The sequence below is a fragment of the Cellulomonas pakistanensis genome (genome assembly GCF_016862755.1).
Classification (GTDB): Bacteria; Actinomycetota; Actinomycetes; order Actinomycetales; family Cellulomonadaceae; genus Cellulomonas; species Cellulomonas pakistanensis.
This window is the reverse complement of record NZ_BONO01000030.1, coordinates 1-51,915: the sequence shown is the minus strand read 5'-3', so window position 1 is coordinate 51,915 and position 51,915 is coordinate 1. Positions and strand designations below refer to the sequence as shown.

45 protein-coding genes are annotated in these 51,915 nt (G+C 75.6%); 11 read left to right on the top strand and 34 right to left on the bottom strand.

The window, feature by feature from the left end:
- Positions 1–62 precede the first annotated feature (62 nt).
- From Cpa01nite_RS16535 to Cpa01nite_RS16510, 6 genes are all read right to left on the bottom strand, one after another.
- Complete coding sequence (locus Cpa01nite_RS16535; RefSeq protein ID WP_203669959.1) at positions 63–1,748, bottom strand: ribonuclease J; 1,686 nt, start codon at positions 1,746–1,748, stop codon at positions 63–65.
- 12 nt (positions 1,749–1,760) lie between these two features.
- Positions 1,761–2,675 carry a 4-hydroxy-tetrahydrodipicolinate synthase gene (gene dapA / locus Cpa01nite_RS16530; RefSeq protein ID WP_203669958.1) on the bottom strand — a complete coding sequence of 305 codons (915 nt, stop codon included), beginning with the start codon at positions 2,673–2,675 and terminating at the stop codon, positions 1,761–1,763.
- A 129-nt stretch (positions 2,676–2,804) separates the two neighbouring features.
- The gene (locus tag Cpa01nite_RS16525) at positions 2,805–3,623 is read right to left on the bottom strand and encodes a glycerophosphodiester phosphodiesterase (RefSeq protein WP_203669957.1); all 819 of its coding nucleotides are present in this window, start codon (positions 3,621–3,623) and stop codon (positions 2,805–2,807) included.
- Entirely contained in the window at positions 3,620–4,981 is a 1,362-nt protein-coding gene (locus tag Cpa01nite_RS16520) for an ABC transporter substrate-binding protein (protein ID WP_203669956.1), read from the bottom strand. Before Cpa01nite_RS16520 ends, Cpa01nite_RS16525 begins: the two co-directional genes overlap by 4 nt.
- A 112-nt stretch (positions 4,982–5,093) precedes the next feature.
- Positions 5,094–6,026 (bottom strand): carbohydrate ABC transporter permease, encoded by a 933-nt coding sequence (locus tag Cpa01nite_RS16515; protein WP_203669955.1) that lies wholly within the window; start codon positions 6,024–6,026, stop codon positions 5,094–5,096.
- On the bottom strand, positions 6,023–6,979 hold the full coding sequence (locus Cpa01nite_RS16510; RefSeq protein ID WP_203669954.1) for a carbohydrate ABC transporter permease: 957 nt from the start codon (positions 6,977–6,979) through the stop codon (positions 6,023–6,025). The genes Cpa01nite_RS16515 and Cpa01nite_RS16510 overlap by 4 nt, the downstream gene beginning before the upstream one ends.
- Positions 6,980–7,194: 215 nt before the next feature.
- Here Cpa01nite_RS16510 and Cpa01nite_RS16505 point away from each other — a divergent pair, with 215 nt between their 5' ends.
- Both Cpa01nite_RS16505 and Cpa01nite_RS16500 read left to right on the top strand, forming a co-directional pair.
- The gene (locus Cpa01nite_RS16505) at positions 7,195–7,962 is read left to right on the top strand and encodes an AzlC family ABC transporter permease (RefSeq protein ID WP_203669953.1); all 768 of its coding nucleotides are present in this window, start codon (positions 7,195–7,197) and stop codon (positions 7,960–7,962) included.
- On the top strand, positions 7,959–8,279 hold the full coding sequence (locus Cpa01nite_RS16500) for an AzlD domain-containing protein (protein WP_203669952.1): 321 nt from the start codon (positions 7,959–7,961) through the stop codon (positions 8,277–8,279). Before Cpa01nite_RS16505 ends, Cpa01nite_RS16500 begins: the two co-directional genes overlap by 4 nt.
- A 13-nt stretch (positions 8,280–8,292) precedes the next feature.
- On the opposite strand, the gene Cpa01nite_RS16495 is transcribed toward Cpa01nite_RS16500, so the two are convergent.
- Complete coding sequence (locus tag Cpa01nite_RS16495; RefSeq protein WP_203669951.1) at positions 8,293–9,108, bottom strand: thymidylate synthase; 816 nt, start codon at positions 9,106–9,108, stop codon at positions 8,293–8,295.
- A gap of 72 nt (positions 9,109–9,180) precedes the next feature.
- On the opposite strand from Cpa01nite_RS16495, the gene Cpa01nite_RS16490 reads away from it, so the two are divergent.
- From Cpa01nite_RS16490 to Cpa01nite_RS16480, 3 genes are all read left to right on the top strand, one after another.
- Positions 9,181–10,650, top strand: coding sequence for an NAD-dependent succinate-semialdehyde dehydrogenase (locus Cpa01nite_RS16490; RefSeq protein WP_203669950.1), 1,470 nt, complete (start codon positions 9,181–9,183; stop codon positions 10,648–10,650).
- A gap of 5 nt (positions 10,651–10,655) precedes the next feature.
- Positions 10,656–11,216: a GNAT family N-acetyltransferase gene (locus Cpa01nite_RS16485; RefSeq protein WP_203669949.1), complete on the top strand. Its 561-nt coding sequence runs from the start codon at positions 10,656–10,658 to the stop codon at positions 11,214–11,216.
- Between the two features lie 136 nt (positions 11,217–11,352).
- Positions 11,353–13,131 (top strand): EAL domain-containing protein, encoded by a 1,779-nt coding sequence (locus Cpa01nite_RS16480; RefSeq protein WP_203669946.1) that lies wholly within the window; start codon positions 11,353–11,355, stop codon positions 13,129–13,131.
- A 96-nt stretch (positions 13,132–13,227) separates the two neighbouring features.
- On the opposite strand, the gene Cpa01nite_RS16475 is transcribed toward Cpa01nite_RS16480, so the two are convergent.
- From Cpa01nite_RS16475 to Cpa01nite_RS16435, 9 genes are all read right to left on the bottom strand, one after another.
- Complete coding sequence (locus Cpa01nite_RS16475; RefSeq protein WP_203669944.1) at positions 13,228–13,737, bottom strand: hypothetical protein; 510 nt, start codon at positions 13,735–13,737, stop codon at positions 13,228–13,230.
- 5 nt (positions 13,738–13,742) lie between these two features.
- Positions 13,743–14,498 (bottom strand): 4-hydroxy-tetrahydrodipicolinate reductase, encoded by a 756-nt coding sequence (gene dapB, locus Cpa01nite_RS16470; protein ID WP_203669942.1) that lies wholly within the window; start codon positions 14,496–14,498, stop codon positions 13,743–13,745.
- Between the two features lie 11 nt (positions 14,499–14,509).
- Positions 14,510–15,370, bottom strand: coding sequence for a hypothetical protein (locus Cpa01nite_RS16465; protein WP_203669940.1), 861 nt, complete (start codon positions 15,368–15,370; stop codon positions 14,510–14,512).
- A gap of 122 nt (positions 15,371–15,492) precedes the next feature.
- Positions 15,493–16,821 carry a M16 family metallopeptidase gene (locus Cpa01nite_RS16460; protein ID WP_203669938.1) on the bottom strand — a complete coding sequence of 443 codons (1,329 nt, stop codon included), beginning with the start codon at positions 16,819–16,821 and terminating at the stop codon, positions 15,493–15,495.
- A gap of 1 nt (position 16,822) precedes the next feature.
- Positions 16,823–19,051: a polyribonucleotide nucleotidyltransferase gene (locus Cpa01nite_RS16455; RefSeq protein ID WP_203669936.1), complete on the bottom strand. Its 2,229-nt coding sequence runs from the start codon at positions 19,049–19,051 to the stop codon at positions 16,823–16,825.
- 206 nt (positions 19,052–19,257) lie between these two features.
- Positions 19,258–19,527, bottom strand: a complete 270-nt coding sequence (gene rpsO, locus Cpa01nite_RS16450) for a 30S ribosomal protein S15 (protein ID WP_166939714.1) — start codon at positions 19,525–19,527, stop codon at positions 19,258–19,260.
- A 107-nt stretch (positions 19,528–19,634) separates the two neighbouring features.
- On the bottom strand, positions 19,635–20,660 hold the full coding sequence (locus tag Cpa01nite_RS16445) for a bifunctional riboflavin kinase/FAD synthetase (protein ID WP_203669934.1): 1,026 nt from the start codon (positions 20,658–20,660) through the stop codon (positions 19,635–19,637).
- Between the two features lie 116 nt (positions 20,661–20,776).
- On the bottom strand, positions 20,777–21,736 hold the full coding sequence (gene truB / locus Cpa01nite_RS16440; protein WP_203669932.1) for a tRNA pseudouridine(55) synthase TruB: 960 nt from the start codon (positions 21,734–21,736) through the stop codon (positions 20,777–20,779).
- Positions 21,733–22,395: a TetR/AcrR family transcriptional regulator gene (locus Cpa01nite_RS16435; protein WP_239068861.1), complete on the bottom strand. Its 663-nt coding sequence runs from the start codon at positions 22,393–22,395 to the stop codon at positions 21,733–21,735. Before Cpa01nite_RS16435 ends, truB begins: the two co-directional genes overlap by 4 nt.
- Before the next feature lie 73 nt (positions 22,396–22,468).
- On the opposite strand from Cpa01nite_RS16435, the gene Cpa01nite_RS16430 reads away from it, so the two are divergent.
- Entirely contained in the window at positions 22,469–23,938 is a 1,470-nt protein-coding gene (locus Cpa01nite_RS16430; RefSeq protein ID WP_203669929.1) for a DHA2 family efflux MFS transporter permease subunit, read from the top strand.
- A 170-nt stretch (positions 23,939–24,108) separates the two neighbouring features.
- Here the strand turns inward: Cpa01nite_RS16430 and rbfA are convergent, their stop codons facing one another.
- The 5 genes from rbfA to rimP all read right to left on the bottom strand — a co-directional run bounded on the left by rbfA (position 24,109) and on the right by rimP (position 29,800).
- Entirely contained in the window at positions 24,109–24,564 is a 456-nt protein-coding gene (gene rbfA, locus Cpa01nite_RS16425; protein ID WP_203669926.1) for a 30S ribosome-binding factor RbfA, read from the bottom strand.
- A gap of 98 nt (positions 24,565–24,662) precedes the next feature.
- Positions 24,663–27,566, bottom strand: coding sequence for a translation initiation factor IF-2 (gene infB / locus Cpa01nite_RS16420; protein WP_203669925.1), 2,904 nt, complete (start codon positions 27,564–27,566; stop codon positions 24,663–24,665).
- Between the two features lie 169 nt (positions 27,567–27,735).
- Complete coding sequence (locus Cpa01nite_RS16415) at positions 27,736–27,984, bottom strand: YlxR family protein (RefSeq protein WP_308439395.1); 249 nt, start codon at positions 27,982–27,984, stop codon at positions 27,736–27,738.
- Positions 27,985–28,109: 125 nt separating this feature from the next.
- On the bottom strand, positions 28,110–29,219 hold the full coding sequence (gene nusA / locus Cpa01nite_RS16410; RefSeq protein ID WP_203669921.1) for a transcription termination factor NusA: 1,110 nt from the start codon (positions 29,217–29,219) through the stop codon (positions 28,110–28,112).
- Between the two features lie 2 nt (positions 29,220–29,221).
- The gene (gene rimP, locus Cpa01nite_RS16405; RefSeq protein WP_203669918.1) at positions 29,222–29,800 is read right to left on the bottom strand and encodes a ribosome maturation factor RimP; all 579 of its coding nucleotides are present in this window, start codon (positions 29,798–29,800) and stop codon (positions 29,222–29,224) included.
- Positions 29,801–30,190: 390 nt separating this feature from the next.
- Between rimP and Cpa01nite_RS16400 the strand changes: the two genes are divergently transcribed.
- Positions 30,191–31,348, top strand: a complete 1,158-nt coding sequence (locus Cpa01nite_RS16400) for a DUF4439 domain-containing protein (RefSeq protein WP_203669916.1) — start codon at positions 30,191–30,193, stop codon at positions 31,346–31,348.
- 358 nt (positions 31,349–31,706) lie between these two features.
- On the opposite strand, the gene Cpa01nite_RS16395 is transcribed toward Cpa01nite_RS16400, so the two are convergent.
- Positions 31,707–33,518 carry a proline--tRNA ligase gene (locus Cpa01nite_RS16395; protein WP_203669914.1) on the bottom strand — a complete coding sequence of 604 codons (1,812 nt, stop codon included), beginning with the start codon at positions 33,516–33,518 and terminating at the stop codon, positions 31,707–31,709.
- Between the two features lie 55 nt (positions 33,519–33,573).
- On the opposite strand from Cpa01nite_RS16395, the gene Cpa01nite_RS16390 reads away from it, so the two are divergent.
- The 3 genes from Cpa01nite_RS16390 to Cpa01nite_RS16380 all read left to right on the top strand — a co-directional run bounded on the left by Cpa01nite_RS16390 (position 33,574) and on the right by Cpa01nite_RS16380 (position 37,692).
- Positions 33,574–34,479 carry an Fpg/Nei family DNA glycosylase gene (locus Cpa01nite_RS16390; protein WP_203669912.1) on the top strand — a complete coding sequence of 302 codons (906 nt, stop codon included), beginning with the start codon at positions 33,574–33,576 and terminating at the stop codon, positions 34,477–34,479.
- 110 nt (positions 34,480–34,589) lie between these two features.
- A complete protein-coding gene (locus Cpa01nite_RS16385; RefSeq protein WP_203669910.1) occupies positions 34,590–35,774 on the top strand; it encodes an LCP family protein in 1,185 nt (394 codons plus the stop codon).
- 217 nt (positions 35,775–35,991) lie between these two features.
- A complete protein-coding gene (locus tag Cpa01nite_RS16380) occupies positions 35,992–37,692 on the top strand; it encodes an HNH endonuclease signature motif containing protein (RefSeq protein ID WP_203669908.1) in 1,701 nt (566 codons plus the stop codon).
- Between the two features lie 154 nt (positions 37,693–37,846).
- On the opposite strand, the gene Cpa01nite_RS16375 is transcribed toward Cpa01nite_RS16380, so the two are convergent.
- Genes Cpa01nite_RS16375 through Cpa01nite_RS16360 form a run of 4 tightly spaced genes read right to left on the bottom strand, consistent with a single transcriptional unit; the run spans position 37,847 to position 42,590 of the window.
- On the bottom strand, positions 37,847–38,755 hold the full coding sequence (locus Cpa01nite_RS16375; RefSeq protein ID WP_239068859.1) for a GNAT family N-acetyltransferase: 909 nt from the start codon (positions 38,753–38,755) through the stop codon (positions 37,847–37,849).
- A 5-nt stretch (positions 38,756–38,760) separates the two neighbouring features.
- Entirely contained in the window at positions 38,761–39,918 is a 1,158-nt protein-coding gene (gene ispG / locus Cpa01nite_RS16370) for a flavodoxin-dependent (E)-4-hydroxy-3-methylbut-2-enyl-diphosphate synthase (protein WP_239068858.1), read from the bottom strand.
- Between the two features lie 54 nt (positions 39,919–39,972).
- Positions 39,973–41,289 carry a M50 family metallopeptidase gene (locus Cpa01nite_RS16365; protein ID WP_203669905.1) on the bottom strand — a complete coding sequence of 439 codons (1,317 nt, stop codon included), beginning with the start codon at positions 41,287–41,289 and terminating at the stop codon, positions 39,973–39,975.
- Positions 41,290–41,303: 14 nt separating this feature from the next.
- Positions 41,304–42,590, bottom strand: coding sequence for a GGDEF domain-containing protein (locus Cpa01nite_RS16360; protein ID WP_203669903.1), 1,287 nt, complete (start codon positions 42,588–42,590; stop codon positions 41,304–41,306).
- A gap of 176 nt (positions 42,591–42,766) precedes the next feature.
- Between Cpa01nite_RS16360 and Cpa01nite_RS16355 the strand changes: the two genes are divergently transcribed.
- Entirely contained in the window at positions 42,767–44,197 is a 1,431-nt protein-coding gene (locus Cpa01nite_RS16355) for an NAD(P)/FAD-dependent oxidoreductase (protein ID WP_239068857.1), read from the top strand.
- A gap of 123 nt (positions 44,198–44,320) precedes the next feature.
- On the opposite strand, the gene dxr is transcribed toward Cpa01nite_RS16355, so the two are convergent.
- From dxr to rpsB, 8 genes are all read right to left on the bottom strand, one after another.
- Positions 44,321–45,505, bottom strand: a complete 1,185-nt coding sequence (dxr, locus tag Cpa01nite_RS16350) for a 1-deoxy-D-xylulose-5-phosphate reductoisomerase (protein WP_203669900.1) — start codon at positions 45,503–45,505, stop codon at positions 44,321–44,323.
- A 25-nt stretch (positions 45,506–45,530) separates the two neighbouring features.
- On the bottom strand, positions 45,531–46,088 hold the full coding sequence (locus Cpa01nite_RS16345) for a DivIVA domain-containing protein (RefSeq protein ID WP_203669898.1): 558 nt from the start codon (positions 46,086–46,088) through the stop codon (positions 45,531–45,533).
- The gene (rlmN, locus tag Cpa01nite_RS16340; RefSeq protein ID WP_203669896.1) at positions 46,088–47,212 is read right to left on the bottom strand and encodes a dual-specificity RNA methyltransferase RlmN; all 1,125 of its coding nucleotides are present in this window, start codon (positions 47,210–47,212) and stop codon (positions 46,088–46,090) included. Before rlmN ends, Cpa01nite_RS16345 begins: the two co-directional genes overlap by 1 nt.
- 101 nt (positions 47,213–47,313) lie before the next feature.
- Positions 47,314–48,168, bottom strand: a complete 855-nt coding sequence (locus tag Cpa01nite_RS16335) for a phosphatidate cytidylyltransferase (RefSeq protein WP_203669895.1) — start codon at positions 48,166–48,168, stop codon at positions 47,314–47,316.
- Positions 48,168–48,725, bottom strand: a complete 558-nt coding sequence (gene frr / locus Cpa01nite_RS16330) for a ribosome recycling factor (protein WP_166939678.1) — start codon at positions 48,723–48,725, stop codon at positions 48,168–48,170. Before frr ends, Cpa01nite_RS16335 begins: the two co-directional genes overlap by 1 nt.
- Before the next feature lie 63 nt (positions 48,726–48,788).
- Entirely contained in the window at positions 48,789–49,508 is a 720-nt protein-coding gene (pyrH, locus tag Cpa01nite_RS16325) for a UMP kinase (RefSeq protein WP_203669893.1), read from the bottom strand.
- Positions 49,509–49,599: 91 nt separating this feature from the next.
- Positions 49,600–50,445, bottom strand: coding sequence for a translation elongation factor Ts (tsf, locus tag Cpa01nite_RS16320; protein WP_203669891.1), 846 nt, complete (start codon positions 50,443–50,445; stop codon positions 49,600–49,602).
- A gap of 44 nt (positions 50,446–50,489) precedes the next feature.
- A complete protein-coding gene (gene rpsB, locus Cpa01nite_RS16315; protein ID WP_203669889.1) occupies positions 50,490–51,473 on the bottom strand; it encodes a 30S ribosomal protein S2 in 984 nt (327 codons plus the stop codon).
- Positions 51,474–51,915: the final 442 nt, after the last annotated feature.

Here is a 51,915-nt window from a genome sequence, read left to right as displayed (position 1 = left end):
CCGGGCGCGCGCACCCCGCGAGGTGCGCGCGCCCGGGCCGTCCGCAGCCGGGGCCGGGGCGGTCAGGCCTCGACGACCACCGGGATGATCATCGGCCGACGGCGCAGGCGGTTGGACGCCCAGCGCCCGACCACGCGCCGCACGACCTGCTGCAGCTGCTGGGTGTCGACGGCGCCGCCGCGCGCCGCGTCCTCGAGGGCCGCGGTGACGTCCGGCAGGATCGCGTCGAACACCGCGTCGTCCTCGGCCACGCCGCGGGCGAGGATCTGCGGCTTGCCGAGCACCTTGCCGTCCGTCGAGCTGATGACCGCGAAGATCGAGATGAACCCCTCGTCGCCGAGGATCCGGCGGTCCTTGAGGTCGGCCTCGGTGATGCCGCCGACGCTGGAGCCGTCGACGAACACGTACCCGCAGGGCACCGCGCCGACGACGGAGGCCCGCCCGTCGACCAGGTCCACGACCACGCCGTCCTCGGCGAGCACGACGCGGTCGGCCGGGACGCCGGACTTCACCGCGAGCGCGCCGTTCGCCACGAGGTGCCGGACCTCGCCGTGCACCGGCATGACGTTGCGCGGCTTGAGGATGTTGTAGCAGTACAGGAGCTCGCCGGCGCTGGCGTGGCCGGAGACGTGCACCTTGGCGTTGCCGCCGTGCACGACGCGCGCGCCGAGCCGGGTCAGGCCGTTGATGACGCGGTACACCGCGTTCTCGTTCCCGGGGATCAGCGACGACGCGAGGATGACGGTGTCGCCGGGGCCGACCGAGATCTTGTGGTCGTTGTTGGCGATCCGGGACAGCGCGGCCATGGGCTCGCCCTGGGAGCCGGTGCACATGAGCACGAGCTCGTCGTCCCGCACGTCGTCCAGGCGCTTGGCGTCGACCAGCACGCCGTCCGGCACCTTGAGGTACCCGAGCTCGGCGGCGATCGTCATGTTGCGCACCATCGACCGGCCGACCAGGGCGACCTTGCGCTCGTGCGCGGCGGCGGCGTCCAGCACCTGCTGCACGCGGTGCACGTGCGAGGAGAACGACGCGACGACGATCTTGCGCGCGGAGGTGGCGAACACGTTGTCGAGCACGGGGCCGATCTCGCGCTCCGGCGTGACGAAGCCGGGGACCTCGGCGTTGGTGGAGTCGACCATGAACAGGTCGACGCCCTTCTCCCCCAGCCGCGCGAACGCGCGCAGGTCGGTGATCCGGCCGTCCAGCGGGAGCTGGTCCATCTTGAAGTCGCCGGTGTGCAGCACGGTGCCGGCGGGCGTGGTGACCGCGACGGCCAGCGCGTCCGGGATCGAGTGGTTGACCGCGACGAACTCGCAGGAGAACGCGCCGATCTGCTCGGTCTGACCCTCCTTGACCGCGTGGGTCGTCGGGGTGATCCGGTGCTCCTTGAGCTTGGCCTCGACGAACGCGAGGGTCAGCTGCGAGCCGATCAGCGGGATGTCCTTGCGGAGCCGCAGCAGGTACGGCACGGCGCCGATGTGGTCCTCGTGCCCGTGGGTCAGCACGATGCCGTCGACGTCGTCCATGCGGTCGGCGATGTACCCGAAGTCCGGGAGGATCAGGTCGACGCCGGGCTGGTGGTCCTCGGGGAACAGGACGCCGCAGTCGATGATGAGCAGGCGGCCGCCGTACTCGAGGACGGCCATGTTGCGACCGACCTCGCCGAGGCCGCCGAGGGCGACGATGCGCAGGCCGCCCTCGGGCAGTGCGGGCGGCAGGGCGAGGTCGGGGTGCGGGTGGGACATGCTTCTCCTGTACTAGGCGGACAGGGCGTCGAGCAGGCCCGCGGCAGCCAGGCCCGCGCGCACCGCCTCGACGTCCTCGTCCGACGCGGCGACGTTGGGCAGCCGCATGTGTCGGGTCGGGATCAGACCGAGGGACCAGACGGCGGCCTTGGCCGCGACCGCCTGGAACCCCTGGCCGTTGAGCGCGTCGACCGCCGGTGCGATCGACAGGAAGATCTCGAGGGCGCGGGCGTGGTCGCCCGCGTCGTGCGCCGCGGTGAGCGCGGCGAGCTGCGGGCCGGCGACGTGGCCGACGACGCTGACGATGCCGGCGGCGCCGTGCGCCAGGAACGGCAGGTAGAGCGAGTCGTCGCCGCTGTACCAGGCGAGCCCGGTGGCGGACGCGGCCTTGGCGGCGGCGTACAGGTCGCCGGTGGCGTCCTTCATCGCGACGACGCGGTCGTGCTGCGCGAGCTCGACCAGCGTCGCGTGCGCGAACCGCACGCCCGCCCGGCCGGGCACGTCGTAGAGCATCACCGGCAGCGGCGTCGCGTCGGCGACCGCGGTCACGTGCGCGACCAGGCCGGGCTGCGACGGGCGCGAGTAGTAGGGCGCGACGACCAGCAGGCCGTCGGCGCCGGCCTCGGCGGCCTGCTCGGCCATCCGGACGGCGTGCAGCGTGTCGTTCGACCCGGCACCGGCGACGACGGTCGCGCGGTCCCCCACGGCGTCGACGACGGCCCGGACCAGCTCCGCCTTCTCGGGCGCGTGCGTGGCGGGCGACTCCCCGGTGGTGCCGTTGAGCACGAGGCCGTCGTGCCCGTGGTCCACGAGGTGCGCGGCGAGGGCGACGGCGGCGTCGAGGTCGACCGAGCCGTCCTCCCGCATCGGCGTCACCATGGCGGTGAGCACCGCGCCGAAGGGACGCGACGGGGTGGCGGGAAGCATGGCCTCAACGGTACCGCCCCGCGCCGCGCCGGACGCACGCCGAGGTCGGCACCCCCGGTCCGAGGTCGGCACCCGGAGGTGCCGAGCTCGAGCGCGGGGTGCCGACCTCGGCGCGAGCGCGCGCCGCGCTCAGGAGGCGCGGGCCGCGAGCCAGCCGGCGAGGCGGTCGGGGCGGTCGGTGATGACCGCGTCGACGCCGAGGGCCGCCGCGGCGGCCCAGTGCTCGGGCTCGTTGAGCGTCCAGACCTGCACCTGCAGGCCGGCGGCGTGCAGCCGCGCGACCAGGTCGGGGTGCTCGACCAGGAGCGGGACGTACGGGTTGACGGTCATGACGCCGAGCTCGCCCGCGACGCGGACCACCTCGTCGACCCCGCCGTCCTCGGGCACCTGGAAGATGAGCAGGCCCCGGCGCAGGTCGGGGTCCGCCGACGCGAGCGCCCGCACGGACTCCGGCCAGAACGACTGCCCGATGACCCGGTCGGCCAGGCCGGCCGCGCGGATGGCGTCCGTGACCGGGCGCACCTGCTCGACCGTGAAGGCGCCCTTGAGCTCGAGCAGCAGGTCGATCCCCGGGCGCCGGACCATGAGCTCCAGCACCTCGGCGAACGTCGGCACCCGCTGCCCCGCGTAGGCGGACGCGAACCACGAGCCCGCGTCCAGCGCGCGCAGCGCGTCCAGCGTCATCTCGGCGACGACGCCCTGCCCGTCCGTGGTGGCGTCGACGGTGTCGTCGTGGATCACCACGACCTCGCCGTCGGCGGTCGGCTGGATGTCGATCTCGATGCTGTGCGCGCCCGCCCGCCACGCCGCCTCGAAGGCCGCGAGCGTGTTCTGCGGGGCGACCGCCGAGTTGCCGCGGTGCGCGACGACCAGGGGCCGGGACGCCCCGGCGCCGGGGCCGCCCTGCTGGGCGGCCCCGGCGACCGGACCGGTGACGGTTCCGGTCACAGGTACGGCTCGACGTTCTCGGTGTACGCCGTCTCGATCTGCGGCGTGACCGACTCGAACGCCTCGGCCGGGTCGGTGCCCTCGAGGACGATCTGCTCGATCGCGTCGGTCAGCAGCGCGTCGGCGCCCGGGACGAACACGCGGATGTAGTCCTGCGCGCGCGCCTTGTCGGCGAGCTGGTCGACCGCGGTGCGGAACTGCGGGGCCTGCTCGTAGACGGCCTTCATGGTGTCGGACTCGACGGCCGAGGTGCGGACCGGCATGTAGCCCGTCGCCTGCGAGAAGGTCGCGGTGTTCTCGGTGCTGGTGATGAACTCCAGGAACATCGCCGCCGCGAGCTGCTCCTCCGGGGTGCTGGAGGACGAGATCGCCAGGCCGGTTCCGCCGGTCGGCGTGCCGCCGCCCTGCGGGCCGTCGGGCAGGTACGCCGTGCCGACCTCGAACGAGGCCGCGTCCAGCGCGCCCTTCAGCGAGCCGGTCGAGCCGATCGTCGAGGCGATCAGGCCGGAGGCGAAGTCCGCCATCGAGTCGTCCGCCGAGACGGTCGCGATCGCGTCGTCGCCGTGGAACAGGCCGCGCAGGAACTCGCCGCCGGCGAGCGCCTCGTCGGAGTCGAGCGTGACGTCGAACTCGTCGGAGTACTGGCCGCCCTGGCCCCAGATCATGTTCTCGAACCACCAGGCGGACCAGGACGTGCCGAGCGAGAGGCCGAACGGCGAGCCCTCGGCGGGCACCTGCGCCTCGAGCGCGGTGCTCCACTCCTGCAGCTGCTCCCAGGACTCCGGACCCTCGTCGGGCAGGCCCGCGGCCGCCCACATGTCCTTGTTGTAGTAGAACAGCGGCGTCGAGCGCGCGTACGGCGCGGCCCAGTGCTGGCCGTCGTACTCGTAGTCGCCGTAGAGGCCGGGCTGGAAGTCGTCCGCGTCGGCGTCGATCGCCTCGAAGACGTCGTCCAGCGGCATGATCTGGTCGTTCAGGTGGTAGCGGAACCACCACACGTCGGACGCGATGACGAGGTCCGGCTTCTCCTCGGTCTGCGACGCCGCCTGGAACCGCTGGGCGACCTCGTCGTAGTTCGCGCCGGCCGTGACCAGGTTGACCGTGATGTCGGGGTTCTCGGCCTCGAAGTCGGCGATGAGCTGCTCCTCCACGGCCTGGGACTGGCCGGGGTGGTTGCTCCACCAGGTGATCTCGGACGCGGGCTCGACCTGCGACCAGTCGGTCGCCTCGGCGGCCTCGGTCTCGTCGGACGACGCGGCCGTGGACGGGCCGCCGCACGCGGTGAGCGCGAGCGTCGTGCCGGCGACGGCAGCGGCGATGGCCAGGGTGCTGCGGCGACGCCTGCGGAGGTGGGACACGGTGGTGCTCCTTCGGGGTTCGCGCGCCGCGTCGCGGCGCTCGGGGGGTGACGGGCGCGCGGGGGCGCGACCGTCTCAGGCGGCCGGCGGACCGGCCACGTCGGGGGGCGGGTCAGCCGGTGACGGCGCCCGCGGTGAGGCCGGCGACGAGCCGGCGCTGCAGGACCAGGAAGACGACGAGGATCGGCAGGGTCACGACGACCGTGGCGGCCAGCAGCACGCCCCAGTTGGTCAGGCCGTCGATGTTCTGCAGCAGGGTCAGGCCGATCGGCAGCGTCATCTTGTCGGCGCGGTCGATGACCAGGAACGGCCAGAGGTAGTCGTTCCACTCGGTGACGACGGACACGAGGGTGACCGCCGCGATGGTCGGCGTGCTCATCGGGACCACGAACCGCCACAGCTTGCGCCAGTGGCCGGCCCCGTCCAGCTCCGCGGCCTCGAGGATCGAGCCCGGCAGCGTCAGGAAGTGCTGGCGGAACAGGAAGGTGCCGAACGCGCTGGCCAGGCCGGGCACGAGGATGCCCTGGTAGGTGTTCAGCCAGCCGAGGTCGGCGACCAGGGTGTAGTTCGGGATGATCGTGACCTGCGGCGGGATCATCAGCGTCGCGATGACCAGGCCGAACACGATCTTCTTGAACGGGAACTCGAGGAACACGAGCGCGTAGGCGCAGGTGAGGCCGAGGACCACCTTGAGGCCGGCGCCGACCACGGTCAGGCCGACGCTGTTGAGCAGCAGGCGGCCGAGCGGGACCGTGTCGGCGGCCTGGGCGTAGTTGTCCAGGCTCGGCGACCCCGGCAGCCACTGCACCGGGAACTGGTACAGCTCCTGCGACGTCTTGAGGCTGGCCAGCACCATCCAGATCAGCGGCGCGCCGAGCACGATCGTCGCCAGGACCATCGTGAGGTAGCTGCCGACGTGCGGGCGCTGCTTGCGGCCGGGCCGCGAGGAGGCGTCCGTGGGGCGGACGGGCGTCGTCGGCCCCGCGGGCGAGGCGGGCGAGGCGGGCGTGGCGGCGGCCGGCCGCTTCGGGGTCAGGACGCTCATGCGTAGTGGACCTTCCGCTGGACGAACCGCATCTGCACCGCGGTGACCGCCAGCAGCACGAGGAACAGGACGGTGGCGACGGCGGAGGCGTACCCCGCGCGGCCGTTGACGAAGCTCTCCTGGTACACGGAGTACATGAGCGTCGTGGTCGACCCGAGCGGGCCGCCCTGGGTCATCGCCTTGATGATGTCGAAGGACTGCAGCGAGGCCAGCATCATCGTGACCAGCAGGAAGAACGACGTCGGGGTGAGCAGCGGCATGATGATCGACCGCAGCGTCCGGAAGGACGACGCCCCGTCGAGGGCCGCCGCGTCCTTGAGGTCCTGCGGGACCGACTGCAGGCCGGCCAGGTAGATCAGCGCGACGTACCCGAGGTTCTTCCACAGGTAGACGACGATCACCATGACCAGCGGCCAGGGGCGCTCGGTGTACCACTGGGGCGACGACGCGCCGACCCAGCTCAGCACCTCGCGCACGAGGCCGTACCGCGGGTCGAAGATGAACAACCAGAGGATGCCGACCGCGAAGCCGGACAGCACGTACGGCGCGAACGCGACCGTGCGGGCGAACCCGCGGCCGCGGAGCTTCTGGTTGAGCAGCACCGCGAGGCCGAGGCCCAGCAGCATCGCGCCGCCGACCGTCGCGACCGTGAACACCACCGTGGTGGTGACGACCTGCGTGAAGTTCCGCGAGGTGAACAGCTCGACGTAGTTGCCCAGGCCGATCTGGCGGGCGACGGGCGAGCCGAGGTTCCACTGCAGCGTGGACAGGTAGAACGACTGGATCAGCGGCCGGTACACGAACACCAGCAGCAGGGCGAGGTTGGGCCCGGCGAGCAGGAGGAACCAGATCAGCGCCGACCGGCGTCGGCGCGACTGGAGGGCGCCTCGGCGCCGGGGCGCACCCGCAGGGGCGGCCGCCGGCGGCGGGGCGAGGACTTCGGCTGTGGTCACGGGGAGGGGTCCGCTTCGATCAAGGGGCAGGTGCACGGACCGCTCCGTCGCGGCCCTGGACACCCTGCCCCCGTCCCGCCACCGGGAACGAGCGTTCTGCGGGGTCGTTCCGCAAGCCTTCCCGGGTCGTTCACCTGGGGTTCCGCGGCGTCACCGCGCGGTCAGCGGCCGGACAGCCTCCCGACCGCGCGGCCGGCACGTCCTACCCTCGTGGCGTGCCGCCCCGCTCCCTCGCGCAGGACCCGGACCCCGCCGTGCGGTCGGCCGTCCGCACCTCCGTGTCCGTGTCCGTGGCCACCGGCCTGTACGGCGTCTCGTTCGGGGCCCTGTCGGTGGCCGCCGGCCTCGACGTCCCGCAGACGATGGCCCTGAGCCTGCTCATGTTCAGCGGCGGCTCGCAGTTCGCGGCCGTGGGCGTGGTCGGCGCCGGCGGCGCGGTCGGGGCGGTCGTGGCGACCGCCGGGCTGCTCGGGGCGCGCAACGGGCTGTACGGGGTGCAGGTCGCGCCCCTGCTCGGCGCGTCCGGCTGGCGGCGGCTGCTCGCCGCGCACCTGACGATCGACGAGTCGACGGCCGTGGCCACCGCGCAACCGACGCCCGCGGCGACCCGCGCGGGGTTCTGGTGGACCGGCGCGGGCGTGTTCGTGCTGTGGAACGCGTTCTCGCTGCTGGGCGCTCTGCTCGGCGACGCGCTGGGCGACCCGCGCCGGTACGGGCTGGACGCCGCCGCGGGCGCCGCGTTCCTCGCGCTGCTGTGGCCGCGGCTGTCGGGCGACGACCGGCGGGTGACGCGCACGGTGCGGGTCGTGGCGGTCGCGGCCGCCGTGCTGGCGCTCGCGCTGACGCCCGTCGCGCCGGCGGGCGTCCCGGTGCTGGCGGCCGCGGCGCTCGCCGTGGTGGTGGGGTCGCTCGACGGCGGCGAGGGCGGCGGCGCGCCCGGGCGGCGGGCGGGCGCCGGGCCGGCCCCGGTGGTGACCCCGTGAGCCGGGTCGCCGTGTGGTGGGCCGTGCTGGCGGCGTCCGCGGTCGTGCTCGCGACCAAGGTCGCCGGGCACCTGGTCCCCCGCACGCTGCTGCAGCGGCCGCGGGTCGTGCGGACCGCCGCCCTGGTCACCGCCGCGCTGCTCGCGGCGCTCGTGGCCGTGCAGACGGCGACGACCGACGGGGCGCTGGTGCTGGACGCGCGGGTGGCGGCGCTGGTGGTCGCCGCGGTGGCGCTCCTGCTCCGTGCGCCGTTCGTGCTGGTGGTGCTCCTCGCCGCGGCGACGGCGGCCCTGCTCCGCTGGCTCGGCGTTCCCTAGTCCCCCGCGGGGGTCAGACCGCGACGGGCGCCTTGATCGCCGGGTGGTGCTGGTAGCCCTCGATCGCCACGTCCTCGTACGTGTACTCGAACAGGCTCGGCGCCTTGCGCAGCACGAGCTGCGGCGCCGGGAACGCGTCGCGGGTCAGCTGCTCGCGCACCTGCTCGACGTGGTTGTCGTAGATGTGGCAGTCGCCGCCGGTCCACACGAAGTCGCCGACCTCGAGGTCCACCTGCTGCGCGACCATGTGCGTGAGCAGCGCGTACGACGCGATGTTGAACGGCACGCCGAGGAACAGGTCCGCCGACCGCTGGTAGAGCTGGCAGGACAGTTTCCCGTCCGCCACGTAGAACTGGAAGAACGCGTGGCACGGCGCCAGCGCCATCGACGGGATGTCGGCGACGTTCCACGCCGAGACGATGTGCCGGCGCGAGTCGGGGTCGCGCCGCAGCCCGTCGAGCACCTGCGCCAGCTGGTCGATCGTGCCGCCGTCGGGCGTCGGCCAGGACCGCCATTGGACGCCGTACACCGGGCCGAGGTCGCCGTCCTCGGCGGCCCACTCGTCCCAGATGTGCACGCCCTTCTCCTGCAGCGTGCGGGCGTTGCGCTCGCCGCGCAGGAACCAGAGCAGCTCCTCGGTCAGGCCGCGGACGAACACCCGCTTGGTGGTGACGAGCGGGAACCCCTGCTGCAGGTCGAACCGCATCTGGTGGCCGAACACGCTGCGCGTCCCCGTGCCCGTGCGGTCCGCCTTGGCGGTGCCGGTCTCCAGCACCAGGCGGAGCAGGTCCTCGTAGGGCGTCGCGATGGGGCCGGCGGGCGTCGTCATGGGGCCATCGTAGGGTTCCGCCCGGCCGATTTCGGGGTGCCGGCCGGGGAGGTCCGGGTCGACACTGGCCCCATGACCTCGCCGCTGCCGCCGTACGTCGCCGCCCACACCCCCACCGGCCTGCTGGTCGGCGGCGAGTGGCGGCCCGCCACCGGCGGCGGCACGTTCCCCGTCGCCGACCCGGCGACCACCGACGTGCTGTTCGAGGTGGCGGACGCCACGCCCGAGGACGGCCTCGCGGCGCTCGACGCGGCGCACCGGGCGTTCCCCGCGTGGCGCGAGGTGCCGCCGCGGACGCGCTCCGACGTGCTGCGGGCGGTGTTCGACGCGATGGTCGCCCGCGCCGAGGACCTGGCGGCGCTCGTCACCGCCGAGGGCGGCAAGCCGCTGGCCGAGTCGCGCGCCGAGGTGCAGTACGCGGCCGAGTTCGTGCGCTGGTACTCCGAGCAGGCGGTGCGGCTCGACGGGCTGACCCGGCGGGCGCCGGCGGGGACGCACCACCAGCTCGTGCTGCGCCGGCCGGTCGGCCCCGCCCTGCTCATCACGCCGTGGAACTTCCCCATCGCGATGATCACGCGCAAGGTCGCGCCGGCGCTCGCCGCCGGCTGCTCCGTGGTCATCAAGCCGGCGCAGCTCACCCCGCTGACCACCGCCTACTTCGCCGAGATCGTCCGTGCGGAGCTCGACGCCCGCGACCTGCCGGCCGGGATCGTCAACGTGCTGCCGACGTCGTCGTCCCGCGCGCTGACCGAGCCCGTCATCGCCGACCCGCGGCTGCGCAAGCTGTCGTTCACCGGGTCCACGGAGGTCGGGCGGACGCTGCTCCGGCAGGCGGCCGACGGCGTCCTGCGGACGTCGATGGAGCTCGGCGGCAACGCGCCGTTCCTCGTGTTCGAGGACGCCGACCTGGAGGCCGCCGTCGAGGGCGCGGTCGCCGCCAAGATGCGCAACGCCGGGCAGACCTGCGTCGCCGCGAACCGGTTCCTCGTGCAGGAGTCGGTCGCCCCGGAGTTCGCCGACCGGCTGACCGCCGCGTTCGACCGGCTGGTGATGGGGCCGGGCACCGCGCCGGACGTCGCGGTCGGGCCGCTGATCGAGAAGGCCGCCGTGGACCGGGTGGAGGAGCTGGTCACCGCGGCCGCCGACGACGGGGCGCGGGTCCGGACCGGCGGCGAGCGCCCCGGGCGCCGCGGGTACTTCTACCCGCCGACCGTGCTCGACCGGGTGCCCGAGGACGCCCGCGCCGTGCGGGAGGAGATCTTCGGCCCGGTCGCCCCGGTGGTGACGTTCGGCGACGAGACCGACGCCCTCCGGCTGGCCAACGGGACCGAGTACGGGCTGGTGGCGTACGCGTACACGAGGGACGTCGGCCGGGTCATGCGGCTGGCCGAGGGCGTCGAGGCCGGGATGCTCGGGATCAACCGCGGCATGGTGTCCGACGCGAGCGCGCCCTTCGGCGGCGTGAAGTCGTCGGGCATCGGCCGCGAGGGCGGCGAGGCCGGGATCGAGGAGTACCTGGAGCCGGTGTACGTGGCATTGTGACCGGCATGGACCCCCTGCTCGCCGCCACGTCCGACGTCTCCGTCCGGCCCGCCGTGCCGGGCGACGAGGCGGCCGTCGCGGCCGTGCAGCTCGCGGCGTGGCGCGCGACGCTCGGCGACCTGGTCGGCGAGGAGGTCCTCGACCGCGTGGACCTCGCGCGAGTCACCGACCAGTGGGCCGCCGCGATCGCCGCGCCGCCCGGTCGCGGGTACCGGGTGCTGGTCGCGATGCACGGGCCGCGGCTCGTCGGGTTCGCGTCCGTCGCGCCGGTGACCGCGCCGCCCGGGTCCGGCGACGACACCCCCGGCGGCGAGATCCTCGCGCTGGAGGTCGACCCCGCGGAGCGCCGGCTCGGGCACGGGTCCCGGCTGCTCGCGGCGGTCGTCGACGTGCTGCGGGACGAGGACCGCGCGACCAGCGTCCAGACCTGGGTCGTGGCGGGCGACACCGCGCGCGAGCGGTTCCTCGGGTCCGCCGGGATGGGCGACGTCGGCGCCACGCGGGTCCTCGGCGAGCAGGACGACCCGCGGGAGATCACCGAGCACCTGTGGGGCGCGAGCCTCTGACCTGCGCGCACGCGCGCGACCCGCGCGGGTGACGCGGTCACCCGGACGGCCCCGCGGAGGTGAACGGCGGGCGAACAGCGCGCGGCGCCGCGCGGCGGACCCTCAGGTCCCCGGCCCGCCGGGCGATCGTGCGGGCGTGTCCCCCCAGACCCGCGCGCCCTGGCGGCGCGCCGACCGAGGCCGCGCGCTCGCCGACCTGGTCTCCGCGCCCGTCGTCGTCGCGCCGACCGACTCCTGCGAGTCGGTCGACGTCGGCTTCCGCACCCGCTGGGCCGGCTCGTCGGTGCTGGTCGCGCCGCGCGAGCCCGACGGCCCGTACGGGATGGTGGGCCGCAAGGAGTTCCTGACGACGATGACCGGGCGGTACGGCTTCGGACGGTCGCTGTGGGGGCGGCGACCGGTCGCGGACGTGGCCCGGTGGGACGTGTCGTCGGTCGAGGTCACCGCCTCGCTCACCGACGCCGCCGAGCGGCTGGTCGACGGCGACGGCTACCAGGACATGGTGGTCACCGGCCCGGACGGCGGCCCGGTCGGCATCCTCGACCCGACGACGCTGATGGAGGCGCTGGCCGCCGAGCTCGCGCACGAGGCGTCGCACGACCACCTGACCGGCGTGACGTCGCGGGCGCGGTTCGTCGACGGCCTGCGCGAGCTGTGCGCCGCGGCGCGCGCCGACGGCGGGGCGGTCGTGCTGGCGTTCCTCGACCTCGACCGGCTCAAGGAGGTCAACGACACGCTCGGGCACTCGTTCGGCGACGCCCTGCTGCACTCGGTCGCCACGCGGCTGGCCGCCTCGGCGCAGCCCGGCGACGTGGTCGGGCGGCTCGGCGGGGACGAGTTCGCCCTGGCGCGGCTGCTGCCGCCGCAGAGCCCCGACGACACCTGGCGGGTGCGCGCGCTCGACCTCGGCGAGGCGCTGCGCGCCGCGATCGCCGCGCACGACCCGGGGCTGCCGGTGCCCGCGCACTCGCGCGCGTCCGTCGGCCTCGCGATCGGCGCCGGCGCCCTCCTCGACCACGACCGGCTGCTGCGCGAGGCCGACCTCGCGATGTACGGCGCCAAGAAGGCCGGCGGCGACCGCGTCCGCCTCGCGGGCGCCGACCAGGGCCCGGGCGCCGGCGCCGGACCGGGCGCGGGGCCCGCGGCGCTCGTCGGGCTCGCCGCGCTGCCGGGGCTGGACCTCGCCGCGCTCGAGGTGCACTACCAGCCGATCGCCGGCACCGCCGACGGCTCCGTCCGCGAGGTCGAGGCGCTGCTCCGCTCCCGGGACGACGAGGGCCGGCTCACGGGTCCCGTGGCGCCGCTCGACCGCGCCGCGCGGGCCGGGCTGTCGCTCGAGCTGGACCTGTGGGTGCTCGAGCGCGCGTGCGCCGACCTGGCCGCGTGGCGGTCGGGGCTCGGCGAGGCCGCGCCGGGCGTCGTGAACGTCAATCTCTCCCCCTCCGCGCTCGAGGAGCCGCTGCTCGCCGACCGCGTGCTGCGCGTGCTCGACGCGGCCGGCACGCCGCACGACGCGATCCGCCTGGAGCTGTCCGAGGCCGCGTCCGACGGCCAGGTCGCCGCCGCGGTGCCCGCGCTCGCCGCGCTGCGCGGGGCCGGCGTGCCGATCGCGCTGGACGACCTCGGCGGCGCGATGTCGGGGCTCCGGCACGTCACGCGGCTGCCGGTCGACGTGCTGAAGATCGACCGGTCCGTGGTCGCCGGGATGCTCGACGACCCGCTGGACGCGCTCCTGGTCGAGCTCGTGCACCGGATGGCGGTCGAGCAGGGCATGACCGTGGTCGCCGAGGGCGTCGAGTCCGACGCCCAGCTCGACGCGCTGCGCGCCGCGGGCATCCCGCTGGTCCAGGGGTTCCTGGTGGCCCGGCCGATGCCGGCCGACGCCCTGCGCGCGTACCTGACCCCGGCGGTCTGACCCCCGGGCGTCCCCGTCCTCCCTCGAGTGGACGATCCGGCGGGACACGCCGGGGCGTGTCCGGCCGGATCTTCCACTCGACGAGCCGTGCTGCGGTCAGGCCAGGCCGCGCGGGTCCTCGCCCGCCGGCGCCCGGCCCCGGTGGATGCGCGAGGCGTGCCGCAGCGCCGCGCGGGCCCGCTTGCGGTCGCCGGCCGCGTCGTAGGCGAACGCCAGCCGGTACCAGACGCCCCAGTCGCCGGTCGCCGCGGCCTCGGCCTCGGCGCGCGCCGCCTCGAACTGCACGCCCGCCGCCGCGCGGTCGATCCGGCCGCCCGGGCTCCGGGGCAGGTCGTCGACCGGCAGCTCCCCGCGCGCGGCGAGGGTGTCGGCCATCCGCTGCACGTCGACCGCGAGCAGCCACTCCCGCGCCACCAGGCCGAGCATCAGCAGCGGCAGCAGCGCGAACGCGAGGCCGAGCCCGACCCCGACGGGCTCACCGGTCCGGATCAGCGCGACCGCGCGGCCCGCGACCAGCCACAGGTAGAGCCCGAGCAGCGCGGTGAGCGCCACGGCCGCGACCAGGCCGGTGCGGCGCCGGCCGCCGCCGCGACCCTCGTCCGCCACGCCGGTCAGCCCAGGTCCAGGTAGTGCTCGAGCCCGACGGTCAGCCCGGGGTGCGAGCCGATCTGCCGGACCGCGTGGAGCACGCCGGGCATGAACGACACCCGGTCGAACGAGTCGTGCCGGATGGTCAGCTGCTCCCCCGCGTTGCCCAGCAGGATCTCCTCGTGCGCGACGAGCCCGCGCAGGCGCACCGCGTGCACTCGCACGCCCTCGACGTCCGCGCCCCGGGCGCCGTCCAGCGCCGTCGTGGTCGCGTCCGGCACGGGGCCCAGACCGGCCTCGCGGCGGGCCGCCGCGATCGCCTGCGCCGTGTGCCGGGCGGTGCCCGACGGGGCGTCGGCCTTGTCCGGGTGGTGCAGCTCGACGACCTCGACGGACTCGAACCAGCGGGCCGCCCGCGCGGCGAACGCCATCGCCAGCACGGCGCCGAGCGCGAAGTTCGGGGCGACCAGCACGCCGACGCCGGGCCGGCCGACGAGGTCCGCCTCGACCCGGGCCAGCGACTCCGCGGTCCAGCCGGTGGTGCCCACCACCGCGTGCACGCCCTGCGCGACCAGCGACCGGACGTTGGCCTCCGCGACCGCGGGCACGGTGAAGTCGATCGCCACCTGCGCGCCGGTCGCGCCCACCGCGTCGACGTCGTCGCCGTGCTCGAGGGCGGCCACCAGCTCCAGGTCGGCCGACGCCTCCACGGCGTCCACGACGGTCCGTCCCATGCGGCCGGCCGCGCCGAGCACGGCCACCGGAATCGTTTCGCTCACGGCACGCCACCCTATGCGCTCGCCAGCACGTCCTCCATGCCGCGCACGGCCCGGCGCAGGTCGAGCGCCGGCATCCCGGTGAACCGCTCGACCTCCCGCTGCGGGTAGCCGGCGTCCACGTACGCCCGCAGCACGCGCACGACGCCGACGGCGTCCCCGCGGTCGTCGACGCCGAGCTCGCGCACCGCGCAGGACAGCCGCACCGTCGACAGGAACGCGGCCGGGCTCAGCCCGACGTGCGCGGCGAGCAGCGCGTGCAGGCCCGCGAGGGACCGGTCGACCTCGCGCGCCAGGTCGACGGAGCGGACGAGCCCGCGCTCGGCCTCCGCGTACGCCGCGACCCGGTCGACCGCGTCCCGGTCGGCGGGCGGCACCGGCCGGCGCACAGCGGCGTGCAGCGCGTCCTCCAGCACGGTCGCGCACGCCGCCGCGGCCGCGGCCTCGCCCGACCCCGCGGCACCGTCCCACGCCGCGCGCATCGCGCCGGCGAGCGCGTCCTCGTCGACGCCGAGCCCCTCGCCGAGCGGGCGGTGCCCGTCCACCAGGAAGCCCGCGGGGTGCAGCGCGGACAGCGCCCACGGGGCCAGCCGGACGCCGACCTCCCAGGACTCCGCGCCGGCGGCGGGGAGCACGACGCCGGGCACCACGCGCGGGCCGCGCAGCACGCTGCCGACCGTCTCCGCCTCGCCGGTCAGCGGGTGGACCCACCGCACCGGCGCGCCGAGCCGGACCACGACCGACGGGCGGCCGTCGGGCAGCGCGACCCGCGGCGGCGACCCGAGCGGGGCGCGGGCGACCCAGAGGGCCTCGACCAGGCCCGGGCGCCGCGGGGCGACGACGGTCGAGCGGCGGGCGGACGTGACGGCAGCCATGCCCCCATCATCGTCCCGGCGGACGCGCGGCGGAACTCCGACCTCCGGCCCCGGGACGCCGCGAGCCGGGCCCCTGGGGGACCCGGCTCGACGGACGTGCGCGCGGTGGCGGTGCGGCGCCGTCAGCCCCCGAACGGGCCGACGCGGACCACGGACCGCGGTCGCGACGCGAGGTCGGCGGCCAGCTCCTGCACCTCGCGGGCCGTGACCGCGCGGACGCGGTCGAGCGACTCCTGCGTGGACAGCAGCTCGCCGTGCACCAGCTCGGACTTGCCGAGCCGGCTCATGCGCGACCCGGAGTCCTCCAGGCCGAGCACGAGGCCGCCGGACAGCTGCCCGACCGACCGGCGCAGCTCGGCGTCGGTGATGCCGCCGTCGGCGAGCCGCTCGAGCTCGGCGACCAGGAGCTCGGTGACCTCGTCGATCTTCGCGGGCGCGCAGCCGGCGTAGAGCCCGAAGACCCCGGTGTCGGCGTGGCCGGACGCGAACGAGTACGTCGAGTACGCCAGGCCCCGCTTCTCGCGGATCTCCTGGAACAGCCGCGACGACATGCCGCCGCCCAGCACCGCGTTCAGCACGGACAGCGTGAACCGGCGCGGGTCGGTGGCGGTGAGGCCGGTCCCGCCGACGATCACGTTGCCCTGCTCGGTCGTCCGGTGCACCGTGACCTCGGAGGCCCCGGCCGTCACCGGCAGCGCCTCGGTCGAGCCCCGGCGCGCGGCCGGCGCGGCACCCGCCGCCAGGTCCCAGCCGCCGTCCTGCAGCGCCCGGACGACCTGCGCGGCCAGCGCGTCGTGGTCGACGTTGCCCGCCGCGGTGACGACGAGCGTCTCCGGGCGGTAGTGCTGCCGGTAGTGCTCCCAGACGGCGTCGCGCGGCACGGCCCGGATCGTGTCCGGGGTGCCGCCGATCGGCCGGCCGAGCGGGTGCTCGCCGAGGACGACCGTCGCGAAGCGCTCGTGCACGACGTCGCTCGGGTCGTCGTCGTTCATGGCGAGCTCCTCGAGGATCACGCCGCGCTCGGTCTCGAGCTCGTCGCGGTCCAGGCGGGCCGAGGTGACCATGTCGCTGATGACGTCGACCGCCATCGGCAGGTCCTCGTCGAGCACCCGGGCGTAGTAGCAGGTGTGCTCCTTGCCCGTGGCGGCGTTCGCCTCGCCGCCGACCTCGTCGAACGCCTCGGCGATGTCCATCGCCGTGCGCCGCGCGGTGCCCTTGAACAGCAGGTGCTCGAGGAAGTGCGTCGAGCCGTGGTGCCCGTCGGACTCGTCCCGGGAGCCGACGCCGACCCACGCCCCGACGGACGCGGACCGCACGCCGGGGACGTGCTCGGTGAGCAGGCGGACCCCGCCGGGCAGGACGGAGCGACGGACGGAGCCGTCACCCGCCTGCCCGGCGGTCAGGTCGCTGCCCGGCTGACCGGGCGCGACCAGAGGGAGGTCCAGCGGCACGTCAGGCGTCGGCCGGCTCGGCCGTGGCCGCGGCGTCGCCCTCGGCCGGCTCCTCGACCACCGCGTGCAGCGACAGCTTGCCGCGCGGGTCGATCTCGCCGATCTCGACCTGGACCTTCTGGCCCACGCCGAGGACGTCCTCGACGTTCTCGACCCGCTTGCCGCCGACCAGGCGACGGATCTGCGAGATGTGCAGCAGGCCGTCCTTGCCCGGGGAGAGCGACACGAAGGCGCCGAAGGTGGTCGTCTTGACGACCGTGCCGACGAAGCGCTCGCCGACCTCGGGCATGTGCGGGTTGGCGATCGCGTTGATCGCCGCCCGCGCGGCCTCCGCCGACGGACCGTCGGTGGCGCCGATGTAGACCGTGCCGTCGTCCTCGATCGAGATGTCGGCGCCGGTCTCCTCCTGGATCTGGTTGATCATCTTGCCCTTCGGGCCGATGACCTCGCCGATCTTGTCGGTCGGGACCTTGACGGTGATGACGCGCGGGGCGTTCGGCGACATCTCGTCGGGCGTGTCGATCGCCTCGTTCAGGACGTCGAGGATCGCGAGGCGCGCCTCCTTGGCCTGGGTCAGCGCGTCGGCCAGCACGGAGGCGGGGATGCCGTCGAGCTTGGTGTCGAGCTGGATGGCCGTGACGAACTCGCGCGTGCCGGCGACCTTGAAGTCCATGTCGCCGAACGCGTCCTCGGCGCCCAGGATGTCGGTCAGCGCGGCGTACTTCGTCTCGCCGTCCACCGTGTCGGACACGAGGCCCATGGCGATGCCGGCGACGGGGGCGCGCAGCGGCACGCCCGCGTTCAGCAGCGACAGGGTCGACGCGCAGACGGAGCCCATCGAGGTCGAGCCGTTGGAGCCGAGCGCCTCGGACACCTGGCGGATCGCGTAGGGGAACTCCTCGCGGCTCGGCAGCACCGGCATGAGCGCGCGCTCGGCGAGGGCGCCGTGGCCGATCTCGCGCCGCTTCGGCGAGCCCACGCGGCCGGTCTCGCCGGTCGAGTAGGGCGGGAAGTTGTAGTTGTGCATGTAGCGCTTGCGCGTCTCGGGCGACAGCGTGTCGAGCTGCTGCTCCATGCGGAGCATGTTCAGCGTGGTGACACCCATGATCTGGGTCTCGCCGCGCTCGAACAGCGCCGAGCCGTGCACGCGGGGCAGGACCTCGACCTCGGCGGACAGCGTGCGGATGTCCCGCAGGCCGCGGCCGTCGATGCGGAAGCCGTCGGTGAGGATGCGCTGGCGGATGACCTTCTTGGTCACCGCGCGCACCGCGGCGGACAGCTCCTTCTCGCGGCCCTCGAACGACGCGCCGAGCTGCTCGAGCGTCTCGGCCTTGATCTCGTCCAGGCGGTTCTCGCGGGTCTGCTTGTCCGCGATCTGCATGGCCTCGAGGATCGCGGCGTGCGCGGCGCCCTCGACGGCCTCGTACGCGTCCGGCTGGTAGTCCGGGAACGTCGGGAAGTCGCGGGTCTCCTTGGCGGCCTGCGCGGCGAGCTGCTGCTGCGCCTCGACCAGGGCCTTGATGAACGGCTTGGACGCCTCCAGGCCCTCGGCCACGACGGCCTCGGTCGGGGCGGTGCCGCCCTCGTCCTTGATGAGGTTCCAGGACTTCTCGGGCGCCTCGGCCTCGATCATGGCGATCGCGACGTCGTCACCGACGACGCGGCCGGCCACGACGATCTCGAACGTCGCGCGCTCGCGCTCGGTGTACCGCGGGAACGCGACCCACTGGCCGTCGATCAGCGCGATGCGCACGGCGCCGACCGGGCCGGAGAACGGCAGGCCGGAGATCTGGGTGGAGATGGACGCGGCGTTGATCGCCAGGACGTCGTACGCGTCGTCCGGGTGGATCGCCAGCACGGTGACGACGACCTGGACCTCGTTGCGCAGGCCCTTGACGAACAGGGGGCGCAGCGGGCGGTCGATCAGGCGGCAGGCCAGGATCGCCTCGGTGGACGGGCGGCCCTCGCGGCGGAAGAACGAGCCGGGGATCTTGCCCGCGGCGTACTGCCGCTCCTCGACGTCCACCGTCAGCGGGAAGAAGTCGAACTGGTCCTTGGGGTGCTTGCCGGCCGTCGTGGCGGACAGCAGGGCCGTCTCGCCGTCGAGGTAGGCCATCGCGGAGCCGGCGGCCTGCTTGGCGAGGCGGCCGGTCTCGAAGCGGACGGTGCGGGTGCCGAAGCGACCGTTGTCGATCACGGCCTCGGCGAACTGGATCTCGGGACCCTCCACGGGTGCCCTCCTTCGTGTCGAAGGCGCCGGCCCGGTCACGGCGGTCTTCGATCGAGGCACCCGGACACGGGAGTTCCGGGGACCACTACCGAGGACCGGACGCGTCGACCGGCGCGCGTGGGTGCTGGCGTGCGCGTCGGGCCCGGACCCCGGGCCCGACGCAGGACCAGCCCGGACCCCGATCGGGGTCCGGGCCGGTCACGCGGTCATCGGCGCAGGCCGAGCCGCTGGATCAGGCTGCGGTAGCGGTCGATGTCGACCTTCTGCAGGTAGGCCTGGAGGCGGCGACGCTGGCCGACCAGCAGCAGCAGCCCGCGGCGGCTGTGGTGGTCGTGCTTGTGCGTCTTGAGGTGCTCGTTCAGGTCGTTGATGCGCTGCGTCAGCATCGCGATCTGGACCTCCGGCGAGCCGGTGTCACCCTCGTGGGTGGCGTACTCGGCCATGATGGACTTCTTGGTGGCGCTGTCGAGGGGCACGACTCTCCTGGATTGTCTCGTTGCGCGGTGCTCCGGGGCAGGTCCACCCGGGCGCTCTCGGTCCGCGGCCGTTCTGACGGCTGTGCGAGTCTACCAGGTGCGGCACGTCAGCCGGCGGCGCCGGCGAGGACCTCGCGCACCCCGGCGACGTCCTGGTGCATGCGCTCGACCAGCTCGTCCACCGAGTCGAACCGCAGCGTCGGGCGCAGCCGCTCGACGAACTCGAGCACGACCTCCTCGCCGTACAGGTCGAGGTCCGTGCGGTCGAGCACGTACGCCTCGACCCGGCGCTGCAGGCCGGCGAACGTCGGGTTGGTGCCGACGGACACCGCGGCCGGCAGCACCGCGTCGGGCGACCCGGCGGGTACGCCAGGGCGGCGGAGCCAGCCCGCGTACACGCCGTCGGCCGGGACCATGCCGGTGGCGTCCTGCGACAGGTTGGCCGTCGGGAAGCCGAGGTCCCGGCCGCGCTTGTCGCCGTGCACCACGGTGCCCCGCATCCGGTGCGGGCGGCCGAGCACGCGCGCGGCCTGGCGGACGTCGCCCGCGACCAGCAGCTCGCGGACCCAGGTGGACGACCAGCGGCGGCGCAGGGGGTCGGCGAGGGCGGACGCGGGGTCGGCCGGCGCGTCCGGCGCCGCCGCGGCGTCGGCCGGGTCCGGCGCGACGTCCTCGATCACCTCGACCGCGAACCCGAACCGCTCCCCCAGCTCGACCATGGTGGACAGGTCGCCGGCGTTCCCGCGGCCGAACCGCACGTCCCGGCCGACGACGACGGTCCGCGCGCGCAGCCCCTCCACGAGGTGCGTCCGCACGAACTCCTCGGCGGTCTGCTGCGCGAAGTCGAGCGTGTAGGTGAGCAGCAGCACCGCGTCGAGCCCGGTCTGCTCCAGCAGCTCGAGCCGGTCGGCGTCGCCGGTCAGCAGCGGCGGGGCGGTCTCCGGGCGGTGCACCTGCTGCGGGTGCGGCGTGAACGTCACGGCCACGGACCGGGCGCCCACCGCGCGGGCGTCGGCGACCATCCGGGTCAGCACCCCGACGTGCCCGCGGTGCACCCCGTCGAAGTTCCCCACCGTCACCACCGACGGCCCGAAGTCCGCGGGGACCTGCGCGAGGTCCGTCCAGCGCTGCACCAGGTCTCCCGTCGGTCGGCGCCTCGCGGCGCGGTCGGCGCCGGCGGGGTCGCGGCGCGGGGACAAGCCTGCCACGGCGCGCGGGGTGCCTCGCGCGCCGCACGCCGGCGCCGCCGTCAGGACGCCGCGGCGAACACCAGGACCGGGCGCGCGTGCGGCCCCCGGTCCTCGAGCAGGGCCGCCAGCTCGCCCTCCGGGGTGAGCGCGGCGACCGTCACGCCGGCACCCGAGCCGGTCGCGGAGATCCGCTGCCCGTAGGACAGCGCCCGGGCCTCCGCCTCGGTGAGCTCGCGCACGGCGAACGTCGCCCGCGCGGCGTCCGCCAGGGGCAGCGTGTCGAGCGGGACGTCCGCGGGCCACGCCTCCAGGTCGTCCAGCGCCCGCGCGCCGTCGATCCCGTAGCCGCCCACCCGGGTGCGGCGCAGCGCCGTGAGATGCCCGCCGACCCCGAGCGCCCGCCCGAGGTCCCGCGCCAGCGCCCGGATGTACGTGCCCGACGAGCACACGACCGTGACGTCGACGTCCAGCGCGGGGACGCCGTCGGCGTCCGGCACCGGACGCACCGCGTGCACGTCGAACCGGGAGATCGTCACGGGCCGGGCCGCGAGCTCCACGTCCTCCCCCGCCCGGACCCGGGCGTACGCACGCTGCCCGTCGACCTTGATCGCGCTGACGGCGCTGGGCACCTGCTGGATCGGCCCGGTGAGCGCCGCGACCCCGGCGTCCAGCGCGGCGCGGGCGACCCCGGACGCGTCGGCGCGGCCGACGGGCTCGCCCTCGGCGTCGTCGGTCGTGGTCGACACGCCGAGCCGGATCGTCGCGGTGTACTCCTTGTCGGCCCCGACGACGTACGTGAGCAGGCGGGTCGCCCGCCCGACGCCCAGCACGAGCACGCCGGTCGCCATCGGGTCGAGCGTGCCGGCGTGGCCGACCTTGCGGGTGCCCGCCAGGCCGCGCGCCTTCGCGACGACGTCGTGGCTGGTCCAGCCCTGCGGCTTGTCGACGACGAGCAGGCCGTCGGGGGCGGTCGGGCGGCGCGGGCGGTCGGGCCGGCGCGGGTCGCGCGCGGGGCTCACGCGGTCGCCCCGGCGGCGGTGCCGGGGCCGGCGGTCGCGGCGGTGCCGGTGCCGGCGGTCGCGGCAGTGCCGGCCGCGACCACCTCGGGCGCGAAGCAGCGCAGCAGCGCGTCGAAGGCCGGGTCCTCGCCGGCGTGGGCGAAGCCGTCGGAGCTGAGCAGCACGTTGATCAGCATGCCGTCGGCCACGAACCGCCGCGCGGTCTCGTCGCCGTCCGGGTCGTCCGGCTCGACGCGCGCGCGGAACAGCCGGAACACCTCGCCGAGCGTGTGCCGCGCGAGCGCGGTGACCTCCGGGTCGCCCGCGGTGAAACCGTGCATGAGCACCCGGAGCAGGTCGCGGTCGGCCATGAGCTCGACGTAGGCGCGCCCCGTGCGCTCGACCGCGCCCGGCCCGGGCTCGACCGCGGACATCGCCGCGAGCACCCGCTCCGTCGCGTGCCGGTAGGCCTCCAGGAACAGCCGCTGCTTGGACCCGAACAGGCGCACCACGTAGGGCTGCGACACCCCGGCCGCGCGGGCGACCTGGTCGGTCGTGGTGCCCGCGTAACCACCCTCGGCGAGCACCTCGACGGCGGCCGCGAGGATCTGCTCGCGCCGCTGGTCCCCCGACATGCGGGGTGCGCGAGGGGCGGGCCGGGCGGCGTCGGCGAGATCCATGGTTGACATGTTATCAGTCGATTACTAGCGTCCGTCGGGTCGAAGTAATCAGCCGCTGCTTACAGGAGTCCCGATGTCGACGCAGACCCGCACCCCCGCCCCGGGCGCCGGTGGCGCCCCCGCCGGAGCCGCGCCCTCCGCGGCTCCCCCGGACGTGCCGCGCCCGGCGTCCCGCGCCGTCCCGGTGGCGGTCGCCCTGGTCGCCGCCTCGCTGCCGATGTTCATGGCGACCCTCGACAACCTGGTCGTCACCAGCGCGCTGCCGGTCCTGCAGGCCGAGCTCGGCGCCTCGCTCACCGACCTGCAGTGGGTGGTGAACGCGTACACGCTCGCGTTCGCCACCCTGATGATCGCGGCGGCCACGCTCGGCGACCGCTGGGGCCGCCGGCGCACGTTCCTCGGCGGGATCGCTGTGTTCACGCTCGGCTCGATCGCGGCGGCGCTGGCCGGGACGCCCGGCGCGCTGATCGCCGCCCGCGCGCTGCAGGGCGTCGGCGCGGCGGCCGTCATGCCCCTGTCGCTCACCCTGCTCGCCGCCGCCGTCCCCGCGTCCCGCCGGGCGATGGCCATCGGCATCTGGGGCGGCGTCTCCGGCCTCGGCGTCGCGCTCGGGCCCGTCGTCGGCGGCGCGGTCGTCGAGGGCATCTCCTGGCAGGCGATGTTCTGGATCAACGTGCCCGTGGCGCTCGTCGCGGTGCCGCTCGTGCTGCGCTCGCTGCCCGAGCAGCGCGGCCGCGCGCAGCGGCTCGACCTGCTCGGGCTCGTGCTCGCCGCCGCCGGCGTGCTCGGGGTCGTCTGGGGCGTGGTGCACGGCAACGAGGACGGCTGGACCTCGGCCGGCGTGCTCGGCCCGATCGTCGGCGGCGTCCTCGCGCTCGCGCTGTTCCTGGCGCACGAGGCGCGCACCCCGCACGCGCTCGTCCCCCTGCGGCTGTTCCGCTCCCGCAGCTTCTCCGTCGCGAACGCCTCCGGCTTCGCGTTCTCCCTCGGCGCGTTCGGCGCGGTGTTCCTGCTGGCGCAGTACCTGCAGATCGTCCAGGGCTACTCCCCCCTCGAGGCCGGGCTCCGGACGCTGCCGTGGACCGCGGCCCCCATGGTGGTCGCGCCGCTCGCCGGGATGCTCGCGCCGCGGGTCGGCGTGCGGGTGCTGCTCACCGGCGGCCTCGCGGCGCAGGCGGCCGGCCTCGCCTGGCTGGCGTTCGCCGCGTCCGACGGCGGCTACGCCGCGCTGGTGCCGGGCCTGGTGCTCGCCGGGATCGGGATGGGCCTGACGTTCGCGCCCAGCGCGACCGCGGTGCTCGCCGGCATGGCGCCCGACGACCACGGCACCGCGTCGTCGACCAACGCGACCCTGCGGGAGGTCGGCGTGGCGCTCGGCGTCGCGGTGCTGACCGCGGTGTTCACCGCCGCCGGCGGCACGATCGCCCCGGACGGGTTCGAGGCGGGCCTGCGCCCGGCGGTCCTCACCGGGGCGGCGGTCATCGCGCTGGCGGCGGTCGCGTCGCTGGCGATGCCGCGCGGAACGGGCCGCGGCGAGGGCTGAGCCCGGCGGCCGGGCGCGGCCCGGGTGCCGCGGCGAGGGCTGAGCCCGGCGGCCGGGCGCGGCCCGGGTGCCGCGGCGAGGCCGAGGTCGTCACAACGGCACGAGATCGTCACCCAGGAGTGACGACCTCGTGCCGTTGTGACGACCTCACGGCCGGCGCCGGTGCGCGCTCAGCGCGCGGCGTCCGGCTCGCCGTCCTCGTCCTCGTCCGCCGGCTTGCGGTACGGGTCGGCCTCCCCGGCGTACTGCGCGCCGGTGGCCAGCGCCGACACCTCGGCGTCGCGGCGCGCGGCCTCGAGCAGGGCCGCGTCCAGGTGGGCCGCGGTCTCGGGGACCGCGTCCAGGTGGAACTCCAGCGTCGGGGTGAGCCGGACGCCTGTCTGCTTGCCGACCTCGGAGCGGATCAGGCCCTTCGCGCTCTCGAGCGCCTGGGCCGTGCCCGTCCGGGCCTCCTCGTCGCCGAGCACCGTGTAGAACACGCTCGCGTGCTGCAGGTCACCGGTCACGCGGACGTCGGTGACGGTCACGAAGCCCAGCCGCGGGTCCTTGATCCGGGTGTCGAGCATCTGCGCGACGACCTGCTGGATGCGGTCCGCGAGCTTGCGGGCCCGGGGGTGGTCCACCATGTCGATCTCCTCTCAGCGCCCGCGTCGGCGGGCGGACGAACGGCCGCGGGCCTGCCCCCACGCTCGGCGCGTGGGGGCAGACCCGCAAGTAGGACCGGTCAGGAGCGCGGCTTCTCGCGCATCTCCCAGGTCTCGATGACGTCGCCCACCGTGATGTCGTTGTACGACCCGAGGCCGATACCGCACTCGAAGCCCTCGCGGACCTCGGTGGCGTCGTCCTTGAACCGCTTGAGCGACTCGACGGTGAGGTTGTCCCCGATGACCGCGCCGTTCCGGAGCACCCGCGCCTTGGTGTTGCGACGGATCTCCCCGGACCGGACGATCGAGCCGGCGATGTTGCCGAACTTGGAGGAGCGGAACACCTCGCGCACCTCGGCGGAACCGAGCTGCACCTCCTCGTACTCCGGCTTGAGCATGCCCTTGAGGGCCGCCTCGACGTCGTCGATCGCCTGGTAGATGACCGAGTAGAACCGGACGTCCACGCCCTCGCGCTCGGCGAGGTCCTCCACCCGCTCCGCGTACTTGACGTTGAAGCCGATGATGATGGCGTTGTCGACCGTGGCGAGGTTGACGTCGTTCTGCGTGATCGCACCGACGCCGCGGTGGATGACCCGCAGGTCGACCTCGTCGCCCACGTCGATCTTGAGCAGCGCGTCCTCCAGCGCCTCGACGGCACCGGACACGTCGCCCTTGAGGACCAGGTTGAGGGTCTCGACCTTGCCCTGCTGCAGCGCCTGCGTGAAGTCCTCGAGGCTGATGCGCTTGCGGCGCTTGGCCAGGAGGGCGGCGCGCTCGGCGGCCTCGCGCTTCTCGGCGATCTGCCGGGCGGTGCGCTCGTCCGGCGCCACCAGGAAGGTGTCGCCGGCGCTCGGCACCGACGCCAGGCCGAGGACCAGCACCGGACGGGCCGGGCCCGCCTCGGTGACGTTCTCGCCGTGCTCGTCGAACATCGCCCGGACGCGGCCGTGGGCCGTGCCCGCGACGATCGCGTCGCCGACGCGCAGCGTGCCGGACTGGACCAGGACGGTCGCGACGGCGCCGCGGCCCTTGTCCAGGTTCGCCTCGATGGCGACACCGCGGGCGTCCTTGTCGGGGTTGGCCCGCAGGTCGAGCGCGGCGTCCGCGGTCAGCAGCACGGCCTCGAGCAGGCTGTCGATGCCCATCCGCTGCTTGGCGGACACGTCGACGAACATGGTGTCGCCGCCGTACTCCTCGGCCACCAGGTTGTACTCGGTGAGCTGCTGGCGGATCTTGGCGGGGTTCGACCCCTCCTTGTCCACCTTGTTGACCGCGACCACGATCGGCACGCCGGCCGCCTGGGCGTGGTTGAGCGCCTCGATGGTCTGCGGCATCACGCCGTCGTCCGCCGCGACCACGAGGATCGCGATGTCCGTCACCTGCGCACCACGGGCACGCATGGCGGTGAACGCCTCGTGACCCGGGGTGTCGATGAACGTGATGGCCCGGTCCTGGCCCTCGTGCTCGGTGCGGACCTGGTAGGCGCCGATGTGCTGGGTGATGCCGCCGGCCTCGCCCGCGACGACGTCCGTGGACCGGATGGCGTCGAGGAGCTTGGTCTTTCCGTGGTCGACGTGACCCATGACCGTGACGACCGGCGGGCGCGGGAACAGGTCCTCGTCGGACTCGCCCTCGAGCTCGGCGTCCAGGTCGATGTCGAAGGCCCCGAGCAGCTCGCGGTCCTCCTCCTCCGCCGAGACCATCTCGACGACGTAGCCCAGCTCCTGGGCCAGCGTGCCGAAGGTGTCCTCGTCGAGGGACTGGGTCGCGGTCGCCATCTCACCGAGGTGGAACAGCACCGTGACCAGCGAGGCCGGGTTGGCGTCGATCTTGTCGGCGAAGTCGTTCAGCGACGAGCCGTGGCGCAGGCGGATGACGGTCGAGCCGTTCCCGCGGGGCACCTGCACGCCGCCGAGCGACGGCGCCTGCATCTGCTCGAACTCCTGGCGCTTCGCGCGCTTCGACTTCCGCCCGCGGACCGGACGACCGCCGGCGCGACCGAACGCGCCCTGGGTCGAGCCACGGCCACCGGCACCGGGACGGCCACCGCCGCCACCCGGACGGCCGGCGAAGCCGCCGCCACCACCGGGACGACCGGCGCCACCGCCGCCGTAGCCGCCGCCACCACCGGGACGGCCACCGCCGCCGGGACGCGCCGGGCGCTCGCCCGGACGGCCGACGCCGCTCGCGGAGCGGCCCGGCATCATGCCCGGGTTGGGGCGGGGACCGCCGGGACGCGGCGCAGCGGGACGCGGCCCGCCCGGACGCTCACCGGCACCCGCGCCGGCCTGCGCTGCCGGGGCCTCGGAGCGGCGCTCGCCCGGACGGGGCATGCCCTGCGAGGGCGCGAACGGGTTGTTGCCCGGGCGCGGGCCACCGGGGCGCGGCCCGCCGGAGCGGGGCATGCCCTGGGAGGGCGCGAACGGGTTGTTGCCCGGGCGGGGACCGCCGGGACGGGGGGCACCACCGGGGCGCGGGCCGCGGTCGCCGCCGCGCTCGCCGCCCTGGCCCTCGGAGGAGCGCGCCGGCTGGGCCGGGCGCGGCGCCGGGGCGGCCGGACGGGCCGGACCGGGGCGCGCGGCCGGGGCCGACGGCGCGGACGCACGCGGCGCCGGGGCCGCGGGGGCGGCCGCGGCCGGGGCCGACGGAGCGGCGGCGGCGGCCGGGCGCGCCGCGGGGGCGGGCGCCGGGGCAGCAGGACGCGCGGCCGGGGCCGGGGCGGCCGGGGCGGCGGCCGGGGCCGACGGCGCGGCGGGGGCCGCCGACGGCGCCGGCGTCGCGGCCGGGGCGTTGGCGGGCCGGCTCGCGGCGGGCTTCGCGCCGCCACCGGCGGGGTAGGTGTCCCGCAGCTTGCGGACCACCGGGGGCTCGATCGTCGAGGACGCCGAGCGCACGAACTCACCGAGCTCGTTCAGCTTGGTCATGAGGGACTTGCTGTCGACTCCGAGCTCCTTGGCGAGCTCGTAGACGCGGACCTTGGCCACATCTCTCCCTGTCTCGGTCCGCCCAGGACAGGGTCGGACCGTCGTTAGTGCTGGGTACTCATCGCTGGGTACTCATCGGTGCGTGCTCATCGGGCAGCCATCGGCTCTTCGACCCGCTTTCCCTGTTCGACGGTGCACATGCCACCGGGCAGGCGCCCGGCGGCGACGGTCAGGCCTCTCCGACCCCGAGGTGCGCCCGGACCGCGGACGTGTCCAGCGGACCTGCGAGACGCAGGGCACGCGGGAACGCACGACGGCGCTCGGCGAGCTCGAGGCAGCGAGGATCGGGGTGCAGCCACGCCCCCCGGCCCGGCAGCGCCCGGCGCACGTCGACCACGACCGCGGTGTCACCCGCGTCCGTCGTCGCCGCGACCACGCGCAGCAGGACCGACCTCGGACCGGCGTTCCGGCACCCCACGCACGTGCGCACCGGGCCCACGACGACCTCCGCAGCGGGGTCCGCTGCGTGGGTTGCGGGGTGGCGCCTGCTCGGCGAGGAGAGCCGGGCGTCCGGCCCAGCCGCAGCCAGTCTAGCGCGCGACGTCACCCGACTCGACCGGCGGCGCTCCCGCCGCCGTCCGCCCGGGGCGAACCGGCCGCCGCGGCGGGCTCGTCGGCGCCCTGCGCGTCGGACCGGATGTCGATGCGCCAGCCCGTCAGCTTCGCGGCGAGGCGGGCGTTCTGGCCCTCCTTGCCGATCGCGAGCGACAGCTGGTAGTCCGGCACGACGACCCGCGCGGCGCGCGCGGCCGGGTCGACGACCGTGACCGACAGCACCCGCGCCGGCGACAGCGCGTGCGCGACCATCTCCGCCGGGTCGTCCGAGTGGTCGACGATGTCGATCTTCTCGCCGTGCAGCTCGGCCATCACGGCGCGCACGCGGGCGCCGAGCGGGCCGATGCACGCGCCCTTGGCGCCCAGGCCCTGCACGCGGGAACGCACGGCCATCTTGGTGCGGTGGCCGGCCTCGCGGGCGAGGGCCGTGATCTCGACGTGGCCGTCGGCGATCTCCGGGACCTCGAGCTCGAACAGCTTCCGGACGAGGTTCGGGTGGGTGCGGGACAGCGTGATCTGCGGCCCCTTGGAGCCGCGGGACACGTCCAGCACCAGCGCGCGGATCCGCTCGCCGTGCACGTACTGCTCGGTCGGCACCTGCTCGTGCGCCGGGAGCACGGCCTCGGTGCCGCCGACGTCCACCAGCACGAGCCGTGGGTCGCGGCCCTGCTGGATGACGCCGCCGAGGACCTCGCCCTCCTTGCCGCGGAACTGCCCGAGCACCTGGTCGTCCTCGGCGTCCCGCAGGCGCTGCACGATGACCTGGCGCGCCGTGGCGGTGGCGATCCGGCCGAAGCCCGCCGGGGTGTCGTCGAACTCCGGGCCCAGCGAGGTCGTGGTCGGCGGGACCGCGGTCACGGTGCCGTCCTCGTCCTCGGCCGGCGCCGGCGCGTCCGGGGCGGGCACCACGGTGCGCTCGCGCGCCCACACGGTGACGTGGCCCGACCGGCGGTCGAGCTCGACCCGCGCGTCGGCGTGGGCGTCCGGCGTCCGGTGGTACGCGGACAGGAGCGCCTGCTCGATGGCCGAGACGAGCACGTCCAGGCTGATCTCGCGCTCCCGCTCGATGAGCCGCAGCGCCTGCATGTCGATGTCCACGATCAGTCCTCCCGGCCCTGCGGCCCGTCGGGGGCGAAGTCGCCGCCCCGTGCGTCGTCCTTGTCCCGGACCAGCTCCACCTCGACACGGCCCTCGCGCACCGTCGTCAGCGGCACCCGCACGGGCTCGCCGACCTTGGCGGGCCGGCCCTTCACGCCCGGCGTCACGGGCGTCACCACCACCGCGTCCTCGCCGTCGGCCGCGCCGCGCTCGACGTCGACCAGGCGGCCGGACAGCGTGCCGCCGTCGGCGAGCGCCAGCACGACCAGGCGGCCGATCGCCCGCACGTAGTGCCGGCGGGCGACCAGCGGCGCGGTGGCACCGCGGCTCGACACCTCGAGCGTGTACCGGTCGGGCAGCCCGTCCAGGTCGTCGAGCGCCGCGGACACGGCCCGCGACACGTCGGCGACGCCGTCCAGGTCGACCTGCTCCTCGACGTCCTCCGGGGCGTCGAGCACGACGCGCACCACGGCGCGGGCGCCGTCGCGGCCGAGCTCGACGTCCTCCAGCCACAGGCCGGCGGCGGTCACCACCGGCTCGATGGTCTCCCGGATGCGCTGCGCGCTGGCGGGCGCGGGCATGTTGACCTCCTGTGTCGGTCCTCGGCGGGGTGCGGCCTCGTCGCGCGCACGCCGACACCGGGGGACGTCGACGCTGTGTGGTTGTCGGTCCTGCACGGTGGAGCGGCGCGCGGCGGACCGCGTGCTCCGACCAGGGTACTGACTCCCGCGCGCGTCACCCGCCGGACCGGGCCCGCGCGGGGTGCGACGTGCGCGACACCGGCGCGGGCCGGGGGTGCTGCGCCCGGTGCTGCGCGGATGCCGAGCGGGGTGCGGCGCGGGGTGCGGCGCGGGCAGGACCCGGATGCCGCGCGGGTGCGGCGCGGGCACCGCACGCGGTGGCCCCGCGGGTGGGACGCGGGGGCCGGAGGTCCGGCCGCCGCGGCGGCGGGCGTGGCAGGATCGCCCGCGATGCCCAGCACCGCCGCGCCGTCCGCGCGCCCCGCCTCCCGGTCCCCGCGTACCCGCGCCGTCGGGGCCGTCCTGGCCGTCGCCGCGGCGGTCCTGCTGTCGGGCTGCGGCCTGCGGTGGGAGACCGAGCCGCCGGCCGAGCCCGTCCCGGACGCCGCCGAGCAGGTCCGGCGCGACGCCGTGGCCGACGCCCTCGCCCTGGCGGACGCCGCCGACGCCGCGGGGGCGGGGGCCGACGCGGGCGTCGCCGAGCTGCTCGGGCTGGTCGCCTCGACCGCCGGCGTCCAGGCCGACGCGCTCGGCGGCGTGTACGACTCGGGGATCGCACCGGCCGAGGGCGAGGACCCGACGCCGTCCCCCACGCCGACCGCGACGACCTCCGCCACGCCCGCCGAGGTGCTGGGGCTGCTCGGCGAGGCGGCGTCCGCGGCCCGCGCCGACGCCCGCGCCGCCGAGGACCCCGGCATGGCCCGGCTGCTCGCGTCGGTCGCCGCGTCCCGCGCCCAGCTCGCCGACCGGCTCGCCGCCGCGCTCGGCACCGAGCCGCCCGCGGTCGACGCCGAGCCCGAGGGCGGGTTCACCGCCGGCGGGTCGGCGGACGGGTCGGGGTCGGGCGACGGGTCGGCGGAGGCGCCGTCGGCGTCCTCCCCCGCGTCCCCGACGCCCGCGGCGACCGCCCCGGCGGACGCCGTCGCGACCGACCTGGACCGCGGCGACGTGCTGGCCCTCGTGCTCGCCGAGGACCAGGCCGGCTACGGGTTCGAGGTCGCCGCCGCCCGCCTGTCCGGGGACGCGCGCACGCTCGCCCGGTCCGCCGCCGGCGCGCACCGGTCCGCCGCGTCCGCGTGGGCCGAGGCCGCCGGCGTCGCGGGCACCGCCGAGGACCCGCGGCGCGTCGCCTACGACCTGGACGGCGACGTGTCGTCCGCCGAGGCCGTCCGCACCTTCGCGGCCGGCCTGCTGACCGACCTCGCCTCCGTGCACGCGGACGCCCTGCTCGCCACCGGCGCGGGCACCGCGGACCGGACGGCCGTCGTCGACGGGCTGCGGACCTCCGCGGTCGAGACGCTCGCCTGGGGCGCGACCCCGACCGCGCTGCCGGGCCTCCCGGACCCGGCGCCGCTGGCGACGCCCACCCCCACGCCGACCGCGGGCTGACCCCCGCCGCGCCGCCGTTCGCGGAGCCCCCGCGCATCTCGCGTCCCTCAGGCCGCTCGCGCGCGGGCGTCCCGGCGCTCTGGCGCCTCCGCTCCCTCGCTCCCTCGCTCCCTCGCGCCTCCCCGCGTCGAGACTGCAGTAGTTGCGGGGTTCAGGCGCGTGAAGCCCGCAACTAGTGCAATCTCGCGGCGGCACGGCGGGTGCGGCGGAGAGGCGGGCGCAGCGCGGAGAGGCGCGGGCGGCGCAGCTTGGCGCACGACGCAGCACCCGCGCCGCGCACCCCGGCCCGGCGCCCCGGACGCGACGCGGCCCCGCGCCCTGCCGCGGGGCAGGGGCGGGGCCGCGTCGGCGTGCGCGGTCAGCGCGCCAGGAGCTCGTCCACCAGCTCGGCCACGCGGTCGGCGGCCTCGGCCACCGGCACCTGCTCGGCCTGCGGCCCGCCCTCGACGGCCACGCGCGGCCGCACCTCGACCAGGCCGTCCGCGAGGCCGCGGCCCACGACGACGGTCAGCGGCACGCCGAGCAGCTCGGCGTCCGCGAACTTCACGCCGGGCGAGACCTTCGGGCGGTCGTCGTACAGCACCTCGACGCCGCGGGCGTCCAGGGTCTGCGCGAGCGACTCGGCGGCCTCGAACACCGCCGCGTCCTTGCCGGTCGCGACGATCTGCACGTGCGCGGGCGCCACGCCGGCCGGCCAGGCGAGGCCGCGGTCGTCGTGGTTCGCCTCGGCGAGCGCCGCGAGCACGCGGGACACGCCGATGCCGTACGAGCCCATCGTGACGACCTGGGTCTTGCCGTTCTGGTCGAGCACGGTCAGGCCGAGCGCCTGCGCGTACTTGCGGCCGAGCTGGAAGATGTGGCCGATCTCGATGCCGCGCGCGAGCTCCAGCGGGCCGGAGCCGTCGGGCGCCTCGTCGCCGGCGCGCACCTCGGCGGCCTCGACGGTGCCGTCCGCGGTGAAGTCGCGGCCGGCCACGAGGTCGAACACGTGCCTGCCGGGCTCGTTCGCGCCGGTGATCCACCGGGTGCCCTCGACCACGCGCGGGTCGAGCAGGTACCGCACCGCGGTGCGGCCCTCGGCGTCGGCGGCCAGGCCCTCGCGGTTCGGGCCGAGCGCGAGCGGGCCGATGTAGCCCTTGACCAGCTCGGGGTGCGCGGCGAAGTCGGCCTCGACGGCGGGCTCGACCTCGGCGGGGGCGACGGACGCCTCGAGGCGCTTGAGGTCGACCTCGCGGTCCCCGGGCAGGCCGACGACGAGCAGCTCGCGCTCGCCGGTGGGCTGCACGAGGGCCAGCACGACGTTCTTCAGCGTGTCGGCGGCCGTCCACGGGCGGTCGGCGCGCGGGAACCGCTCGTTCGACACCGCGACCAGCGTGTCGATCGTCGGGGTGTCGGGGGTGTCCTCGACGTGCGCGGCCGGGGCGTCGTCGTACGGGAGCGCCGGCGGCGCGACCGTCGTGACGGCCTCGACGTTGGCCGCGTAGCCGCCCGGCGAGCGGACGAACGTGTCCTCGCCGATCGCGGTCGGGTTGAGGAACTCCTCGGAGCGCGAGCCGCCCATGGCGCCGGACGTCGCCGCCACGATCACGTACTCCAGGCCGAGCCGCTCGAACACCCGCTGGTACGCGGCGCGCTGCGCGGCGTACGAGGCGTCCAGGCCGGCGTCGTCCACGTCGAAGGAGTAGGCGTCCTTCATGATGAACTCGCGGCCGCGGATGAGCCCCGCGCGCGGGCGGGCCTCGTCGCGGTACTTGGTCTGGATCTGGAACAGCGTCAGCGGCAGGTCCTTGTACGACGAGTACAGGTCCTTGACCAGGAGCGTGAACATCTCCTCGTGCGTCGGCGCGAGCAGGTAGTCGTTCTCGCGGCGGTCCTGCAGCCGGAACAGGTTGGGCCCGTACTCGGTCCAGCGGCCCGTCGCCTCGTACGGCTCGCGGGGCAGCAGCGCCGGGAAGTGCACCTCCTGCGCGCCCGCGGCGGCCATCTCCTCGCGGACGACCTGCTCGACCTTGCCCAGCACCCGCAGGCCCAGCGGCAGCCAGGTGTAGATGCCGGGGGCGGCGCGGCGGATGTAGCCGGCGCGGACGAGCAGCTTGTGGCTCGCCACCTCCGCGTCGGCCGGGTCCTCGCGCAGGGTGCGGACGAAGAGCGTGGACAGGCGTAGCAGCATGGCCCGCAGCCTAGTGGGCGTGCCAGGTGTCGGAGGCCTGGGCCACCATGGGTCCATGCCGGAGCTGCCCGAGGTCGAGTCGCTGGCCGCCTTCCTGCGCGAGCGCGCCGTGGGGCGCACCGTCGCGGGCGTCGAGGTCGGGGCGATCAGCGCCCTCAAGACGTTCCGTCCCGCGCCGACGGACCTGGCCGGCGGGACCGTCGTGTCCGCGGACCGGCACGGCAAGTGGCTCGACCTGGGCGTCGCGCCGCCGGCCGCGGGCGGCGGGCACGGCGACCCGCTGCACCTCGTGTTCCACCTCGCGCGCGCGGGGTGGCTGCGGTGGTCGGAGCAGCTGCCCGCCACTCCCGTGCGGCCGGGCAAGTCGCCGCTCGCCCTGCGGGTGCGGCTCGACGACGGCTCGGGCTTCGACCTGACCGAGGCGGGGACCCGCAAGCGGCTGGCCGTGCACGTCGTCGCCGACCCGGCCGAGGTGCCGCAGGTCGCGACGCTGGGCGTCGAGCCGCTGTCCGAGGAGTTCACGCCCGAGCGGCTCGGCGAACTGATGGCGGCACGCAACCAGCAGATCAAGGGGCTGCTGCGCGACCAGGGCACCATCGCCGGCATCGGCAACGCGTACTCCGACGAGATCCTGCTCGTCGCCCGGACCAGCCCGTTCGCGCTCACCCGCTCGTTCGACGCCGACGCCGTCGCCCGGCTGCACGACGCCACCGTCGGCGTGCTGCGCGAGGCCGTCGCGACCGCCGCCGGGCGCCCGGCCGCCGAGCTCAAGGACGCCAAGCGGCGCGGCATGCGGGTGCACGGACGCACCGGCGAGGCCTGCCCCGGCTGGGACGGCGTGCCGTGCGGGGACACCGTACACGAGGTGTCGTTCGCCGACTCCTCGCTGCAGTACTGCCCGACCTGCCAGACGGGCGGCAAGCCGCTCGCGGACCGCCGGATGTCGCGGCTGCTGCGCTGAGGCGCCCGCGCTGCCCCGCCGCCGGCTTCACACGTCGCGCACAGGATCCGACCGAGGGCTCTCCCCCGCCCGCGAGCGACCCCCGCCCGGCCCTTCCTACGCTGGTCGGCATGCCCGAGTCCCGTCGCGAGTCGAGTCGCGCCGTCGTCCACCCCGTCCGGCACAGCCGCGGCGTGCAGCGGCCCGCCCGGCACGTCCGCCGCGCCGGGGCGGGGCGCCGCGTCGCGCGCGTCGCCGCCGTCACCGCGGGCGTCCTCGCGCTCAGCGGCACCACCGGCGCCGCCGCGCTCTACGCGCAGGTGCAGGGCAGCATCGAGGCCGCCGACGTCGACCAGTACCTCGGCGACGACCGACCCGAGGCGGTCGAGCCCGACCCGGTCGACGGCTACGCCGGACGGCCGCTCAACATCCTCGTCATGGGCACCGACGTCCGGGACGGCGAGAACGCCGCGCTCGCGGGCGAGACCGACGGCATGCGGTCCGACACGACCCTGCTGGTGCACCTGTCGGCCGACCGCAGCCGCGTCGACGTCGTGTCGGTGCCGCGCGACTCGCTCGTCGACATCCCGTCCTGCACGCTCGAGGACGGCAGCACCACCGCGCCGCGGTCCGACGTGATGTTCAACGACGCGTTCCACATCGGCGGCGGCGACACCGAGAACCTCGCCGCCGCGGCGGCCTGCACCCGGCTCACGTTCGAGCAGGCGACCGGGCTGCGCACCGACGAGAGCGTCGTCGTCAAGATGGACGGCGTCCGCGACGTCATCGACGCGCTCGGCGGCGTCCCCATGGACCTGCCCGAGGCGATGGACTCCCCCAAGGCCGGCCTGCACGTGCCGGCCGGCCCGCAGACGTTCGACGGCACCACGGCGCTGCAGTTCCTCCGCGCCCGCACCGGCACCGGCAACGGGCTCGAGATGGGCTCGGACCTGGCGCGCATCGAGCGGCAGCAGCAGCTGATCGACGCGCTCGCCGCCCAGGTGCAGAGCACCGACCTGCTCACCAGCCCGGGCACGCTCATGCCGGTGCTCACCAGCGTGACCCGCTCGCTGTCGATCAGCGAGGGCCTGGCGGACGTGCGCGACCTCGCGGGCCTGGCCCTGACCCTGCGCGACGTCGACCCGGCGACGCTGCAGCCCGTCACCGTCCCGGTCACCGAGGCGCCGCAGGACCGGAACCGGGTGGTGTGGACCGCCGCGGCGCAGGACCTGTGGGACCGGCTCGCGGCGGACCGGCCGCTGACGGGGGCGGCGGACGGGCCGACAGCGGGGGCGACCGGGGCGACCGGCGCCTAGGGGCGCGATCTCGGGGCGCCGCGGCCTCGGCGCGTCCGGGCGCCGCGGCCTCGGCGCGTCCGGGCGCCGCGGCGTCGGGGTGTCGGGGCGTGGCGGGGTCGGATGGGCGACTCGGCGCGCGGACGCCGAGTCCTCCACAGGCCGGGTCGGGCGACGCGTCCCCAGGCTCGTGACGCGCGGCACAAGCGATGTCGGTGGTCGTCCGTAGGGTGATGACATGCCCGATGACCTGCACGAACCCGCGCCCGAGCCCGGCTCCGAGCCGCGCCGCGGGGTGCGCATGCGGGGGTGCGACGGTGCGTGCGGCGGTGCGCGCGACGGCGGGGCCGACGCCACGTGCGGGGGGCCGTGCCAGGGCGAGGCCGAGGCTGCGGCCGCCGTCGTCGCGGAGTACCTCGACCCCGGGCTGCCGCGGCACGAGCAGCTGGCGGAGGCTCTCGACCGCACCCCGACCGGGGTGCCGCTGGTGCGGCTGCTCGAGGCCCTGGACCCGCGGTCGCTCGACGACTACGACCTCGCGGAGCTCGCGGCCGGGTTCACCCGGATGGCCGGGTGGGTCCACGCGAACCTCGCGGCCGTGGCGGTCGAGCTGGCCCGGCGCCCCGGCATGGCCCCGCGGCCGGACCCCCGCTCCGGCCGCGGCACCGGGATCACCCCCGAGCGGATCGCGGCCACGGCGCTGTCCGCCCGTCTGAAGCGGTCGCCCCAGGACACGGCCGCCCTCGTCCGGGAGGGCAGCGAGTTCTCCGGCGACCTCGCCGCCACCGGGCAGGCGCTGCAGGCCGGCCGGATCAGCGTGCCGGCGGCCCGCGCGATCGCCGCCCGGCTCGCCGACCAGGTGACCTGGGTGTCGCAGCCCGTGCAGGACTACGTCCTGCCGCGCGCCGAGCACTCGACAGTCACCCAGGTGAAGGCGGACCTCGAGCGCGCCCTGCTCGAGGTCGACCCCGAGCACGCGCAGGACCGGCGGGACGCGGCCCGCGCCCAGCGGCGCGTCACCCACCCGCGGGCGCTGCCCGACCAGATGGCCGAGATGCATGTCGTGCTGCCCGCCGAGCACGCGATCGGGATCGACACCGCCCTGGAGCAGGCGGCTCGTTCCGCTCGCTCCGGTGGCGACCCCCGCACGCTCGACCAGCTGCGCGCCGACGGACTCGTCGACGCCGTCCTCACCGGCACGCCGCTCGGCGCCGGCCGCGACGTCGAGGACGCATCGCCGACGACGGTGCCGGGGTTCCTGCCGACGACGAAGGACAGCACGCCCGCGGGCGCCACCGACCCGGCAGGCCCGCGCGACCCACGCACCCACGTCCTGGTGACCGTCCCGCTGTCCTGCCTCGTCGGCGAGGACGACGCCCCGGCGGACCTCGCCGGCTACGGACCGATCGACGCCACGACCGCACGCGCCCTCGCCCAGGGCGGCGTCTGGCGCCGGCTGGTCGTCGACGACCTCTCCGGCTCGGTCCTGGACGTCGGACGCACGACCTACCGGCCGCCCACCGCCCTCGCCGACCACGTGCGGCACCGCGACCGGACCTGCACCTTCCCCGGCTGCCCCGTGCCCGCGACACGGTGCGACCTCGACCACAGCGAGGAATGGTCACCCGCCCCCGACGACCCCCGACCGCCCGGCACCACGAGCCACACCAACCTCGGGCCCGCCTGTCCGCGCCACCACCGCGCCAAGCACGAGGCCCGGTTCGACGTGCGCCAGCCCGAACCGGGAGTGCACGTCTGGACCGATCCGACCGGCCACCGCTACCGCACCCGCCCCGGCACCGGCGCACCCACCGAGCACCTCGACGGACCCCGCCGCGCCCGCGGCACCCCGCCACCGGGCAGGACGCGCCAGCCGCCGCCGACCACCGGGAGGGCTGCACCGACGCACGGAGACGGCAGCGACCCACCACCGTTCTGACGCACCACCGTCGCTGGAGCGATCGCGCGGTTGCCGCGTGCGTCGCCGCGATCAGCACCCCGCGGCGCGCCCGGCGCCCGGAACAGCCCCGGAACAGCCCCGGAACAGCCCTAGAACAGCCCTAGAACAGCCCTAGAACAGCCCTAGAACAGCCCTAGAACAGCACGGTCGCGTACGTCCCGACCTGGCGGAAGCCGACGGCGCGGTACGCCGCGAGCGCCCGCTCGTTGTAGTGGTTCGCGTACAGCGACACCGTCGGCGCCACGTCGCGCCGGGTCAGGGCGACCACGGCCGCCATGCCCGCCTCCGACAGCCGCTCGCCGCGGCGGGTCGGTTCGACCCAGACGCCCTGCACCTGCGCGACCCCGCCGGCGACCGCGCCGAGCTCGGCCTTGAACACCACCTGGGGCGCCCCGTCGTCGCCCGGGTCGACGCGCACGAACGACCGGCCCTCCCGGACCAGGGAGCGCACGCGGGCCTCGTAGGCCCCGCCCGTGCCGCCGATCGGCGAGTAGCCGACCTCCTCGGTGAACATCCGCACGCAGGCGGGGAGCACCAGCTCGTACTCGTCGGGGACGGAGCGGCGGACGGCCGGGTCGGGCGCGACGACCGGGTCGTGGTCGACCACCATCGACGGCTGGTCGGCGCGGACCTCGCGCACCGCGCCCCACGACGGCGCCAGGCGCTCCCAGAGCGGCACGACCGCCTCGGCGTCGCCCACCACGGACGAGCACCGGCGCCCCTGCGCGCGGCCGAGCGCGGCGAACGCGTCGAGCGCCGCAGCGCGCACGGCAGCGTCCGGCACGACCGGGACCAGGTTGGCGCCCGCCCAGCACAGCGCGACCAGCGCGCCGTCGACCTCGTAGCCCCAGACCTGCCCGCCGGACCGGCGCAGCCCCACGGCGAGCGCCTGCTCCAGCCGGGTCGTGGCGAGCACCGCCGCCACCGGGTCCTGCGCGCACAGCGCCAGTGCCCGCGGCAGGTCGGCGTCGGCGAGCACCCGCGCGGCGCCCGTGCCCGCGTCCGGCCGCCCCGCCGCCACGTCCTCCCAGAGCCCGCGCACCGGCGTCAGCCCACCGTCACCACGGGGCCGGTCCCGCCGTTGACCGGCTGCATGCCCTCGGCGATCCGCATGGCCTCGTCGATCAGCGTCTCCACGATCGCCGACTCCGGGACGGTCCGGACCACCTCGCCGCGCACGAAGATCTGCCCCTTGCCGTTGCCGGACGCCACGCCGAGGTCCGCCTCGCGCGCCTCGCCCGGGCCGTTCACGACGCAGCCCATCACGGCGACGCGCAGCGGCACCTCCAGGCCCTCGAGCCCGGCCGTGACCCGCTCCGCCAGCGTGTAGACGTCGACCTGCGCCCGCCCGCAGGACGGGCAGGACACGATCTCGAGCTTGCGGGGGCGCAGGTTGAGCGACTGCAGGATCTGGATGCCGACCTTGACCTCCTCGACCGGCGGCGCGGACAGCGACACCCGGATCGTGTCGCCGATGCCCTTGCTGAGCAGCGCACCGAACGCGGTCGCCGACTTGATCGTGCCCTGGAACGCCGGCCCGGCCTCGGTCACGCCGAGGTGCAGGGGCCAGTCGCCCCGCTCGGACAGCAGCTCGTAGGCGCGCACCATCACGACGGGGTCGTTGTGCTTCACGGAGATCTTGAAGTCGTGGAAGTCGTGCTCCTCGAACAGCGACGCCTCCCACACGGCGGACTCGACGAGCGCCTCCGGGGTCGCCTTCCCGTACTTCGCGAGCAGCCGGGGGTCGAGCGAGCCGGCGTTGACGCCGATCCGGAGCGAGACCCCGGCGTCGGACGCGGCGCGCGCGATCTCCTTGACCTGGTCGTCGAACTTCCGGATGTTGCCGGGGTTGACGCGGACGGCGGCGCAGCCGGCGTCGATCGCCGCGAACACGTACCGCGGCTGGAAGTGGATGTCCGCGACCACGGGGATCTGCGACTTGCGGGCGATGGCCGGCAGCGCGTCCGCGTCGTCCTGGGTCGGCACCGCCACGCGCACGATGTCGCACCCGGCGGCGGTCAGCTCGGCGATCTGCTGCAGGGTGGCGTTGACGTCCGACGTCAGGGTCGTCGTCATGGACTGCACGCTCACGGGGGCGTCGCCCCCCACCTCGACCTTGCCGACGCGGATCTTGCGGGTCGGGCGCCGCGGGGCGAGCACGGGCGGAGGAGCCTCCGGCATGCCCAGGCTGATGGGGGTGCTCACCCGGCCATCATCGCACCGCGCCCGCGTGCCGCGCCCGAGGAGCGCAGGCGTGGCTCAGCCGAAGGTGATCGGCGCGACGACGTCCGCGTACGCGAGCAGCAGCCCCATGCCGCCCAGCACGACGAACACCGCGAGCGCCACCGGCTGCAGGCGGGCGGCGTCCGCGGGGCGCGGGCGGGGCAGCTTCCGGAGCCGGGCCACCTGGCGCTTGAGGCCCTCCCACAGCGCGGCGGCGACGTGGCCGCCGTCGAGCGGCACGAGCGGGATGAGGTTGAACACGAACAGCGCGATGTTGAGCGACGCGAGCAGGCTCAGCATCCCGGAGACGCGCTCCGCCACGCCGACGCCCTCGACGTCCGACGACGCCACCTCGCCCGCGAGCCGCGCCACGCCGACCGGGCCGAGCACGCCCTCGGCGCTGCGCTCGCCGTCCCCGAAGGCGCTCTCGGCGATCCCGACCAGGTTGGCCGGCAGCGTGACGACGGCCTTCATCGTCTGCCACACCGCGTCGCCGGTGAGCTCCACGACCTCCGACGCCGGCTGGCGCTGCAGCTCGGTCCCGGGGCTGACGCCGAGGAACCCCACCTCGCGGGTGACGGGCTCCCCCGCGTCGTCCAGCACGGCGCGGCCGTCGTCGTCCGTGACCGGGCGCTCGGCGACCACGGGGGTCACCGTGAGCTCGACCCGCTCGCCGTCCCGCTCGACGACGACCGGCACCGCCTCGGCGCCGGTCCCCCGGATCATCCCGCTCAGCTGGTCCCACGACTCCACGGCCACGCCGTCGTACGAGACCACGGTGTCGCCCGGCTGCAGGCCCGCCTCGGCGCCGGGCGCGGCCGGGTCGTCCGCGGAGCACTCGGTCGCGGTCGAGCCCGCCGGGAGCACGCACTGGCTGACCGACGCCAGCGTCGTGCTCGCGCCCTGCACGCCGATCCCGACCAGGACGACCGCGAGCAGCACGACCGCGATGACCAGGTTCATCACCGGGCCGCCGAGCATGACGACGAGCTTCTTCGGCGTCGACAGCCGGTAGAAGGCGCGGTGGTCCTCGCCCGGGCGGATCTCCTCGGCGCTGGCCTCGCGCGCGTCCGCGGCGATCCGGCTGAAGAAGCCGCGCACCGGCGGGTTCCCCACCGCCTCGGGCGTCGGGTACATGCCGATCAGCCGCACGTAGCCGCCGAGCGGGATGGCCTTGACCCCGTACTCCGTCTCGCCCTTCGTGCGGGACCACAGCGTCGGGCCGAAGCCGACCATGTACTGGCTGACGCGCACGCCGAACTTCTTGGCGGGCACCATGTGGCCGACCTCGTGCAGCGCGATGGACACGAGGATGCCCACGACGAGCACCACGACGCCGATCGCGTAGGCCATGGGGGCAGCTCCGTTCAGTGCGGCTGGTCGCCGACGGGGTCGGCGCCGAGCGGGAGGGTCGACCCCCCATCCTGCCCCGGGTTCCTGGGGGCCCGCTGGACGGCGCCCGTGTCGCGGGCCACGGGCGCGTCGCCCGGGGCGGCGGCGGCAGCCGGCTGCGCGTCGTCGCCCGGGTCGGCCTCGCCGTCGACCGCCACGCGGTCCCGGCCCGCCCGCTTCGCGCGGTACATCAGCGCGTCGCCCCGGCCGATCGCCGCCGCCGGCTCCTCCCCCGCGCGCAGCGCCGTGACGCCGAGGCTCGCCGTCACGTCGACCGGCACCTGCGCGCGCACGGCGGCGGGCACCGCGGCGCGCAGCCGCTCGGCCAGCGCGCGGGCGTCGGCGCGGGCCAGGCCGGGGGCGACGACGAGGAACTCCTCGCCGCCGAGCCGCGCGACCAGGTCGCCGGACCGGACGTGCTCCTCGAGCGCGCGTCCCACGGCGACCAGCACCCGGTCCCCGACCGCGTGGCCGTGCACGTCGTTGACCTCCTTGAACCGGTCGAGGTCGAGGTAGACCAGCGCCACGTCGAGCCCGGCGCCGACGACGCGGGCCTGGTAGGCGAGCTCGTCCTCGAGCCGCCGCCGGTTGGCGGCGCCGGTCAGCGGGTCGCGGTACGCCATCTCGCGCATCGACGCGGCCTCGGCGCTCGCGTGCTCGGCGACCTGGAAGGCGCGGGCCGCGTGCTCCTTCGTGCGCGACAGGACCCACACCATCGCCGCGAGCACCGCGAGGTACACGCCGTACCGGCCGAGGTCGACCGCGTGCTGCCGGGTCGCCCCGTCGGACGGGCCCAGCGCGAGCCCGGTCCAGCCGACCACCAGCGCCGCCACCACCACGGCCCCGGCGTGCAGCGCGGCGAACCGCGTGGGGAACACCAGGTACCCGATGACGACGAACAGCGCGAGCCCCATGAACGTCGTCGGGAACAGCGCGGCCCAGCCCCCGCCCTGCTCGCCGACCAGCCGGCTGCCCATCGTGGCGAGCCACAGCACGTCCAGGCCGAGCAGCACGGTCCGCGACACCGGCACGGTGGCCTCCGGTCGGCGGAGCACCAACCAGGCGAACACCAGCACGACCACGAGCAGCACGGGCGACGCCGCGCGCAGCAGCGGGTCGTCCCACCGGAGCACCGCCACCGCCACGACCGCGGCCGCGCCGGCCAGCAGGCACACCAGCAGCACGCGCCGGATCAGGCCCAGCGTCGGGTCGCCGGACCGGCGGGCGACCGGCAGGTGCCGGGGCGGCGGGGGTGCGGACATCGGGGGCTCGTTCCGGTGAGGCCACCGCCGGGAGGGGCGGGTGGGGGCACGGTACCCCGCGGCGCCGCACGTCGGACCGGCCGCGGGCCCGGCGTCACCCGTCCGCCCGCCACCTTGCGCCGCCCGGGGGGAACCGTGACGATCGGGGCGACGGCCGACGACTCCCGGGAGGCGACGTGGACGGTGCGCGCGAGGCCGGACCGGCCGACGGCGGGACGACCCACGACGGCTGGGCGACGACCCTGCGGTGGAGCACCGGTGGCGACCTGGCGTCCACCTCCCTGTGGTTCGACCAGGCCGAGGCGGACGACCACCGGCCCGCGCGCGACCCCCTGGACGGCGACACCACCGCCGACGTCGTGGTGGTCGGCGCCGGGCTGACCGGGCTGTGGACCGCCTACTACCTCCTGGAGGCCGACCCGGCGCTCGACGTGCTCGTGCTCGACCAGGGCGTCGCCGGGCAGGGCGCGAGCGGCCGCACGGGCGGCTGGTACGGCGCCGGCTCCCCCGCCGCCGCGGGCCGGATCGCCGCGGCGCACGGCGCCCAGGCCGCCCGGTCCGCGCGCGCGGCGCTCCGCGACGCCGTCGTCGAGGTCGGCGGCGTCGCGGCGGCCGAGCTGGTCGACGCCGACGTGGCCGTCGGCGGGCTGCTGACCGTGGCGCGCACGCCCGCGCAGCTCACCCGGCTGACCGCCGACGCCGCCGCGGCGGAGTCGTTCGGCGACGAGGTCGAGGTCCTCTCGGCCGAGCAGGTCGCGGAGCACGCGGCCGTCGCCGGCGCCCTGGGCGGCACGCTCGACCCGGACGCCGGCCGGCTGCAGCCCGTGCGCCTGGTGCGCGGGCTCGTCGACGTGCTCACGGCGCACGGGGCGCGGGTGGTCGAGGGCACGCGCGCGCTCCGGCTGTCGCCCGGCGCGGTCGTCACCGACCAGGGCACCGTGCGCGCGCCCGGGGTGGCGCGGACGACCGGCGGCGGACCGGCGGCGGGCGCGCGGCACGCCATCGCGACGGAGCCCCTGGCGCCGGACGTGTGGGCGGCGCTCGGCCTGCGCCGCGGGACCGTCCTCGCCGACGGCGGGCACCGGCCCGTGCGGGCGCTGCGGACCGCGGACGACCGCCTGGTGCTGAGCCTGCGCACCGGCCGCGCGCCCGCCGCCCCGTCCGGGCGGGACCTCGGGGCCGTGTTCCGGCTGCACGCCGCCCTCGTCGGGCTGCTGCCGGCCGGCGCGCACCTGGCCGTCACGCACGCGTGGAGCACCGCGGTCGCCGGGGCGCCGGACGGGGTGCCGGCGCTCGGCCTCGACGCCGACGCCGGGCTCGCGTGGGCGGACGGCGCGGGCGACGACGGGATCGCCGCGGGCAACCTCGCCGGGCGGACGCTGGCGGACCTGCTGACCGGGTCCGACACGGCGCTGACCCGGCTGCCCTGGGTCACGCGGGGCGCAGCGCCGGGCGGCGCCGCGCCCCTGGCGCCGGGCGCGACGGGTGGCCGGCTCGGCGGGCGGCTCGCGGCGGCGGCGCGCGAGGCGGCGGTCGCGCTCGCCGACCGGGAGGAGCGGCTCACCGGGCGCCCGAGCCGGCTCGCCCGGGCCGCGGCCGGGCGCTGAGCGGCCCCGCAGCCCGCCGGACCTCGCCGAGTGTCCAGAAACCCGGGCACGCATCGGCACGAACCGGGCAGGTTTCTGGACACTCGACCGTGGCCCAGCCGGCCGGGGCCGGGCCGCGCGCGCTCAGCGCGCCGCGACCCGCTCCCGGGCCCGGGCGCGCGCCCAGTCCTCCGCCGCCTGCACGTCCGCGACGTCCCGCACCGGGCCGCCGTCGTGCGCGCCGAGCACCTCCTCGACCGTCGCGACGATCTCGAGGAACCCGATCCGCCCGGCGAGGAACGCCGCGACGGCCTCCTCGTTCGCCGCGTTGTACACCGCGGGGTGCGTGGCGGACGCGGCGACGGCGGCCCGCGCCAGCGCGACCGCGCCGAACGTGTCCTCGTCCAGGGGCTCGAACTCCCAGGCGCCGGCCCGGGTCCAGTCCACCGGCGCCGCGGCCTCGGGCAGCCGGTCCGGCCAGGCGAGGCCCAGGGCGATCGGGAGCCGCATGTCCGGCGGCGACGCCTGCGCGATCGTCGACCCGTCGGCGAACTCGACCATCGAGTGCACGACCGACTGCGGGTGCACGACCACCTGGATGCCGGCGACCGGCACGTCGAACAGCAGGTGCGCTTCGATGAGCTCGAGGCCCTTGTTCACCAGCGTCGCCGAGTTGATGGTGACGACCGGCCCCATCGACCACGTCGGGTGCGCGAGGGCCTGCTCCGGCGTGACGTCCGCGAGCTCCGCCCGGCTGCGGCCGCGGAACGGCCCGCCGGACGCGGTGAGCACCAGCCGCCGCACCTCGGACCGGCGGCCGCCGCGCAGGCACTGCGCGATCGCGGAGTGCTCGGAGTCGACCGGCACGACCTGGCCGGCGCGCTGCACCGCGGCCCGCACGAGCGGTCCGCCGGCGACCAGCGACTCCTTGTTGGCGAGCGCCAGCGTGCTGCCGGAGCCGAGCGCGGCGAGCGTCGGGCCGAGGCCGACCGAGCCGGTGATGCCGTTGAGCACGACGTCGGCGCCGCGGGCGGCGAGCTGCGCCGCGGCGTCCGGGCCGGTGAGCACCTCGACGCCGACCTGCCGCAGCCCCGCCTCGGCGGAGGCGCGGACGACCTCGGCGAACACGGTGCCGGCGGCGTCGGGGTCCGCGACGGCGACGGTCTGCGCGCCCAGGGCCACGGCCTGCCGCGCCAGCGCCACGGGGTCCGAGCCCCCGGCGCTGATCCCGGTCACCCGGAACCGCTCGGGGTTCCGGGTGATGACGTCGACGGCCTGGGTGCCGATCGATCCGGTGGAGCCGAGCAGGACGACGGTGCGCGCGTTCATCCGCCCCATCCTGCCCGAGCGAGCGTCACTCCGCGGCGAGCAGGACGTCCACGGCGCGCTCGAGGAACGCGTCGACCGGCGCCTCGGCGTACGCCTTGGCGCCCTTGCGCCGCGCGAACACCGCCGAGCGCACCTCCTGCGCGGTCAGCGGGGCGTTGCTGTCGAAGTACGCCACGAGCCGGCCGCACAGGGCGTCGACCTCGGCGGCGTCGTAGCCGGCCAGCCGCCCCTTGGGGTGCGCGAACCGCTCGCCGTCGGGGCGGGTCAGCCGGCCGTAGAGCGAGCGCGCCTGCTCGGCGAGCGTCTCCATCCACGCCTGGCGGCCGCGCTCGGCGATGAAGTCGGCGCGCGACCGGGCGACGAACGCCGCCTCGAGCCGGTCGAGCGCGGCGTCGACCGCCGTCGTCGAGTAGCCGTTGCGCACGAGGTCGAACGCGACCGTCCGCACGTCGCGGCTGGACAGCGCGCCGGCGGGACCCTGCTCGTAGACCGTCCGGGCGTGCGTGAAGAAGTCGTCGACCTCCTCGGGGTGGTACCCCGTCCGCATCCCGGAGACCCGCCGGAACATGGCGCCGCCGCTCATCAGTCCTCCTCAGCCGCCAGCTGGCCGCACGCACCGTCGATGTCGGACCCACGGGTGTCCCGGACGGTGGTCGGGATGCCGTGTGCGCGCAAGCGTGCCACGAACTCCTGCTCGACCGCGGGATCGCTCGCCGTCCACTTGGAGCCGGGCGTCGGGTTGAGCGGGATCGGGTTGCAGTGCACCCACCCGCGACCGCGCCGGTTCAGCTCCGTGCCGAGCAGGTCCGCCCGCCACGCGTGGTCGTTGATGTCCTTCATCAGCGCGTACTCGATGGACACGCGCCGGCCGGTCGCCTGGAAGTACTCGTAGGCGGCGTCGATGGTCTCCTTGACGCTCCACCGGGTGTTGATCGGCACGAGCTCGTTGCGGAGCTCGTCGTCCGGCGCGTGCAGGGAGAGCGCCAGGGTGACCGGGATGCCCTCCTTCGCGAGCTTGCGCATCGCGGGCACCAGGCCGACGGTCGACACCGTGATGTTGCGCGCGGACATGCCCAGGCCGTCCGGGACGGGCGCGATCATCCGGCGCACCGTCTCCATAACGGTCTTGTAGTTCGCGAGCGGCTCGCCCATGCCCATGAACACGACGTTCGACAGCCGGGTCGGGCCGCCGGGGACCTCGCCTGCCTCCAGCGCCGCGGCCGCGGCACGCACCTGCTCGACGACCTCCGCCGTCGACAGGTTGCGGGTGAGGCCGAGCTGGCCGGTGGCGCAGAACGGGCACGCCATGCCGCAGCCGGCCTGGCTGGACACGCACAGAGTCGAGCGGTGCGCGTACCGCATGAGCACGGACTCCACCTTGGCGCCGTCGAACAGGTGCCACAGCGTCTTCACGGTCGTGCCGCCGTCCGCCTGCATGGTGCGCGCGGCGGTCAGCAGCTGCGGGAACAGCGCCTCGACCAGCTTGTCGCGGCTCGCCGCGGGCAGGTCGGTCATCGCGCCGGGGTCCACGGTCAGGTGGCTGAAGTAGTGCGTCGCGAGCTGCTTCGCGCGCAGCGGCTTCTCGCCGAGCGCGGTGACCGCCTCGACGCGCTGCTCGGGCGTGAGGTCGACGAAGTGCTTCGGCGGCTTGCCGCGGGCCCCGCGGGTCGGGGCCGACAGGTCGAGTGCGACGGGCGTGGCGCTCACGCGGTCCTCCTCGGGGGCTCGTGGTGGTGGTGGTGGGTGGTGGTGGGTGGGGCTGGGTGCGGGCTGTGCCGGCTGCGCGGTCGCGGCCCGCCGGTGCGGCGTCAGCCGCCGGTGACGGGCTGGAGCGCCTCGAGGAGCAGGTAGACGACCGGGGCCGCCAGCAGCATCGAGTCGATCCGGTCCAGGATGCCGCCGTGGCCCGGCAGCAGGGTGCCCATGTCCTTGAGCTCGAGGTCGCGCTTGAGGAGCGACTCCCCCAGGTCGCCCAGCGTCGCGACCACGACCGTGGCCACGCCCAGCAGCGCGCCCACGGCGGGGTCCCCGTCGAACATGAGGTGGATGCCCAGGACGCCCACCACGGAGGCGAGCACGACGGACCCGAGCAGGCCCTCCCAGGTCTTCTTCGGGCTGACCGACGGCGCCAGCGGGTGGCGGCCGATCAGCACGCCGACGACGTAGCCCCCGGTGTCGTTCGCGACGCAGAGCAGGATGAACAGGGCCACCCGCATCGCGCCGTCCTCGGCGGCCAGCATCAGCATGACGAAGCCGGCCATGAGCGGCAGGTACGCCGCCGCGAACACGCCGGACGTCGCGTCCCGCACCGCCCGCGGGCCGCTGCCGTCCAGCACCCGCCAGACGACGATGCCGCCGACCGTCAGGACGAACGCGACGAACACCGCCTCCATCCCCGCGACGTACGCGGAGACGAGGATGCCGACGTCGCCGACCAGCAGCGGCAGGACCGGGATGTGCACGCCCCGGCGGGCGAAGGCCTGCGCGAGCTCCCACAGACCCGCGCCGACCGCGGCGACCGCGATGAGGCCGAAGACCTCCTTGCGGACGAACAGCGAGCCGGCGACGAGCACCAGCAGCCCGAGGCCGACGGCGACGGCGACGGGCAGGTCGCGCCCGGCACGCGAGGTGCCGGGCGCCGGGGCGACGACGTGGGACGACATCAGACCTCGAGCAGCTCGGTCTCCTTGGACGACAGGAGCTGGTCGACGGTGTCGACGTGCCGCTTGGTGACGGCCTCCAGCTCCTTCTCGGCCCGCACGACCTCGTCCTCGCCGGCCTCGCCGTCCTTCACCAGGCGGTCCAGCTCGTCCTTGGCGCGGCGCCGGACGTTGCGCACCGAGATGCGCGCGTCCTCGGCCTTGGTCTTCGCCAGCTTCACGAACTCCTTGCGGCGCTCGGTGGTGAGGGCGGGCAGCGTGACGCGGATGACGTTGCCGTCGTTCGTCGGGTTCACGCCGAGGTCCGAGTCGCGCAGCGCCTTCTCGATCCCCTGCATCGACGACTTGTCGAACGGGGAGATGAGGATGGTGCGCGCCTCGGTCACGTTGAACGACGCGAGCTGCTGCAGCGGCGTCGGGCTGCCGTAGTAGTCGACCGTGATCTTGTTGAACATCGCCGCGTTGGCACGACCCGTGCGGATCGCCGCGAAGTCCTCCTTGGCGACCTCGACGGCCTTGTCCATCTTCTCCTCGGCCTCGAGGAGGATCTCGTCGATCACGGTTGCTCCTAACGTTCTGGTCCAGCGGGGGCGGTGCGTCCGGTGGGGTGCCGGCGCGAGGGGTCAGTCCTCGGTGACCAGCGTCCCGATCTTCTCACCCCGGAGCACCCGGGTGACGTTGCCGGGCTCCTCGAGCCCGAACACCCGCATGCGCACGCCGTTGTCGCGGCACATCGACAGCGCCGTGGAGTCCATGACGCCGAGCTCCTGCACGATCGCCTCGGTGTACGTGAGGTGGTCGAGCTTCGTGGCGGTGGGGTCGGTGCGCGGGTCGGCGGTGTAGACGCCGTCGACGCCGTTCTTGCCCATGAGCACCTCGTCGCAGTGCGTCTCGAGGGCGCGCTGCACGCAGACCGTGTCGGTCGAGAAGTACGGCATGCCGGCGCCGGCGCCGAAGATCACGACGCGGCCCTTCTCCATGTGCCGGATGGCGCGCAGCGGGATGTACGGCTCGGCGACCTGGCCCATCGTGATGGCGGTCTGCACGCGCGTGTCCACGCCGGCCTGCTCCAGGAAGTCCTGCAGCGCCAGGCAGTTCATGACCGTGCCGAGCATGCCCATGTAGTCCGCGCGCGCCCGGTCGAGGCCGTTCTGGGCCAGCTCGGCGCCGCGGAAGAAGTTGCCGCCGCCGCACACGATGGCGACCTGCACCCCGTCCGCGACCGCGGCCGCGATCTCGGCGGCGACCCGGCGCACCACGCCGGCGTCCAGGCCGATCGACCCGCCGCCGAACGCCTCGCCCGACAGCTTCAGCAGCACCCGCCGCGGGTGGGTCTCGGTCATGGGGTACCTCCAGGTGGTCGGCAGGGTGCTGCGGGGATCTCGCGCCGGTGGCCCCGGCCCATCAGGGCCGGGGCCACCGGGTGTGGCGTCGTCAGGCGCCGACGCGGAACCGCACGAAGCCGGTCACCGTGCCGCCGACCTCGGCGAGCACCTGGGCGATCGACTTCTTCGGGTCCTTCGCGAACGGCTGGTCCAGGAGGACGACGTCCTTGAAGTAGCCGTTGAGGCGGCCCTCGATGATCTTCGGCAGCGCGGCCTCGGGCTTGCCCTCGTTGCGGGCGGTCTCCTCGGCGATGCGGCGCTCGTTCTCGACCGTCTCGGCCGGGACCTCGTCACGCGTCAGGTAGGACGGCGAGAACGCGGCGACGTGCGTCGCGATGTCGCGGGCCACCTCGGCGCCCTTGGCGTCGGTCGCGACGAGCACGCCGACCTGCGGGGGGAGGTCCTTGTTCACCTTGTGCAGGTAGACCGAGACCTTCTCGCCGGCCACGCGGGCCACGCGGCGCACGACGACCTTCTCGCCGAGCACGGCGGCCGTCTCGTCGACGACCTCCTGCAGCGACTTGCCGTCGACGTCCGCCGAGAGCAGCGCGTCGGCGTCCCGGGCGCCGGAGGCGACCGCCGTGGCGAGCACCTTCTCCGACAGGGTGATGAACGTGGCGTTCTTGGCGACGAAGTCCGTCTCCGAGTTCACCTCGACGATCACGCCGACCTCGTCCTCGCCGTCACCGGCGGTGACGACCTCGGCGGCGACCAGGCCGTCGGAGGCCGAGCGGCCCTCGCGCTTCGAGACGCCCTTGAGCCCCTTGACGCGGATGATCTCGAGCGCCTTGTCGGCGTCGCCCGCGGCCTCCTCGAGCGCCTTCTTGACGTCCATCATGCCCGCGCCGGTCTTCTCGCGGAGCGCCTTGATGTCGGCCATGGAGTAGTTGGCCATCTGTTCCGTCCTAACTCGTCAGTACGTGCGATCGGCGGACCGGGTCACTTGGACTCGGCGTCGCCCTCGGACTCGGCGGCGGCGGTCTCCGTGGCGGCGGCCTCGGCAGCGGCCTCGACGGCCGGGGCGGCGTCCTGGCCGGGGGTGGCAGCACCCTCGGTCGGGCCGGCCTCGCCCGCGGCGGCGACCGGGTCGCCCGCGGCGGCGGACGTCGCGGCCGACTCGGCGGTCGCGTCGGAGGCCAGGGACTCCTCGGCACCGGCCAGGAGCTCGCGCTCCCACTCGGCCAGCGGCTCGGCCTCGGCCGAGGTGGCCTCGGCGGCGCCCTGACGACCCGAGTGGCGCTGCAGCGTGCCCTCGGCGGCGGCGTCCGCGATCACGCGGGTCAGCAGCTGCACGGCGCGGATCGCGTCGTCGTTGCCCGGGATCGGGTAGTCGACGACGTCCGGGTCGCAGTTGGTGTCGAGGATCGCGACGATCGGGATGCCCAGCTTGCGCGCCTCGTCGACGGCCAGGTGCTCCTTGTTGGTGTCCACGATCCAGACCGCGGACGGGGTCCGGGTCATGTCGCGGATGCCGCCCAGCGTCTTCGCGAGCTTGTCCTTCTCGCGACGCATGATGAGGAGCTCCTTCTTCGTGTACGCGCTCCCCGCGACGTCGTCGAAGTCGATGAGCTCGAGCTCCTTGAGGCGCTGCAGGCGCTTGTTCACCGTCTGGAAGTTGGTGAGCATGCCGCCCAGCCAGCGCTGGTTCACGTAGGGCATGCCGACGCGGGCGGCCTGCTCGGCCACCGGCTCCTGGGCCTGCTTCTTCGTGCCGACGAACAGGATGGTGCCGCCGTGGGCGACCGTCTCCTTGACGAAGTCGTACGCGCGGTCGATGTAGGACAGCGACTGCTGCAGGTCGACGATGTAGATGCCGTTGCGCTCGGTGAAGATGAAGCGCTTCATCTTGGGGTTCCAGCGGCGGGTCTGGTGCCCGAAGTGGACACCGCTCTCGAGCAGCTGGCGCATGGTCACGACGGCCATGGTGGTCCTTCCGCGCGCCCGCGTCGGGGGCGCGCACAGTGATCGCGAGCCCGCCTCGGCGGACCCGCTCGTCCGGTTGTCGACTCCGCCCGAGCGGGCGTCGTCCCTGGCGCCACGCCCACGCCGACACCGGGTCGAGGACCCGGACCGCTGCCGGCGCCGGCCCTCCGCACGCACCTCTCCCGCCGGGGCGGTGGGGGTGTGAGCGTCGGTGATGACGCGCGATGTCGACCGGCACGTACCAGTCGCAGGAAGGAGTCTACCGGACCGACGCCAGCCCCCGGGCCGCGCCCGAGGTCGCCAGGGCGTGACGTGCGCGACGGCCGGGGCGCTGCGCGGCCGGCATGGCTGCCTGCCCGCCTGCCTGCCTGCCTGCCTGCCTGCCTGCCTGCCTGCCTGCCTGCCTGCCTGCCTGCCTGCCTGCCTGCCTGCCTGCCTGCCT

Excerpts from the sequence above, each read along its gene's own strand:
- rpsB (WP_203669889.1), bottom strand. The coding sequence starts at position 51,473 with ATGGCCGTCGTGACCATGCGCCAGCTGCTCGAGAGCGGTGTCCACTTC.
- Cpa01nite_RS16485 (WP_203669949.1), top strand. The coding sequence starts at position 10,656 with ATGGACCCCCTGCTCGCCGCCACGTCCGACGTCTCCGTCCGGCCCGCC.
- Cpa01nite_RS16365 (WP_203669905.1), bottom strand. The coding sequence starts at position 41,289 with ATGGCCTACGCGATCGGCGTCGTGGTGCTCGTCGTGGGCATCCTCGTG.
- Cpa01nite_RS16360 (WP_203669903.1), bottom strand. The coding sequence starts at position 42,590 with ATGTCCGCACCCCCGCCGCCCCGGCACCTGCCGGTCGCCCGCCGGTCC.
- tsf (WP_203669891.1), bottom strand. The coding sequence starts at position 50,445 with ATGGCCAACTACTCCATGGCCGACATCAAGGCGCTCCGCGAGAAGACC.
- Cpa01nite_RS16335 (WP_203669895.1), bottom strand. The coding sequence starts at position 48,168 with ATGTCGTCCCACGTCGTCGCCCCGGCGCCCGGCACCTCGCGTGCCGGG.
- Cpa01nite_RS16400 (WP_203669916.1), top strand. The coding sequence starts at position 30,191 with ATGCCCAGCACCGCCGCGCCGTCCGCGCGCCCCGCCTCCCGGTCCCCG.
- Cpa01nite_RS16495 (WP_203669951.1), bottom strand. The coding sequence starts at position 9,108 with ATGACGACGCCCGCCGGCCCCATCGCGACGCCCTACGAGGACCTGCTC.
- Cpa01nite_RS16515 (WP_203669955.1), bottom strand. The coding sequence starts at position 6,026 with ATGAGCGTCCTGACCCCGAAGCGGCCGGCCGCCGCCACGCCCGCCTCG.
- Cpa01nite_RS16430 (WP_203669929.1), top strand. The coding sequence starts at position 22,469 with ATGTCGACGCAGACCCGCACCCCCGCCCCGGGCGCCGGTGGCGCCCCC.
- dapA (WP_203669958.1), bottom strand. The coding sequence starts at position 2,675 with ATGCTTCCCGCCACCCCGTCGCGTCCCTTCGGCGCGGTGCTCACCGCC.
- pyrH (WP_203669893.1), bottom strand. The coding sequence starts at position 49,508 with ATGACCGAGACCCACCCGCGGCGGGTGCTGCTGAAGCTGTCGGGCGAG.
- Cpa01nite_RS16380 (WP_203669908.1), top strand. The coding sequence starts at position 35,992 with ATGCCCGATGACCTGCACGAACCCGCGCCCGAGCCCGGCTCCGAGCCG.
- Cpa01nite_RS16490 (WP_203669950.1), top strand. The coding sequence starts at position 9,181 with ATGACCTCGCCGCTGCCGCCGTACGTCGCCGCCCACACCCCCACCGGC.
- Cpa01nite_RS16535 (WP_203669959.1), bottom strand. The coding sequence starts at position 1,748 with ATGTCCCACCCGCACCCCGACCTCGCCCTGCCGCCCGCACTGCCCGAG.
- dxr (WP_203669900.1), bottom strand. The coding sequence starts at position 45,505 with ATGAACGCGCGCACCGTCGTCCTGCTCGGCTCCACCGGATCGATCGGC.
- Cpa01nite_RS16395 (WP_203669914.1), bottom strand. The coding sequence starts at position 33,518 with ATGCTGCTACGCCTGTCCACGCTCTTCGTCCGCACCCTGCGCGAGGAC.
- Cpa01nite_RS16385 (WP_203669910.1), top strand. The coding sequence starts at position 34,590 with ATGCCCGAGTCCCGTCGCGAGTCGAGTCGCGCCGTCGTCCACCCCGTC.
- Cpa01nite_RS16465 (WP_203669940.1), bottom strand. The coding sequence starts at position 15,370 with ATGGCTGCCGTCACGTCCGCCCGCCGCTCGACCGTCGTCGCCCCGCGG.
- rbfA (WP_203669926.1), bottom strand. The coding sequence starts at position 24,564 with ATGGTGGACCACCCCCGGGCCCGCAAGCTCGCGGACCGCATCCAGCAG.
- rimP (WP_203669918.1), bottom strand. The coding sequence starts at position 29,800 with ATGCCCGCGCCCGCCAGCGCGCAGCGCATCCGGGAGACCATCGAGCCG.
- Cpa01nite_RS16435 (WP_239068861.1), bottom strand. The coding sequence starts at position 22,395 with ATGGATCTCGCCGACGCCGCCCGGCCCGCCCCTCGCGCACCCCGCATG.
- Cpa01nite_RS16345 (WP_203669898.1), bottom strand. The coding sequence starts at position 46,088 with ATGAGCGGCGGCGCCATGTTCCGGCGGGTCTCCGGGATGCGGACGGGG.
- Cpa01nite_RS16390 (WP_203669912.1), top strand. The coding sequence starts at position 33,574 with ATGCCGGAGCTGCCCGAGGTCGAGTCGCTGGCCGCCTTCCTGCGCGAG.